Annotated in this window: 62 protein-coding genes and 3 pseudogenes (1 of these 65 running past the window's edge); 27 read left to right on the top strand and 38 right to left on the bottom strand. The window is 35.6% G+C overall.

Annotated elements, in window-relative coordinates; all coding sequences use genetic code 11:
* Positions 1-702, bottom strand: partial view of a DUF2971 domain-containing protein gene (locus ACZYRN_RS12720; RefSeq protein WP_488911962.1) — the 5' portion only. The gene continues 237 nt to the left of window position 1, outside the view; the window shows 702 of its 939 coding nt (coding positions 1-702); the start codon lies at positions 700-702; the stop codon falls past the left edge of the window.
* A 218-nt stretch (positions 703-920) separates the two neighbouring features.
* Here ACZYRN_RS12720 and ACZYRN_RS12725 point away from each other — a divergent pair, with 218 nt between their 5' ends.
* Together ACZYRN_RS12725 and ACZYRN_RS12730 are read left to right on the top strand one after the other, a co-directional pair.
* Positions 921-1,121 carry an alpha/beta-type small acid-soluble spore protein gene (locus ACZYRN_RS12725; RefSeq protein WP_034284921.1) on the top strand — a complete coding sequence of 67 codons (201 nt, stop codon included), beginning with the start codon at positions 921-923 and terminating at the stop codon, positions 1,119-1,121.
* Positions 1,122-1,289: 168 nt separating this feature from the next.
* Positions 1,290-1,574 carry a hypothetical protein gene (locus ACZYRN_RS12730; protein WP_488911963.1) on the top strand — a complete coding sequence of 95 codons (285 nt, stop codon included), beginning with the start codon at positions 1,290-1,292 and terminating at the stop codon, positions 1,572-1,574.
* A gap of 107 nt (positions 1,575-1,681) precedes the next feature.
* On the opposite strand, the gene ACZYRN_RS12735 is transcribed toward ACZYRN_RS12730, so the two are convergent.
* Positions 1,682-1,978 (bottom strand): IDEAL domain-containing protein, encoded by a 297-nt coding sequence (locus ACZYRN_RS12735; protein WP_488911965.1) that lies wholly within the window; start codon positions 1,976-1,978, stop codon positions 1,682-1,684.
* Between the two features lie 266 nt (positions 1,979-2,244).
* Between ACZYRN_RS12735 and ACZYRN_RS12740 the strand changes: the two genes are divergently transcribed.
* Positions 2,245-2,514, top strand: coding sequence for a hypothetical protein (locus ACZYRN_RS12740; RefSeq protein ID WP_488911966.1), 270 nt, complete (start codon positions 2,245-2,247; stop codon positions 2,512-2,514).
* 193 nt (positions 2,515-2,707) lie between these two features.
* Here the strand turns inward: ACZYRN_RS12740 and ACZYRN_RS12745 are convergent, their stop codons facing one another.
* Complete coding sequence (locus ACZYRN_RS12745; RefSeq protein ID WP_488911967.1) at positions 2,708-3,622, bottom strand: DnaD domain-containing protein; 915 nt, start codon at positions 3,620-3,622, stop codon at positions 2,708-2,710.
* Positions 3,623-3,987: 365 nt separating this feature from the next.
* Between ACZYRN_RS12745 and ACZYRN_RS12750 the strand changes: the two genes are divergently transcribed.
* Together ACZYRN_RS12750 and ACZYRN_RS12755 are read left to right on the top strand one after the other, a co-directional pair.
* A complete protein-coding gene (locus ACZYRN_RS12750) occupies positions 3,988-4,296 on the top strand; it encodes a hypothetical protein (protein WP_488911968.1) in 309 nt (102 codons plus the stop codon).
* A gap of 299 nt (positions 4,297-4,595) precedes the next feature.
* On the top strand, positions 4,596-4,739 hold the full coding sequence (locus ACZYRN_RS12755) for a hypothetical protein (protein ID WP_488911969.1): 144 nt from the start codon (positions 4,596-4,598) through the stop codon (positions 4,737-4,739).
* Positions 4,740-4,768: 29 nt separating this feature from the next.
* Here the strand turns inward: ACZYRN_RS12755 and ACZYRN_RS12760 are convergent, their stop codons facing one another.
* A complete protein-coding gene (locus ACZYRN_RS12760) occupies positions 4,769-5,161 on the bottom strand; it encodes a hypothetical protein (RefSeq protein ID WP_488911970.1) in 393 nt (130 codons plus the stop codon).
* A gap of 277 nt (positions 5,162-5,438) precedes the next feature.
* Here ACZYRN_RS12760 and ACZYRN_RS12765 point away from each other — a divergent pair, with 277 nt between their 5' ends.
* The gene (locus tag ACZYRN_RS12765; protein ID WP_488911971.1) at positions 5,439-5,564 is read left to right on the top strand and encodes a YjcZ family sporulation protein; all 126 of its coding nucleotides are present in this window, start codon (positions 5,439-5,441) and stop codon (positions 5,562-5,564) included.
* A 138-nt stretch (positions 5,565-5,702) separates the two neighbouring features.
* Here the strand turns inward: ACZYRN_RS12765 and ACZYRN_RS12770 are convergent, their stop codons facing one another.
* The gene (locus ACZYRN_RS12770) at positions 5,703-5,924 is read right to left on the bottom strand and encodes a sporulation protein Cse60 (protein ID WP_488911972.1); all 222 of its coding nucleotides are present in this window, start codon (positions 5,922-5,924) and stop codon (positions 5,703-5,705) included.
* A 42-nt stretch (positions 5,925-5,966) separates the two neighbouring features.
* On the bottom strand, positions 5,967-6,560 hold the full coding sequence (locus tag ACZYRN_RS12775; protein WP_488911973.1) for a YiiX/YebB-like N1pC/P60 family cysteine hydrolase: 594 nt from the start codon (positions 6,558-6,560) through the stop codon (positions 5,967-5,969).
* A 219-nt stretch (positions 6,561-6,779) separates the two neighbouring features.
* On the opposite strand from ACZYRN_RS12775, the gene ACZYRN_RS12780 reads away from it, so the two are divergent.
* Positions 6,780-7,466, top strand: a complete 687-nt coding sequence (locus ACZYRN_RS12780) for a C40 family peptidase (protein ID WP_488911974.1) — start codon at positions 6,780-6,782, stop codon at positions 7,464-7,466.
* A gap of 231 nt (positions 7,467-7,697) precedes the next feature.
* Positions 7,698-8,132 carry a hypothetical protein gene (locus tag ACZYRN_RS12785; RefSeq protein WP_488911975.1) on the top strand — a complete coding sequence of 145 codons (435 nt, stop codon included), beginning with the start codon at positions 7,698-7,700 and terminating at the stop codon, positions 8,130-8,132.
* A 118-nt stretch (positions 8,133-8,250) separates the two neighbouring features.
* Here the strand turns inward: ACZYRN_RS12785 and ACZYRN_RS12790 are convergent, their stop codons facing one another.
* Positions 8,251-8,781, bottom strand: coding sequence for a dUTP diphosphatase (locus ACZYRN_RS12790; RefSeq protein ID WP_488911976.1), 531 nt, complete (start codon positions 8,779-8,781; stop codon positions 8,251-8,253).
* Between the two features lie 722 nt (positions 8,782-9,503).
* Here ACZYRN_RS12790 and ACZYRN_RS12795 point away from each other — a divergent pair.
* A complete protein-coding gene (locus ACZYRN_RS12795) occupies positions 9,504-10,829 on the top strand; it encodes an ATP-binding protein (protein ID WP_488911977.1) in 1,326 nt (441 codons plus the stop codon).
* An 81-nt stretch (positions 10,830-10,910) separates the two neighbouring features.
* Here ACZYRN_RS12795 and ACZYRN_RS12800 read toward each other — a convergent pair whose 3' ends face one another.
* The 3 genes from ACZYRN_RS12800 to ACZYRN_RS12810 form a co-directional block, all read right to left on the bottom strand.
* Complete coding sequence (locus ACZYRN_RS12800) at positions 10,911-11,135, bottom strand: hypothetical protein (protein ID WP_488911978.1); 225 nt, start codon at positions 11,133-11,135, stop codon at positions 10,911-10,913.
* Between the two features lie 527 nt (positions 11,136-11,662).
* Positions 11,663-11,998 carry a Rossmann-fold NAD(P)-binding domain-containing protein gene (locus ACZYRN_RS12805; RefSeq protein WP_488911979.1) on the bottom strand — a complete coding sequence of 112 codons (336 nt, stop codon included), beginning with the start codon at positions 11,996-11,998 and terminating at the stop codon, positions 11,663-11,665.
* A gap of 75 nt (positions 11,999-12,073) precedes the next feature.
* Complete coding sequence (locus tag ACZYRN_RS12810; protein WP_488911980.1) at positions 12,074-12,493, bottom strand: hypothetical protein; 420 nt, start codon at positions 12,491-12,493, stop codon at positions 12,074-12,076.
* A gap of 185 nt (positions 12,494-12,678) precedes the next feature.
* On the opposite strand from ACZYRN_RS12810, the gene ACZYRN_RS12815 reads away from it, so the two are divergent.
* Complete coding sequence (locus ACZYRN_RS12815) at positions 12,679-12,828, top strand: hypothetical protein (protein ID WP_488911981.1); 150 nt, start codon at positions 12,679-12,681, stop codon at positions 12,826-12,828.
* Between the two features lie 469 nt (positions 12,829-13,297).
* Here the strand turns inward: ACZYRN_RS12815 and ACZYRN_RS12820 are convergent, their stop codons facing one another.
* A complete protein-coding gene (locus ACZYRN_RS12820; protein ID WP_488911982.1) occupies positions 13,298-13,492 on the bottom strand; it encodes a hypothetical protein in 195 nt (64 codons plus the stop codon).
* A 228-nt stretch (positions 13,493-13,720) separates the two neighbouring features.
* On the opposite strand from ACZYRN_RS12820, the gene ACZYRN_RS12825 reads away from it, so the two are divergent.
* Entirely contained in the window at positions 13,721-13,900 is a 180-nt protein-coding gene (locus ACZYRN_RS12825; protein ID WP_488911983.1) for a small acid-soluble spore protein H, read from the top strand.
* Positions 13,901-14,134: 234 nt separating this feature from the next.
* Here the strand turns inward: ACZYRN_RS12825 and ACZYRN_RS12830 are convergent, their stop codons facing one another.
* The 3 genes from ACZYRN_RS12830 to ACZYRN_RS12840 all read right to left on the bottom strand — a co-directional run bounded on the left by ACZYRN_RS12830 (position 14,135) and on the right by ACZYRN_RS12840 (position 15,462).
* Positions 14,135-14,704, bottom strand: a complete 570-nt coding sequence (locus tag ACZYRN_RS12830; RefSeq protein ID WP_488911984.1) for a hypothetical protein — start codon at positions 14,702-14,704, stop codon at positions 14,135-14,137.
* Between the two features lie 162 nt (positions 14,705-14,866).
* Positions 14,867-15,073, bottom strand: a complete 207-nt coding sequence (locus tag ACZYRN_RS12835; RefSeq protein WP_488911985.1) for a hypothetical protein — start codon at positions 15,071-15,073, stop codon at positions 14,867-14,869.
* Between the two features lie 164 nt (positions 15,074-15,237).
* A complete protein-coding gene (locus ACZYRN_RS12840; protein WP_488911986.1) occupies positions 15,238-15,462 on the bottom strand; it encodes a hypothetical protein in 225 nt (74 codons plus the stop codon).
* A gap of 423 nt (positions 15,463-15,885) precedes the next feature.
* On the opposite strand from ACZYRN_RS12840, the gene ACZYRN_RS12845 reads away from it, so the two are divergent.
* The 3 genes and pseudogenes from ACZYRN_RS12845 (at position 15,886) to ACZYRN_RS12855 (ending at position 18,001) form a co-directional block, all read left to right on the top strand.
* Entirely contained in the window at positions 15,886-16,056 is a 171-nt protein-coding gene (locus tag ACZYRN_RS12845) for an aspartyl-phosphate phosphatase Spo0E family protein (protein WP_488911987.1), read from the top strand.
* A gap of 390 nt (positions 16,057-16,446) precedes the next feature.
* A pseudogene (locus tag ACZYRN_RS12850) lies at positions 16,447-17,304 on the top strand (manganese catalase family protein).
* A 556-nt stretch (positions 17,305-17,860) separates the two neighbouring features.
* Positions 17,861-18,001, top strand: a complete 141-nt coding sequence (locus ACZYRN_RS12855; protein ID WP_488911988.1) for a hypothetical protein — start codon at positions 17,861-17,863, stop codon at positions 17,999-18,001.
* A gap of 202 nt (positions 18,002-18,203) precedes the next feature.
* Here ACZYRN_RS12855 and ACZYRN_RS12860 read toward each other — a convergent pair whose 3' ends face one another.
* The 3 genes from ACZYRN_RS12860 to ACZYRN_RS12870 form a co-directional block, all read right to left on the bottom strand.
* A complete protein-coding gene (locus ACZYRN_RS12860; protein ID WP_488911989.1) occupies positions 18,204-18,356 on the bottom strand; it encodes a hypothetical protein in 153 nt (50 codons plus the stop codon).
* Positions 18,357-18,580: 224 nt separating this feature from the next.
* Positions 18,581-18,829 carry an ABC transporter gene (locus tag ACZYRN_RS12865; protein WP_488911990.1) on the bottom strand — a complete coding sequence of 83 codons (249 nt, stop codon included), beginning with the start codon at positions 18,827-18,829 and terminating at the stop codon, positions 18,581-18,583.
* Between the two features lie 255 nt (positions 18,830-19,084).
* Positions 19,085-19,255 (bottom strand): hypothetical protein, encoded by a 171-nt coding sequence (locus tag ACZYRN_RS12870; protein ID WP_488911991.1) that lies wholly within the window; start codon positions 19,253-19,255, stop codon positions 19,085-19,087.
* Between the two features lie 304 nt (positions 19,256-19,559).
* On the opposite strand from ACZYRN_RS12870, the gene ACZYRN_RS12875 reads away from it, so the two are divergent.
* Positions 19,560-19,715 carry a hypothetical protein gene (locus ACZYRN_RS12875; protein ID WP_488911992.1) on the top strand — a complete coding sequence of 52 codons (156 nt, stop codon included), beginning with the start codon at positions 19,560-19,562 and terminating at the stop codon, positions 19,713-19,715.
* 153 nt (positions 19,716-19,868) lie between these two features.
* Here ACZYRN_RS12875 and ACZYRN_RS12880 read toward each other — a convergent pair whose 3' ends face one another.
* Entirely contained in the window at positions 19,869-20,114 is a 246-nt protein-coding gene (locus ACZYRN_RS12880; protein ID WP_488911993.1) for a hypothetical protein, read from the bottom strand.
* A gap of 1,217 nt (positions 20,115-21,331) precedes the next feature.
* On the opposite strand from ACZYRN_RS12880, the gene ACZYRN_RS12885 reads away from it, so the two are divergent.
* Positions 21,332-22,570 (top strand): saccharopine dehydrogenase family protein, encoded by a 1,239-nt coding sequence (locus tag ACZYRN_RS12885; RefSeq protein WP_488911994.1) that lies wholly within the window; start codon positions 21,332-21,334, stop codon positions 22,568-22,570.
* A gap of 1 nt (position 22,571) precedes the next feature.
* Positions 22,572-23,699 carry a carboxynorspermidine decarboxylase gene (nspC, locus tag ACZYRN_RS12890; protein WP_488911995.1) on the top strand — a complete coding sequence of 376 codons (1,128 nt, stop codon included), beginning with the start codon at positions 22,572-22,574 and terminating at the stop codon, positions 23,697-23,699.
* A gap of 253 nt (positions 23,700-23,952) precedes the next feature.
* Here the strand turns inward: nspC and ACZYRN_RS12895 are convergent.
* Both ACZYRN_RS12895 and ACZYRN_RS12900 read right to left on the bottom strand, forming a co-directional pair.
* Positions 23,953-24,063: pseudogene (locus ACZYRN_RS12895) on the bottom strand (IS6 family transposase); the annotation flags it as partial.
* A gap of 57 nt (positions 24,064-24,120) precedes the next feature.
* The gene (locus ACZYRN_RS12900) at positions 24,121-24,501 is read right to left on the bottom strand and encodes a DUF6173 family protein (protein ID WP_488911997.1); all 381 of its coding nucleotides are present in this window, start codon (positions 24,499-24,501) and stop codon (positions 24,121-24,123) included.
* 592 nt (positions 24,502-25,093) lie between these two features.
* Here ACZYRN_RS12900 and ACZYRN_RS12905 point away from each other — a divergent pair.
* Together ACZYRN_RS12905 and ACZYRN_RS12910 are read left to right on the top strand one after the other, a co-directional pair.
* Positions 25,094-25,585 (top strand): hypothetical protein, encoded by a 492-nt coding sequence (locus ACZYRN_RS12905; RefSeq protein ID WP_488912053.1) that lies wholly within the window; start codon positions 25,094-25,096, stop codon positions 25,583-25,585.
* 456 nt (positions 25,586-26,041) lie between these two features.
* The gene (locus ACZYRN_RS12910; RefSeq protein ID WP_488911998.1) at positions 26,042-26,458 is read left to right on the top strand and encodes a DUF1284 domain-containing protein; all 417 of its coding nucleotides are present in this window, start codon (positions 26,042-26,044) and stop codon (positions 26,456-26,458) included.
* A 449-nt stretch (positions 26,459-26,907) separates the two neighbouring features.
* Here ACZYRN_RS12910 and ACZYRN_RS12915 read toward each other — a convergent pair whose 3' ends face one another.
* Positions 26,908-28,071 carry a DUF4317 domain-containing protein gene (locus tag ACZYRN_RS12915; protein ID WP_488911999.1) on the bottom strand — a complete coding sequence of 388 codons (1,164 nt, stop codon included), beginning with the start codon at positions 28,069-28,071 and terminating at the stop codon, positions 26,908-26,910.
* A 61-nt stretch (positions 28,072-28,132) separates the two neighbouring features.
* Between ACZYRN_RS12915 and ACZYRN_RS12920 the strand changes: the two are divergent.
* Positions 28,133-28,432: pseudogene (locus ACZYRN_RS12920) on the top strand (VOC family protein); the annotation flags it as partial.
* A gap of 260 nt (positions 28,433-28,692) precedes the next feature.
* Here the strand turns inward: ACZYRN_RS12920 and ACZYRN_RS12925 are convergent.
* The gene (locus tag ACZYRN_RS12925) at positions 28,693-28,950 is read right to left on the bottom strand and encodes a hypothetical protein (protein WP_488912000.1); all 258 of its coding nucleotides are present in this window, start codon (positions 28,948-28,950) and stop codon (positions 28,693-28,695) included.
* 1,606 nt (positions 28,951-30,556) lie between these two features.
* On the opposite strand from ACZYRN_RS12925, the gene ACZYRN_RS12930 reads away from it, so the two are divergent.
* The 5 genes from ACZYRN_RS12930 (at position 30,557) to ACZYRN_RS12950 (ending at position 35,686) form a co-directional block, all read left to right on the top strand.
* Positions 30,557-32,467: an ATP-binding protein gene (locus tag ACZYRN_RS12930; RefSeq protein WP_488912001.1), complete on the top strand. Its 1,911-nt coding sequence runs from the start codon at positions 30,557-30,559 to the stop codon at positions 32,465-32,467.
* Between the two features lie 739 nt (positions 32,468-33,206).
* Positions 33,207-33,854, top strand: a complete 648-nt coding sequence (locus ACZYRN_RS12935) for a cupin domain-containing protein (RefSeq protein ID WP_488912002.1) — start codon at positions 33,207-33,209, stop codon at positions 33,852-33,854.
* Positions 33,855-33,885: 31 nt separating this feature from the next.
* Positions 33,886-34,023, top strand: coding sequence for an aspartyl-phosphate phosphatase Spo0E family protein (locus ACZYRN_RS12940; protein WP_488912003.1), 138 nt, complete (start codon positions 33,886-33,888; stop codon positions 34,021-34,023).
* Positions 34,024-34,799: 776 nt separating this feature from the next.
* The gene (locus tag ACZYRN_RS12945) at positions 34,800-34,907 is read left to right on the top strand and encodes a YjcZ family sporulation protein (RefSeq protein WP_488912004.1); all 108 of its coding nucleotides are present in this window, start codon (positions 34,800-34,802) and stop codon (positions 34,905-34,907) included.
* Between the two features lie 551 nt (positions 34,908-35,458).
* Positions 35,459-35,686 carry a hypothetical protein gene (locus ACZYRN_RS12950; RefSeq protein WP_488912005.1) on the top strand — a complete coding sequence of 76 codons (228 nt, stop codon included), beginning with the start codon at positions 35,459-35,461 and terminating at the stop codon, positions 35,684-35,686.
* A gap of 490 nt (positions 35,687-36,176) precedes the next feature.
* On the opposite strand, the gene ACZYRN_RS12955 is transcribed toward ACZYRN_RS12950, so the two are convergent.
* The 7 genes from ACZYRN_RS12955 to ACZYRN_RS12985 all read right to left on the bottom strand — a co-directional run bounded on the left by ACZYRN_RS12955 (position 36,177) and on the right by ACZYRN_RS12985 (position 44,222).
* Positions 36,177-36,338, bottom strand: coding sequence for a type II secretion system protein (locus ACZYRN_RS12955; RefSeq protein ID WP_488912006.1), 162 nt, complete (start codon positions 36,336-36,338; stop codon positions 36,177-36,179).
* Positions 36,328-36,522: a competence type IV pilus major pilin ComGC gene (locus ACZYRN_RS12960; protein WP_488912007.1), complete on the bottom strand. Its 195-nt coding sequence runs from the start codon at positions 36,520-36,522 to the stop codon at positions 36,328-36,330. Before ACZYRN_RS12960 ends, ACZYRN_RS12955 begins: the two co-directional genes overlap by 11 nt.
* Before the next feature lie 183 nt (positions 36,523-36,705).
* Complete coding sequence (locus ACZYRN_RS12965; RefSeq protein ID WP_488912008.1) at positions 36,706-37,143, bottom strand: VOC family protein; 438 nt, start codon at positions 37,141-37,143, stop codon at positions 36,706-36,708.
* A gap of 583 nt (positions 37,144-37,726) precedes the next feature.
* A complete protein-coding gene (locus ACZYRN_RS12970; RefSeq protein WP_488912009.1) occupies positions 37,727-40,807 on the bottom strand; it encodes an Ig-like domain-containing protein in 3,081 nt (1,026 codons plus the stop codon).
* An 894-nt stretch (positions 40,808-41,701) separates the two neighbouring features.
* On the bottom strand, positions 41,702-42,991 hold the full coding sequence (locus ACZYRN_RS12975; protein WP_488912010.1) for a homocysteine synthase: 1,290 nt from the start codon (positions 42,989-42,991) through the stop codon (positions 41,702-41,704).
* 307 nt (positions 42,992-43,298) lie between these two features.
* Positions 43,299-43,433, bottom strand: coding sequence for a hypothetical protein (locus ACZYRN_RS12980; protein ID WP_018392504.1), 135 nt, complete (start codon positions 43,431-43,433; stop codon positions 43,299-43,301).
* 336 nt (positions 43,434-43,769) lie between these two features.
* Positions 43,770-44,222 (bottom strand): OsmC family protein, encoded by a 453-nt coding sequence (locus ACZYRN_RS12985; protein WP_488912011.1) that lies wholly within the window; start codon positions 44,220-44,222, stop codon positions 43,770-43,772.
* Positions 44,223-44,402: 180 nt separating this feature from the next.
* Between ACZYRN_RS12985 and ACZYRN_RS12990 the strand changes: the two genes are divergently transcribed.
* Positions 44,403-44,573: a DUF4352 domain-containing protein gene (locus ACZYRN_RS12990; protein ID WP_488912012.1), complete on the top strand. Its 171-nt coding sequence runs from the start codon at positions 44,403-44,405 to the stop codon at positions 44,571-44,573.
* Positions 44,574-44,916: 343 nt separating this feature from the next.
* On the opposite strand, the gene ACZYRN_RS12995 is transcribed toward ACZYRN_RS12990, so the two are convergent.
* A complete protein-coding gene (locus ACZYRN_RS12995; protein WP_488912013.1) occupies positions 44,917-45,465 on the bottom strand; it encodes a hypothetical protein in 549 nt (182 codons plus the stop codon).
* 552 nt (positions 45,466-46,017) lie between these two features.
* Entirely contained in the window at positions 46,018-46,590 is a 573-nt protein-coding gene (locus ACZYRN_RS13000; RefSeq protein WP_488912014.1) for a cupin domain-containing protein, read from the bottom strand.
* 726 nt (positions 46,591-47,316) lie between these two features.
* Between ACZYRN_RS13000 and ACZYRN_RS13005 the strand changes: the two genes are divergently transcribed.
* Complete coding sequence (locus ACZYRN_RS13005; protein ID WP_488912015.1) at positions 47,317-47,478, top strand: hypothetical protein; 162 nt, start codon at positions 47,317-47,319, stop codon at positions 47,476-47,478.
* A gap of 1,943 nt (positions 47,479-49,421) precedes the next feature.
* Here ACZYRN_RS13005 and ACZYRN_RS13010 read toward each other — a convergent pair.
* The 7 genes from ACZYRN_RS13010 to ACZYRN_RS13040 all read right to left on the bottom strand — a co-directional run bounded on the left by ACZYRN_RS13010 (position 49,422) and on the right by ACZYRN_RS13040 (position 56,288).
* Positions 49,422-49,934, bottom strand: coding sequence for a DinB family protein (locus tag ACZYRN_RS13010; protein ID WP_488912016.1), 513 nt, complete (start codon positions 49,932-49,934; stop codon positions 49,422-49,424).
* A 223-nt stretch (positions 49,935-50,157) separates the two neighbouring features.
* Complete coding sequence (locus ACZYRN_RS13015; RefSeq protein ID WP_488912017.1) at positions 50,158-50,772, bottom strand: GNAT family N-acetyltransferase; 615 nt, start codon at positions 50,770-50,772, stop codon at positions 50,158-50,160.
* A 929-nt stretch (positions 50,773-51,701) separates the two neighbouring features.
* Positions 51,702-51,983, bottom strand: a complete 282-nt coding sequence (locus tag ACZYRN_RS13020) for a hypothetical protein (RefSeq protein WP_488912018.1) — start codon at positions 51,981-51,983, stop codon at positions 51,702-51,704.
* A gap of 10 nt (positions 51,984-51,993) precedes the next feature.
* Positions 51,994-52,383: an SHOCT-like domain-containing protein gene (locus ACZYRN_RS13025; RefSeq protein WP_488912019.1), complete on the bottom strand. Its 390-nt coding sequence runs from the start codon at positions 52,381-52,383 to the stop codon at positions 51,994-51,996.
* Between the two features lie 13 nt (positions 52,384-52,396).
* On the bottom strand, positions 52,397-52,762 hold the full coding sequence (locus ACZYRN_RS13030) for a DUF2089 domain-containing protein (protein ID WP_018393054.1): 366 nt from the start codon (positions 52,760-52,762) through the stop codon (positions 52,397-52,399).
* A 1,218-nt stretch (positions 52,763-53,980) separates the two neighbouring features.
* Positions 53,981-54,898 carry an LCP family glycopolymer transferase gene (locus ACZYRN_RS13035; RefSeq protein WP_488912020.1) on the bottom strand — a complete coding sequence of 306 codons (918 nt, stop codon included), beginning with the start codon at positions 54,896-54,898 and terminating at the stop codon, positions 53,981-53,983.
* A gap of 508 nt (positions 54,899-55,406) precedes the next feature.
* Complete coding sequence (locus ACZYRN_RS13040; RefSeq protein WP_488912021.1) at positions 55,407-56,288, bottom strand: PhzF family phenazine biosynthesis protein; 882 nt, start codon at positions 56,286-56,288, stop codon at positions 55,407-55,409.
* Between the last annotated feature and the right edge of the window lie 510 nt (positions 56,289-56,798).

The following is a 56,798-nucleotide window of genomic DNA, read 5'->3' on the forward strand; positions in this document are numbered from 1 at the left end:
AACAGCGATTCTGAACTCTTCTTCTTGATGAAAACTACTATCTTTGAAGAAAGTGGAATAGCACATAATATTCGCTAAAATTCTTTTTCCCTTTTGAAAATGAAATCGTTCTTCCCCACGATGATGATCATAGAGAAACAGTTTATACAAATTAATGATTTCTCTCTTCAGCAACTGTATTTGCTGTTCTTTATCATATATAATAAAATACGGGTAAAAGGTGAATTTTCTAGTTGGATAGGCATTTTTCAAATTTTTAATGAGTATTTTAGCTATTTCTGGATAACGAAACTCGATGTTATATCCTTCATTATTTGAATAATTAGACCAAAGAAGATTAGAATCGCCGTGCTTGCTAAACGAGAGTGTAAAGATTTCAAAAGAAAACAAATCATGTTCAATCATCTGTTTAAACCATTCGTTAAACAACAACTCTTCGTAAGACGGTTCATCCGCTAAAAGGTCTTTAATAATGGATAATACCAATTCAAGGGTGTATTTTATTTCTAACTTATCATTTAGAAACCCACTTTTAGACAGCCATATTTCACCATTTTCAATAATACTTTTTAGCCCTTGTCCATTACTGTAGTGAAAAAGAGAAGTTGACTCTTCCAATAAAGGCATCTGGTCAGCTTCAAGTGAACGAAGAAACTCTTCAATGTCACCAATCGGCTGTATTTCAGAAAACTTCTTTTCCATTCTCTTCTCACCTCCCAGCTCTCCCCTATTATGTGCCAAATAGATTGAATTTATGGTCATTGTTTTTTTATGTATTGCTCTATCTGGCGCTCAATAAAATAGTCACGTTACCTAATAAGCACCTTTCCTCCAAAACCGTTAGTATTTGCTATCGGTTTTTTTGAATGATTATGCCTTCTGCGGCTCATATTAACTTCATACAAAAAGGGGGTGAAAGAATGCCGTCCAGTAATCGTGGAAATCAAAATCAACTTTTAGTGCCTGGGGCAGAACGTGTTTTAGAACAATTCAAATACGAAATTGCCAACGAATTCGGTGTTAGCCTGGGAGCTGATACAACTGCTCGAGCAAACGGTTCAACCGGTGGTGAAATCACAAAACGTTTAATTCGTCTGGCTCAACAAGAACTTAATCGTTAATCTTTTTTTAAAATCCATCCCTTATGCGGATGGATTTTTTTATTTTTACACTTTTAAAGCTCTTTTTCTTTAACATCTTCCTTAACAGCTTTCATTCCATTTTAATTCATTTTTCGTCCAATCACCTAGTGACATTTTCCATATAATATGTATCAGAGGGAGGTGGAAATGTCTATGGGTTATTCATTTGGAGGGCTGGCCGGCGGAAAGTACGGCTATGGCTCTAAATTGCTGATTGTGTTATTTATCCTTCTGATCATTGGTGGAGCGTTTTATGCAGGCCGCCGATCCGGCAGCAGCGGAGAGTACTGCGATAGTGGTTATGACTACTATAACAGCTATGAAAGATACCCAGGGTACGATCCATACAGTTTTTACGATATTTATGGTAATGACAATCCATACGGGGCTTATGGTCAGTATAACAGAGGGCGCCGCGGGTTAATAATCTAAACATGATGTTTTTTAGGGACGGGCTTAGGCACCTGTCCCTTTTTATTTCTCCTTGTTTTAAAACCTCTTTTCGCTTAAATGCAGTGGAAGCTGGTTAATCATTTCAGTCACTCTTTAGACCGCTTCCTTTTGGTCAGTTCTTCAAACCATTCCTTATCCTTCGTATCGAGTGACAGATTGATTAACGCTGATTTATCCTGTAATTGATCTAATAATGTGCCGATCGGCTTGAGCAGGCGTGCATCGTACGATTTCTGTATCGGCTTTGACCATTCAATGATGCCGTCTCTGATCCTGGCAACTTTTATAATTTCAATTTGCCCAGTATAACATCCAATATTACTCACATAACCAACATCTTTATAGTCACCGCTTGCAATGTTTACCCACTCTCCTACATACAAGGTTGTCACCCCTTATTTTTTCTCTTTTAAATCTCATTATTAAATCCTATGTCAGTCATTCTTATTTTAATCGCCTTTTCAAGCATTTTTTGGTGAATGAAAAAATGAAGTATGCCTACTCCATTTTTGTCATGCTCTTTAATCGGAATCACTCTCTTGTTTTCTTCTCTTTATATCGGTAAAACATATTATTTTTGGTATTTAATTCTCTCAATGAGGTACTCTAATGCTGTTCATCATTTAACTTTTTCAAGGAGGATCTATTTATGAGCGGACACAGTGAAAAAGACATCATTGAAGATGCGAAAAAAGCATTTGAAGCCGAATTCGCAGCAGATTTAGCTATAATCAGTCAAAAACAGTCTTCTCAAATTCAACGTCAGCGGCAGCAAAAGCAAAGGACTCAGCAAGGTTTTCGGACGTCAGAAAATATGTATAAGAAAAACAGCGGCGGATGGGAAAAAATCTTCATTCTTTCACTATCTTTAATCTACATCGCTGTTAACTTAAAAAAGCAAAGTCCTAAAAGCCATTAGACTTTTGCTTTTCTTTTCCTATCCTTCCTGTTAAAGCTCTTTTCAAAATCTCTGTTTTATGTCTATATTTTTTTCTATGGGGCATACTTTTATTGTTCGATTATTTTTCAATCTTTTGCTGAGGCTTCCTCGGCTTTTTTTATTTCAAGCAGCACGAAAGCATCTTTCACTTTGTTTACACCTCCTCCATGTATCAGCCTGATTTGTCAGCTTTTCGTTCTTCTTTCTTTAATAAAGCAAGCAACTCCTGTTTTTCCCGTTCGAAATCTACATCGATTTCATATAACTCTTCAGTCGTTTCATACTTACCAAACCATAAAGGCGGATTTTCTGCTCGAGCCGATCGTTGTTTAAATTTGGACTGGCTGCGGCTACTTTCACTTGTCATATTTAGTGCCTTTATATCATCCAATGTTTTCACATTATGATCCCGCCAGTTTTTTAAAATTCCATTTACATAACTCCAATTACGCTTGTTGCCCAATAGCGTCTTTTTCATCGCTTCCATGACAATGACTTCACCAAATTCATTAATAGCATGGGTTAACTTATCTGTTATAAAAGGAGACTCTACACCAAAATTATTTTGATAAAAAGAAGAGACATTTTTATATTGAAAATACGAACAACCAGCAAAGTTTTGTTCCTGCTGTTCTTTTCCCTGTATCGTAAACGTTTCGCCTAAGGAGTCATAATACATAGTGTATATTTTTTTGATTTCCGGTTTCTCGATTCGCTCTGCAACGAATGGGATAAACGATAACTCTTTTACTCGTTTCAGTTCGGCTTCTATACAATCCATTACTGGTTTTCCCTCATCATGAAAGTGATAGCGCCCCCAGTTCCGAATAGCTATTTCACCTGTTTTCTCACTGTATTTGATTAATTTATAATGATCTGTAAATCGCCATAATAATGAATGGATGCTTTCGATGGAATAACCGCTCTCCCAGGCCATTTGCTCTTTAGTGATCTGATAAATGCCGATCTCCGTTGTGTTTCCATTAGTTAAAAGATAGAGAAAAAAGTATCTGTCCTCCGGCGTCATTGTTCCATTTACCTTTGAATCCCCCCAAAACGCTGTATGAACCATTCTGAGTTTCGCCATGATGTTCAACACTCCTTGCTTCTGCAATTTGCTTCATCCGTTTAGTTTGCTCAAGAGTCTTTTCCTTCATCCCACAAAGATACACCAATCATTTGAATAGCCTTATTAATATCCTAAATATAAAAAGATTTATTTCCATATATTCCATTTTGTTTTATACGTAAGAACTATACGACTGATTGGTTACATTCACTTTTTTCAACATTTTCTACCATCGGTACAATTGTTGCTATTTATTATTTATAATAGATATATCAAGAATGTGATAATTTTTTGGAAAGGATACTTCTATTGTAAGCGCTTAACTAATTGAAAAATAAATGAAGCGTATTATATTACTAAACTTTGAATTGGAGGCGACTCTTATGAGTGAGCAGCTGCTACAGCAAATTTTATCCAAATTAGATAGTTTGGATTCTCGGTTGAACAATCTAGAAACAATAATAGGTACGATACAACCTCAATTGATGGAAAACAATGAATTGGTCACTATCATTTGTGACCGTTTAGAAAAAAAAGATGCTAAGCTGAAAAGTATAGCGCTTAATCTTCATCACACACATGGTGAAGTCATTTCAGTTAAAGAAACGGTCTCAGTTATGAAGATGAGGATGAATTCACTTTCTAAAAAACAACCGAATGAAAATGTAAAACAGATATTAAAAGCCTTTTAACACGAACAAAATTCAGCCAACCGAGAGAAATCTCGGTTTTTTTGTATAATTTTCTCTTAATTGGTCACACTGTTATTGCGTGAGACTTTTCTGTCAATACGCTCCTTCCACTCCTTGCAGCCAGGGGTTTCCCTTGGCTTTTTTAATTTATTGTTTTGTGGAAGTAAACATGATTACTTTCAATATTTTTATCGTTTCCTCATTATTTCCCGCTTTATAAAAAAACAGTTCTAATATTTATTATGACAACATATATTTGTAATATTATTGCATAAATTGCCTATAAAGGAGAGTTTGCTTTGAATGATTTAATTATTCACCTTTTTAAAGAACTGGGACGTTTAATTAATGATTATTACAGATGTAATGATTTGTTTGTTAAAAAGCAAATTCAGAGTGACATCCAGCTTTTAAGTGAAGCTATGGTAATTTGTTCGGCTTAAAAACTCTTCTTCAGTCGGTTCTCTGTATGTCATCCTTTTCTCTCCAATGTTTTCCTTGTTATTTCACTCTCTCCCTTTCGCATAATCAACTTGCCTAACCGAGCATCATTTGCGATGGATTTAATGGCGTTTGCACAAAATTCTAACTCCTCTTCATACCTCGCTATTTTCAACTGCATCTTCTGAAGTTCTTCTAACAATAAAAAGCTGTTTTCAACAGTCTCGGCATGACGCTGTACCAGCTTTACTTTTTGCTTTTCCATTGCCTTAATGATCGTATCCATTCCCTTTATATCTTGCTGCTGACGTTCTATTAAGAACAACATTTCAGCAACTGTTTGCCGATCAAATAATATTCCATATTGTTGAGCTTGTTCTAACTGACAAATCCATTCTTGCAATTGATTGTTTCCATCGTTCATTTAACCTGGGCCTCCATTTATACCTGCTTCACACGCCGATCTATTTCTGGCTGGCTAACAGCATTTTGCTCTTTAGTATATCCAAACCCCTATCCATTATTCATCCTTCATTGAGTTCATTTCTTTGTAATGGTTATACACGCACAGTCAAATAGTTTAAAAAATCGCCTTCTGTATTATTATCCTTATTCCAAATGATCTTTTTATTTACCTATAGACATATGTCCAAGATTCATTTCATTTTTTTCATACTATATGTATAAAGAGGTGATAATTTATGAGTTCCCAAAACTGTAGCGGATATGGGGCTGGCTTTGCGCTCGTTGTTGTCTTGTTCATCCTTTTAATCATCATTGGAGCATCTTACGTAGGTGGTAGTGGATACGGCGGCGGATACTGCTAAGGAGCCAATCCTTTTCCGTAAAAACCTTTTGAATTTATGTAGCTTTACTTCTTTCCTCACTATCAATCGTGAAAAGGGATCTCTCATCAGTCACAACTAACTGATGAGAGATCCCTTATTTGATCGGTATCTAGTTTATTATTGATTTATTTTTTTATAAATAACTAAAGCTGTGTAATGAATAGTAGACTGTGCACCGGATTCTGCCCCAGTACTCATTGATAAAGGGACCATACTGTATTTTATATCGATTAATTGACCCTCGTATAACTGATGGTAAATAAAAAGATTAATCTCTCTCGTTAATTCCTCAAATTTATCATGTTCAAAACCCTTTACGGAGTAATGCTGTTTCTTCATGTTTATCCTCTCCTTTTCCTTAATTAATTCGACCGAAGTCCCCTACGAAATAATCTCAAACATTGGATAGACATTTTGATCAGCTGCAATATGCTCCGGGTAAATAAAACCTTCCATCGTGCGTGGAAAACGAACACCTATTTGCTGAAAACAATAATCTACAAATTCAGAACAAATGTATTCATAATTATCTTCTTTACGCTTGCCAATCCCCAACTTGATCCTTGTCAAAATTCGAATAATTTCCGCTTGATCATAGTTACGGTTCAGCGAATCAATTCCTGCGCCAAGCATATTTTTTAGAAGCCTTCGGTCGAAATAAGAATCAATCAGTTTTTCATGACGTGCAATGAAAAGATCACCGTTATACTTTTTTCCTGTATTTTTATAATTCGTCATATAATGCAAAAGTGGAACGATACGGACGCCCACGCTCTCTACGCTTTCAAATACAAGAACTCGATCGTTCCATCTAAATAAAAAGGCTACATGGCTCATGAACGAATTGGACGCCTTTTTAATTAATTCACTAACTAGGTAGCTGCCACTGCAAAACAAAAGATCGCCTGTTTGAATTTTATCCATTGCTTTTTCATAATGAAGCTGATGGATCCCCTGAAATTTACGCGTGCCCATTTCCATTCACTCCTTCAAAATGAATCCAAACACTGTTCCTCCGTCTCTCTTATTAACTTATATGTATGATTGGCACAGAAGTACGTTACATGATGTTGTTTTATTTGTTGCATAACTGCAATGATTCGTCATCGAATTGTTACTCTATTAAAATATGTTTGTGATATTCAAATGCTAGACTTATAAAAAAGGTAGAAACGCCTCAGGAGGATAACGAAGATGAAAAAAGTTATAGCCGCACTGGCAGTCACAGGTATTTTACTTAGCGGGCCAATCAATAGTGAAGCTGCTTTGGGCGATCGGTCATTAAAAGCAAATATGAAGCATCAAGATGTAGTGGAATTACAAGGCTTACTTCAAAAGAAGGGCTCCTTTAATTCAAATCATCGAAGTTCCTATTTTGGCAAAAGTACGAAGAGGGCCGTAATGAATTTTCAAAAGAAAAACGGATTACAGGCGGACGGAATCGTTGGGGCTAATACATATAAAGCGTTGGGTGTAACAAAAAAACTAAGTTCACAAGTTAAAGCAGCGTCATCTAACACGTCTTCTAATCTTGTAAATGTAGCGAAAAAATACATAGGAGTTCCCTACGTATGGGGAGGCAGTACGCCTAAAGGATTCGATTGCAGCGGTTTTTTAAAATATGTATTTAATGAAGGAGCAGGAACTGACATTCCAAGAACCGTAGCTGCTATTTATAGTAAGGGAACAAAAGTTTCTTCTCCGCAAGTAGGTGATGTCGTTTTCTTCCAAACCTATAAAAAAGGAGCGTCACATGCAGGTATCTATATTGGCGGAAATAAATTTATACATAGCTCTTCTTCAAAAGGAGTAACGACTGCTTCACTAGATAATTCCTACTGGTCACAACGTTATCTTGGTGCAAAAAGGATAACAAACTAAGCAAATATAAACATTTGTGATTATCAAACTCTGGCTCTTCAAAACATAGGCAAACGTTTATTTTTCAACTCCGGTATTCTTTTAATGGCTCTGTTAAACAATATTGTTTAACAGAGCCATTTTTATTTATAGAAAACAAATTATTCATATTATTTAGAATATTATAAAAGGAATAAGCCCTGACGCGTCGAACATACTTCATACATAAAGATAGTTAGAGGGGTGGGTTATTTGAGTCATTTAATTATTTTTTGGAGACAGCTCCATAGTGATGTATTAGAGGCAGAAGGGTACAAAGAGTTATTTTACAACAAATCTCTTGAGGAGTTAGTTAAGACTGCTAAAGAACTTTGCGCAGTAAGCAGGCCCGAGCATGGATCACAAGAGTATAGAACAATCATTTCCGAAACGCCTGCGGGCTGCATAAAATTTTATACGAAAGAACGGTCTACTGGACAACCTTTCCAAGTGATTTATAAAGGAACTGCAAATAACTATCTTGATTTTCTTATCTCTTTAAACGTCATGCTATGTCTTCTTCCTACTTCTCGTGAAAAATATTCATTTATTATTAGCTTGTATTCTCACTTGAAGTATGTAAATGAAAAAGCCGCTGCTAAGTTTGCAGCGGATATAGGAAATGAGATCTATTTTTCTATGAAATAAAGCCTATTGCCCGGGTGCTCTCGTGAGTACCCGGGCTTTTCTTGTTTATTTTGCTTTATTCCTCTGATAAGTTTACAACCGTTATTCAACATGTCGTTCATCTTTGGTTCGTCATCTATTAATAATAGGTGCCTGAATCCTGTTTAGCTTCATTAACCGAATACCTGCTCATATATGCTTCTGTCATTTGCTCCCACGTAAATCCAAATGCTTGTCCAAGTTCGATAAAATTATTGATGTAGCAGATGTAATCATAACTATTGTTCAATCCGTTTGCATCTGACATGAGATAGGAGAGTCTTTCCTCCGTCGTCTTCACTTCAGCTCTTTTAACCGGCTGATAATCATAATTTTCTATATGTTCGTTATAATGATCTATCCCGATACTTAATATAAAATATAAAACGTCTATAAATTCTTTTAAGAGTGGGTAGCAGGGCGTTCCATCGTGGTCATATTGGATAACATTTGGTTTCTGATTGTTACTCCAAAATTTAAATCCACGCCATTCATTGGCCGTCTCCGCTAATTCTACTTGTAGCGCAAGTATCTTCTTTTGAAATCGATCTTCCCCATCTTCCGGCGGATGATCCATCTCGATTCTTTCATCTAATACCCTTTGTATATTAAATAAATTTTCAAGTTTCATTGTGCTTCACTCCTCATTTTGTTTAAAAATCCCTCTTCTCATTTCTTCTTCCGCCTTTGACCTCACGCGTGCGGATATGTTTTGTTGCCATTTTTATCTTTATACTTTTTCATTATTCGACGAGATTCGTCATTTTCTTTTATCATGCCTACATTTTATTGTTTCGTCAATAGCAATACCGTTTCGTTTGCATAAACAATACTACTAATAAGCGACAGCGTCATTTCCGTATCTTCCATCCTTTCCACTTTTCCACTTTTCATTCATGTTTGTAACAAAAAAAGGATTCTTTTTACTTGAATTTTCAACGTTCAGAATCTCCTTTGTTAAAAACATCTTAAATATGAGCTCATATAGTGCACTACGGCAGATTATGAATAACAGAAAAAGATTCTATTTTTTCCTCTGTTTCCTCTTTTTGTAATTATTTGTCGAAGGAAAAGTGTAGAATTCTCCCTTTTTTTGTAGGAAGATAGAAAGAAATATTAGTTATGCATTATGCGCTGCGGCGTGCATTTTCTTTTCCCACATACCGGGCTTTTTAATACATGAGTGCAATAAGGCCATCAATTGCCACGTGATAGAATGATATAGAAGAAGTTTAGATCAGTGATATGATATTCGTCCCTTTTCCGATTGCTGGGAAATAGAACCACGTTTCTGAGCGAGGGGAACAGGCGAGGTTGTTGTGAAGGTGATATTAAAGGAGATGGAGCTAATATATGAATGCGATATTTGATAACACTCAGACCTTTTTGTTAAACATTTTCTTAGTTTATATTTGTTTTACTCTGTATTTCAAGTTCATTGATAAAAAACAGAATCGACTAACAAATGAAGCTATCATTACCTTTGCCTCGGCTGTATCAATCATTTTTTGTATGAGCTTTCCTTTGACCTATTTTGAAGAACAAGCGATTGATTTCTCTTCCGTCCCTTTAATTGTCGGCGCATTATATGGAGGGCGTAAGGTTGCTGTTATATTAGTATTAACTATGGCGTCATACCGCTTTTACCTGGATATGTCCAACTTTCATATTGCTCTATTTATCTATTTTCTGTTTCTCATTTTATTATGTTTTATTATTCCTTTTTTCAAAAACGCCATTAATATTAGAAAAAAAGTATACCTTGCCGTGTTAGCTTCTTTATTTGGAGTATTATCAAAAATGGCCATGATGTTTCTATTCTTATCAGAAGAAACGGTTATCCAATACACCGAGTTCTTTACTTTCACCTTGTTCCTGCAATCCATAGGGAGCACGTTTTTTGTGATTTTTAACGAAAAAGCAAGAAGGGATGCTACTCTTGAGAATGAGATCGGCAAGCTTGAAAAGTTAAAAACAGTCAGTGAACTTGCAGCAAGTATTTCTCACGAAGTACGCAATCCATTGACTGTGACAAAGGGATTTCTTCAATTATTAAAAGATCCCGATCTTACAGATGAAAAAAAGATTGGTTATATAGATATTGCAGTAGATGCTTTAGATCAAGCAGAATCTACGATTACTGATTACCTCACCTTTGCAAAACCTTCATTAGAAAATGTAAAGATATTGAATCTATATAAAGAACTAATCTACATCGAAAACTTTATTGATCCTTATGCCGCTATGAATAATGTAGAAATTGAAGCACGACTTGAAGAAGACATCTATATTGCTGGGGAAGATCAAAAGCTTCATCAATGCCTTATAAATGTCATGAAAAATGGCATTGAATCAATGCCTCAAGGAGGAAAATTACGAATTGAGCTGCGACGTGTTGTAGACAATGCCATTATCACTGTAACAGATACAGGTATCGGAATGGATGAGGAACAACTCGAACGTTTAGGGAGTCCTTTTTTCACAACAAAAGATATTGGCACTGGGCTTGGTACAATGGTTGCCTATAGCATCATTAAAACGATGAGAGGGGAAGTTATAGTAAATAGTAAAATAGGTAAAGGAACTAGCTTCTCTATTCGTCTTCCATTAGTTGAAAACTCCCTGTCTCCCATAGAGGATAAGGATAAGCTGAGTAAAGTATCTATTCCCTCTCGCTAGATTTAAACAAAATAGATATATATTTAACACCCTGTCATGTGACGGGGATTTATTTTTTCACCTGTTTTTAATTCGTTTTCTTTACTCTTCTCCCTGATTATCTATTACCATTATTTTTGCTGCTTCAAGCATCCCGATTTGGCGAAGTCCATCGCTTGTTGAGTTATATCCACCGATTTCTCCGCTTTTATATTCGCAGATGATGACAAACTCTTTAATATCCGGTAGATCATTCAGAAATAATTCCGCTAATTCTTGTTTGTTGTATCCTCCGTTTTTAAGTCTCCTTTTTTCTTCAAACTCCAAAATATCCATCTCCTCTCTTTACTTAATTACTGTTTTTCGCCTTTCAATTATTAAATGCATTTATACGTGAATCGTGCAGTATATTTTGTACTAATTCTCCGTGACGCAAGAAGGACTCTCATAGATCGATGTGTTTTACTTTTGTATCGCTTAGTACGGTTGAGCACCCTCGGACGTTCGGTAAAGTTTTTACAATAATTTATTCTAAGCGGTACTGGATTGTTTATAGGGGTAATAAGATTTATTGTTTACACTTTAATAAAAAAACAGAAGATATTAAAAATAATTAAATTACACTTTTGTATATTTTCTCTATATCACTTAAACGGTAGAGAAACTAAAAAACAAAGTTCGTCTCCTCAGCTTCAAAAATCCTTTTCACGTTAAAATCCCCCCTAAATAATCAAATTCAAAGGGGATAAAACGGTGCAACTTTTTCAAATCAATACCACATCTTCACAAAATTAAACGTTCAATTAAGCATCCCATTTTCTTGTCTTCTTGCTGTAATTGCAGCATAAAGAAGATTATTTATCCCTGCCTTGCGACGGGATTTTCTTCTTTTTATCATTAAACCGTAAATCATTATCCTTCAATACTTGATGCAGAATAATCGCGACACGGTTGATCATATCCTCATCTTGTTCTTCAATCCCCGCTTCAAAGAAAACACCATGCAAAATTTCATGTACCAGCACCTGTTCTTTTCTATCTGCCGCTAAGTCAGCATCCACTTTAATGGTTCCTCTTGTATAGAGGATCTGTCCTAAAAGATCGAACTCTTCTTCCATGCCCTCAATTTCTTTAACTTTATATTCAATCCCGCCAATCTTCACTTTTTTTAGTAACATGTGCCTTTCCATCCCCTCCGCTTTTACACATTTTATGAAAGGATATGAAACCTTGTCACCCGTGTAACTGAGGTATGTTTGCTTATATTACTCAATAATGACTGCATTAATAGTTGGCGTTCCATCTGCTGCTTTCTCAACAGCAACAACTCCATAAATAGTCGTCTTACTTCCTTCTTCCACTTTTGTTTTCGTTAAGTTCATGATTGTATATATTCCATCATCCGTCTGAAGAGAAAATGTACCCATCATACCTGGTTCTGTCACCCTCGTAACTTTACCGGTGGCTGTCACCTTTTTATCTACCGGTGGCTGATCAACATTTAATGCGTTAAAAACAGCAGGTTCTGCTTCTTCTCTCATTAGTTCAGCTAGCTCTTCTTCTGATGGTTCTTCAATAATTCCTGATACTTCTTCCGGAAAAATCTCTTGCACGAGCTTCTCTTCACTAGACGAACATGCACTTAGCATTCCAAGAATAACTATCGCCCAACACCATCTTTTCATCCTTTTCCCCACCTTTTATTTTTACAAAATGTGTGTCCTATAAGATATATATTAGGCAAATTTTTTTACATGAAGGCTTGTCAACTTCCATTTAAAAGATCTGTTTATAAAGTGATATCATAATCATTTAAAATGTGAATATTTTTTCTTTTATCACGAACCCTACGTTTCAGGAGGTGACAAAAATGAAAAAACAAGAAAAATCTAAAGGTATGGGTCAAAAATCCAATTCAATGAATGCTATGGACCAAGGGATACACTTGGTTGTACAGACAGTTAATAATGCTACTGGTATTGACAAAGGGAATGATAGCAAGATCAATAAAAATGATTAAATTAAACGCTTTTTTAGATCTATTCTACTTATCCTTTTTCAAGGAGCGAGGACTTTTCCTCACTTTTATTGTATAAACTTTTCTAAATTGGATATACTGTTTTTGTACGATGGTTTCCCGTCATACCCAAACCCTATTTGTTTTTAAATTCTTTTACAGTCAGGTATTAACCTGGCTGTTTTTTGTTTATTATTCGACTTCCCTTTGGTCTTCATCGAGATTTTTTGCGTCGTTTTTACTGTTTTATGACCTTGCCTCCATGATCTTTTTATACGACATTTCACTTCATTTAACATTTTCAATAGAGAAATAAATTTCTGCTTCATATATTAAAAATGCCCTGTTTTAAAATTGAATTGTTTACGGTTCGGCAACGTCTGTCCAACTTGGCTTCACAGTTTTCTTGTCTGCTTGTTTTGGAGTATAAAAAAAGCACCCCCCTAGGTGGATGCTTTATACTATTCTTTCGTTATAGTACACGTGCTTTAATGCTGAATGAGCTGTCATCATTTTTAGCAATGTCTACTATTTCAATTATTCCGTCCTCTTGCAGTTTTTGAGCTGCTACGTATTTAGCATCCATATCTTCTTCCGTTTCACAAGCAATAAATAAGTGATTCCCGCCTGCTTCTTTTAACTTTGTTAATAATACATCCTTCGACATAACAACACCTCCTTTTGCCTTACATTTCGACACAAGAAGGTTATTCCCTGCAAATTAAGACGTTACTCTAAAGATCATTTTTGTTTAAAACTCGACCTCTCTGTCTAATTAATTAACCATTGCTATAAAAAAAACTCGACCATAAGGCTCAATATTTATCTTATTACGAATAATTAAAGCTTTAAAGCAGACATTATTATTGTTACAAATAGAAAGGAGGTCATGACCATGAATAAACAACGAGCACAAGAAATTGCCGCTTCCCCAGTGATGGCTAATGTTACTTTCAATGAAGTACCCATCTATATTCAACATGTGGATGGAAGCAACGAAACAGCTAGAATTTATCCTCTTGATGAACCACAGAATGAACAAAATGTTTCTTTAACTGACTTAAGAGAACAATAATTATTCAAACCTTTCTTTTTCACTAAATAATAACCCTGCAAACACCACTTAGCGTGGTGTTTGCTTGTTTCCTCTGAACAATTCGGATGCCATTTAATAAAGGTATTAACATAACTGAATGGACAAGGTTAAAATAACTTGCACTTTATTAGAAGAGAGGCCTAACTGTATAACGCACCTTCTTCTTATAAAAAAGAGACCTGTAAATGCAGATCCCTTAATTTTGCTAATTAATTATTGCCCCAATGCTGCTTCAATTGCTGCTATTTCTTCAGCAGAAAATCGTGAGGAGGCCACTTGAATGGCCATCGCTTGTTGTTCTGGTGTTAACCCATTCTCTGCTACACGATTATATATAGCAATTTCCTCTTCCGTAAACCGGCTAAACACAAATTGCATGGCCTCTTCCCTCGAAGAAAAACGTGATTGAGCAGGGACGCTTTCCTGAGTGTTTGTAACCTCATTTGATTCTATTTCTTTCACCGTCTCCATTTCTTGGACCTTTTCTGCTGCTCTCTGTGTCTCTGTTCCTTCGTTTACTTCTATTTCCTGCTCTAAATGAATCGGATCACTATTAACCTCTTCTTTTATAACCTTATTTTCTGTTTCATCGCTGCCAGCAGACTCGTCTTTTTCAACAAATTCTTTATTAGGCTCTTCTTGTGATACTGACTGGGCAATTTCAGGAGAACTTGAAGAGTTTCTAGTGTTTTCTTCTGAATTAATCTTTTCAAATACAGCTATTGAGATGATTATTAAAACTACTGCTGACAATAAAATAAAGCTCATTTTATTTAATTTCATTTATACATCCCCTTTTATTATAAATACACGTATTGTTCAATATCACTCTAGGTTACTTTATTTCTTCTTTCTTCCAAATAACTCTTATGTCATCGTATAATACCCCTGTCTTAATATCAATGATTTAAAATGAAAAAAGCACCCTGCTGGATGCTTGTATAATTACATTATAAGTTCTATAGAATAAATATCCGCAGCGGAGAATGTTCTTTCTCCAGTAGTATTCTCAAATTTGGAATCCCTTGATTTATTCTTAATCCCTTCTATTAAAACATCGATAAACGGGCCTTCCGCTTCATTCGGATCATAATTTTCAATAGAATTATATGCAAAAACCTTCCCACTTTTAAGCTTTATTACGGCTTTCAAAAAAACCATCTCCTTTCCCCTTCTTTACATAGTTCGACAAAATCAGATAATTTCCTGCATTGTAGACGAACAATGCAAATATTTCTCACGGGATCAATCCCTTATGCTATTTGCTTTATCTATTTTAGATTTGAAGCCTTTTCTGCCTTCTGTCAGAAAGTGACTTACGCATAGTTTATCTTTTTGCTTCTGTTAGGTTTGGCAACTGCTAAAATGTTCTGAAGCTTAAATATCCTCTTTTGTTTTCTGATAAAACAGTAGGCCTTAATATAATTATCGTCCATATTTGTGACAATAATTCGGCGTTTCGTGATCTTGTTATCTGCAGCCATGTACATGATCTCAATCGGCATTTTCTCTTTCCATGATATAAATAATAATCTATTCATTTTGAAACCTCCTTCTTTACTCTATTATACCAAACGAATGTTCTTCACCCAACATACAAGCAAACATATTTTCGTTCCTTTACCGAAAATTCATGGAAACATTACAAAGCTATAAAACGCCTGTCTTATTAATTCATTATATTAGCGTTATAGATAATTTTTATGATTAACGAAGGGACAATTATATACTTAGCGTACATAATAAAAAGTTAACTTCACGAAAGATGCCTCCTACTCTGTCAAAACAACGTTGCGAACACTATTTAATGGCTGGGTAGTACGCTGGCCTTTTATCCTTTCTTTAATTCCTCAAAAAATGTAATGTTTTTAGAGTTTTTGTCGAACATATAGCAATTCTTTCGAGAGTATTTTATGATGTTTCCTGTTGTGTTAGTGAAAACAAACTCACACAGGGGAGATGTAATGGTATCTACTCAATTAAGTTTAGAAGACTTATCCGTTCAAATTAATGATATGCGTAAGTTACTGATAGCCGCTGGTTTAAAAAAGGGATTTACAGATAGCGAAACTCTTAAATATAGCGAAGAACTGGACAAGTTAATTATGCAATTTCAATTACAAAGCAAACTTTAAAAATCTGTCGAGAATAAATATCATTTTTTGTATAAATTTCTCTGGATTGGTTAAACTGCTAATGCGTGAGGCTTTCTCATGAGTAAGAACCTTCCAATATTTGTAGCCGGGGACTTTCCCTGGCTTTTTTTTGTATATATTTTTTTTAATTAGAAATATTAATATCGCCCGAAACATTTTGCTGTCTTAACTTCGATTGGTGAATTAACAATTCATTTTGATTGGAAGAGAATACCTGACTGATCATCCTTTCTTTTATGATCATAAAATTCATAATCCCTTTTCCGACTATGTAATTTTTTCATTACAGGACAGATGCATGAATAAGCACAAATATTTAGCTTAATAATAATGGCTGAATAGAACCTAATCGGAAATGAGGCCCAGCAGATGTACTACTACAAAGAGGAATTAATCAATATAATTACACCTGATCAACCAGATCCTGAAGCTGCCAAAATATTGCAGGAAATATTAGGGGGACACTTTGGTGAAATGCGAACCATGATGCAATATTGTTTCTAAAGTTCAAATTTTAGAGGTAAAGACACCCAGTATCGTGACTTGCTTCGCGGAGTTTTCTTAGAAGAAATTGCTCATGTAGAACTTGTGCAAAACACAATTAATCAATTATTAAATGATTCAGGTGAATCAGCTGTTCCGGGAAATGCAGGCATTGATCATGCGCCTCTTGATGATGCAGTCAGGCATGCAAATCCACATCACTATATTATAGGTGCTCAAGCCTCGCTTCCAGTTGATGCTGCCGGAAATCCATGGAATGGCTCATGGGTTTATAGCCACGGGAATCTTATTGGTGATTTACTCGATGACTTAGTGCTTGAATCCACTGGTGTCCTTCAAAAAACGCGTATTTATGAAATGAGTTCCAACAAAACATTTCGTGAAACACTAGCCTTTCTAATTGTTAGGGATAATGCCCATCAGAACGCTTTTGCAAAAGCGCTCGAGACTTTAGGTGTCGACTGGGGTAAACTTTTCCCTGTCCCATATTACGATATAAACAAATATCCAGAATGCAGAAAATATGTTGATTTGGGCTATCACAATTCTCAGTTTAACTTCAGATTGGATCAAACAAGGATCAGTGAAATTTTCCAAGGTCAAACACCAAGTCGGAATAAAGGAACACTTACTGTAACAGACCCTCCAAAAGGATTTCCGGTTCCTATATTGCCTGAAATGCCTAATGAGCATAGTCCTGGAATACGTGATATGAACTTTTGAGAAAACAGCGCTAACGTATCTAAAGAATGTCCCCCCGGGTGGTGTCATTAGGTTTTTTTGCATGCTTTTCATGAAATGGTCACACTATAGATGTTTGGTTACTTTCCACAAGTCTATCCCTTTCATCTGCCTGACTTTTTTCGAAATAAATGGATGACATACAAAAAAAGATTGATTTTATTTTTAAGGGGTAAATAAGAATCTATCTATTTTGATACTATTTATTAATACGGAGGTTTTCTCGATATGTCGCCAACTCAACTTTTTTTATGGATAATGTTAACCCTTTTTGAGGTTAGCCTAATTTGTTTATTCGTTTTCAAATTAGAAAAATCAAATTTTTTTTCAAAATCTAAATATAAATATTCACAAAAGAATAATCAAAAATTCAAAGGGAAAAATAAATTATTTTATTAAAGCGCTTCTGGCGCTTTTTTTACTTTTGCCAGGCTTTTTTGTATATTTACCTCTTTTCGTCGGCAAAATAAGTTTGGGTTGATTATAAACTCGTAAAAGATAAGAAAGTTAACAATACAAAAGGAAGGAGTGATTATATTTGAGCCAAAAAAACCAGGATGCTGGACAAAAGATTCAAAACACGGTGGACGAATTAAAGAAAAAGGGGGTTCCACCGAGAACAGCAGCATATGCAGCATCAATGGGTTATTTAAGAGCTTTTAAAAAAGGAAAATTATAATAAAACCACCCGTCCACTCCTCATGAGCAGACGGGCTTTTCATTTAAAAATCCTCAAAGTGAGGATTTACTTCCTTGCAAAAAACACTGTAGAGGTTTCCTATTCGATCAACCCCTTGCACTATTTGTTTCATTTTTGTCTATAATAGCTACACCGGAGAGGTCAATAAGAAGAGGAGATAAATTCATTTGGCCCGCTTTATTCAGCGTCTCCCCATTAACAAATAAGCACGGTTTGTATCTATGTTTCCAATCAAAGGAAAAATAGCGAACCCTTTTGTAATTGGAACAACCGGAATAGATAATTCAAGAAGAGCGGTTCGTTCATTATCAATAGACCGCTTTAGCGATTTCATTCTTTTTTTCTACAATTTTCCCCCAAGAGATTTCATTTTCTGATTCATCTTATTCCCTTCGACTACCCGTCAACAAAACACACAATATGTACTCTGTTTACTGCACATTAATAGGGAACGAAAAAGGGTAATTATTTCAAAAAACAGCCTCTGGTAAAGAGACTGTCAACAAGTATTTACAATTATTCCATAAAATTGGAATCTACAGAGACAACAATCATCCATTAGTGTCTGCTTGTTCTCCCAAAGCAACAGTGCCATACTCTCTTAAATATGCATATTCCAAATAGAAAAACAGCAAGGAAACCAAGTACTGCAAAAATAATATTTAAAATAGTACCGATGCTTCCTAGTTCAAGTAATCCAAAAAATCTAGAGAATATCTCCAAAATTGATAGTAGTAACCATACCACACCCGCTAAAAATCCAAGGAAAATCTCAAAAATGCTACTTGTAAAATGACCATGACTCATAAAAGTGTATCCCCCTTCAAATGGAATGATTGTTTAACAATATATAGTATGCGGATGCTTGAAAGTTTGTTTAAGAAAAAACAAGCTACTCATAAAAGGGGCTAATAAGAGGTGCCCGGTACGCCCCCAAGTTTCTTGTTTTAACTTCAAATAAAATCAGGCATAACAAAAACACTGATGATAGTGATTAAATCAGTGTTTTTTAATGACATTTATGTTTAGTAATGATAAGAGTATCTTTAAACTAGCTTCATGTTACCTGCCCCATAATCTTTGAAGATCTAACGGCACGTATACCTCACTCCCATGAATTTGTTTATGGATTAATGGATTCCAAATTTGTTCTGTTTCTTGTCTCTTTTCCTTATGACGCGCTATTGAATGTATTCCAGCTAATTTTTTCACATATTCTTTTTGTAAATTCATATACAATCACTCCTTATTGATCATATTGATGAAGATTTACTCTATATGTATGATTAGATTTCCCACTTATCCTCAAAAAATGCAGAATATAAATTCTCGTTTATTGCATTAACGTGCTTTTATCTCCAATCACAAACACACGTTTGTCAGTTCTGCATAAACTGTCTATATTTCCTGTATAACAAGCAATTTCGAGTTTTCTTCGTGTCAAATACAACAATTATAATTATCTGAGCAATACATTTTACATAAATAAAGGGGCAAAATAAGGAGCATCTTGAATTACATTGGAGGGAACATCGACATGAAGAAAGAAGAAAGGCTAAATGAAGAAGCTGCATTAAATAATAATTTGCATTCTTCAACTTTACAAATGAATCCTGATATTGCCAAACTACATCAAAAACCTAAGTTAGCTAAATCAGATACCCACAAAAAAACGCACGCAAAAATGCTTTAAACTTCAAGCTCATCAATTGGGTATGGGTAATGTAGCAAGCATATTTTTCAGTACAAAAAAGGCAACATCCTCTTCTGGGTGTTGTTGCCTTTAATCGTTTATTCAGCTTAAATTTATACTTGCATATTGATTAATGCCAGCCATTTCAATCAGCTATTCTTCTTGTACAAAATTCACTACATCATACCCACACTTATTACAGACCATTAAATGAGGACAAATTTGATTTTTAGCTGTATTGGGATAGCCATCACCCATTTTTACAGTCTCTTCATCATTATAATGACCGTAAGGGTCTAAAAAATCTGATACCTTACCTGAATCGTCTAATCGAGAATTACATTTTGGACAATACAGTTCAAATGCTTTTAATGAATTACATAAAGGACACATTGCCATAAGTATCACTCCTTTTAGCTTTCAAACTTAGTATCCATTTTTTTATCGATACTATGTAACATAATAAAAAGTTAATTGATACCGCATGTTTAGCTAGTTCAAGTTCAACAAAAGATTTTAGATTGAATGTTCCATAACAGAAGCTTAATTTAAAGAGGCAAGACGTCTCCAAAATACTTATTAATCTCGATTAAGCAGCTGTTCTTTGGCCACTTTTATTTTCTCTTTAGTCCTCTTCATTTTTTCTTTTGGCTGTGTTAAACAATATTGTTGATAAAACGATTTTCGGCTCATTTCATCCGAAACCGCCGTTTCGGATGCCTGTCAGCTAAGCTGAAAGGTTGCTCTAGTGTGATCCATGGTCCTGCCACAAAAAGTATCCTCACCCAGACCACACCTTATAAAATTATAGTTTGGTATGAGAAGTCATAGAAAAAACATTTTATTAATTTAGATTTTCAAAGAGTACATGCTTAAATCCATATTTCATCTTTTAAGTTTGTTGACAAACTTGAAAAACTAATCGTTGAGAGATAAAGCAAAATGAACTTAAAATTCTACTAATGAATTATTATGCTAATCGGAACTTGTGTAACAATCTTTCATTTTACCTATTGCTATTTTTTTTATATGCTGATAGTATATAGGAGCGTTAATTGGAAAGCTAATATTCAATATATCTGGATCTTTCCAAGCAGATAATTTTGACCACTTTCTTAAGAAAGTTAAGGCCATACGGACAGCCGGGTTAAATGCCGATTGGCAACTTTAGTTGCCTTATTGATTGAGTTAAAAGCTCGAATTTTATAAGTTGGTTACTTTACAACCAGTGCACATGCACATCAACTTGTGAAACGGTCAATAAGAGTAGTAAAAGTAATTATTTGCTATATAGACTCTGATCCTCATATGATATATTTTGAATATTAAAGAGCCTTCTTTCATAATGTCCTCGAACATTTATGATAGACGTATGCTTATGACTTTTGTCATGAATATACTTATACTTTTTTAATATTGATGATTATATCTAAAGCAAGTGTTGTGCGCGATTATGCGTTTTGCACTTGCTTTTTGTTATTAACGATTTTTTTGAGGGATTATAACAATAGTCTGGTTTCCTGCAGACATCCTAACTAGCAGATGCACCGCTTGTTAAGATGTGATGGAATTCCTCTTTAGCTTTGAAATATCTATTTAGTTAGGAGACAAAAGAAATGGGAAAAGCACTTATTATTGGTTGTGGCGGAGTAGCTTCAGTTGCTATCCACAAATGTGTTCAAAACAGTGATGTATTTGAGGAAATTTGTATCGCAAGTCGTACAAAATCCAAATGTGATGTTTTAAAAGAAAAATTAGATGGTGGAAAAACAAAAATTACAACTGCACAAGTTGATGCAAATAATGTTGATGAATTGATTACTTTAATTGAAGAAGTAAAACCGGACATCGTCATGAACTTAGCTTTACCTTATCAAGATTTAACGATCATGGATGCTTGTCTTGCAACAAAAACAAACTATATGGATACAGCAAACTATGAGCCGGAAGATACGGCAAAGTTTGAATATAAATGGCAATGGGATTATCGCGAACGCTTTGAAAAGGCTGGTATTACAGCTCTTTTAGGCAGCGGATTTGACCCTGGTGTAACAGGTGTATTTTCTGCACATGCGCTTAAGCATCATTTTGATGAAATTGAGTATATCGATATTCTCGATTGTAATGCAGGGGATCATGGCTATCCGTTTGCAACAAATTTCAACCCTGAAATCAATATTCGTGAAGTTTCAGCTAATGGAAGATATTGGGAAAATGGCGAATGGATCGAAACGAAACCAATGGAAATCAAACGCGCTTATAACTTCCCTGAAGTTGGCGAGAAAGATATGTATTTGCTTTACCACGAAGAACTTGAATCTCTTGCTGTAAATATCCCAGGCATTAAACGTATCCGTTTCTTCATGACATTTGGCCAAAGTTACCTTACTCACCTAAAGTGCCTTGAAAATGTAGGAATGACTTCTATTGAGCCTATTGAATATGAAGGAAAACAAATCATCCCGCTTCAATTCTTAAAAGCAGTATTACCAGATCCTGCTTCACTTGGGCCACGCACAAAAGGCAAAACGAACATTGGCTGTATCTTCAAAGGTAAAAAGGACGGAAAAGATAAAACGTATTATGTGTACAATGTTTGTGACCATGAAGAATGCTATAGAGAAGTGGGTTCCCAAGCCGTTTCTTATACAACAGGCGTTCCTGCTATGATCGGTGCGATGATGTTAATGACTGGGAAATGGAATAGACCGGGCGTATACAATATTGAAGAATTTGATCCAGATCCATTCATGGATGCGTTGAACAAGTGGGGACTTCCATGGCAAGAAGATCTTTATCCAGATCTTGTAGATTCTGATCCTATTAAAGTTAAAGAATCTGGGCTTGTTCGTTAAGATGCGGTTTGAAGAATTACCAACACCATGTTATGTAGTCGACGAAAGTCTTTTGGAAAAAAATCTAAACATCCTGAACGGAGTCATGGAACGTACAGGATGTAAGATTATTTTGGCTCAAAAAGCATTTTCAATGTATAAGATGTATCCTCTCATTGCAGAGTATTTAAGTGGTACGACAGCAAGCGGCTTATTTGAAGCTCGTCTCGGTTACGAGGAAATGGGCAAAGAAAATCATGTCTTTGCCCCTGCCTATCGTGAGGATGAAATCGACGAAATTATCTCGATTTGTGATCATATCATCTTTAATTCTTTCTCGCAGGTGGAAAAATTTAAGGAGAAAGTGCTTCAAGCTGGTAAAAAAGTTGGCTTGCGCATCAATCCTGAATGCTCCACCCAAGATGGGCATGCCATTTACGATCCATGCTCACCAGGTTCTCGGTTTGGTGCAACCAAAGAGCAGTTTCGTCCTGAATTGCTTGAAGGTGTTTCCGGGCTGCATTTCCACACACTTTGTCAGCAGAACTCTGACGATTTAGCAATGACTCTTCAGGCAGTGGAAGAAAAGTTTGGACAATGGCTTCCGCAGATGGAATGGATCAACTTTGGAGGCGGCCACCATATCACGAGGGAAGATTATAACATTTCATTACTTGAAGATTGTATTAAGAGAATGCAGGAGAAATACGGTTTAGAAGTCTATATTGAACCAGGCGAAGCCGTTGCTCTCAATGCAGGATATTTGGTTACGACTGTCCTTGATACGATTCAAAATGGAATAGAGATTGCTATTCTTGACACTTCTGCATCTTGTCATATGCCTGATGTGTTGGAAATGCCTTATCGTCCCCCTCTTTTTAATTCAGGGGAAGTAGGAGAAAAGCCATTTCTGTATCGACTTGGCGGCCAAACTTGTATGGCAGGCGATGTGATAGGAGATTACTCGTTTGATCAACCATTAAAGAGCGGGGATCGATTAGTTTTTGGTGATATGGCCATTTACTCAATGGTGAAAAATACTACATTTAACGGTATGGCACTTCCCGCCATTGCTGTTCAAGATAAAGATGGCGATTGTCAAATCGTGCGTGAATTCGGCTATCAAGATTTTAAGATGAGACTAGCATAAAAAAGCAGGAATTCCCCTATATGATTTATCTGTAACAGGAAACCAAAGAACCAGATTCTGAAATAGGAGTCTGGTTCTTTGTATGCTTACAATAAACTTCAAGAAAAAGGCTGCTATTCCTTTCGTGATTATTTGAAATGAAAAATGAGATGGCCTGATTTCAAGGATTTATTTAATATTCAAGAGTTTAGAAATAACGCTTAATTTTCTTTTGATAAAAAGATAGAACCTATATTACCCGCTAACTTGCGGATTATGATGCTATATCTAATAACTTATATATGAATTCAACTTCATTATGGGCAGGCTTCACTCCTTGATGAACTTGCCCTTTTTTTATCATATGCAGCGCTCCAACGCCACTACCTTCGAAATTAATTTTAAGCAACTAAAAAAGCCACTCATTAGAGTGACTTTTTTATTATTGGATGAAACCTAATGGAATTTTAGGCACTGTAGGGTTCGGTCGAGGCATTGCCATCAACAAAAAATTAAGCTGTGATACATGTTGAATCAATTCTACTTCCAATCCACTCTCAGTAACTCCGGCAAAAATGATTAAACTGGGATCACAGTAACCTAATGCAGTTACTTGAAAAGTAACCGACTGCCCAGATGGAATAAGCTTAACCCCCACCCCCTGACTGCCATCTAATTTATTGTCAAAATCTTCGGCTCTTTTTTTCAAATGCTTATAAAGTTCACTTGCCGAGTTTTGTCCCGGTGTATCCGTTAGGATAGGCAATTCATTGCAAATGTCGTTAGCGTCTGTTGATTCGAGTAAATCTGGCTTGGATTCCACTTTATCATCTCCTTCCTTCCATCGGATAAATCTGTCCTGAATTCCACTTTATTATCTCCTTTTTCGTCAAATTATTATACTCAATGCCAAAAGCTCCTTTTCTCCTTATGCTACCGTACATAGTAATGCCGTTATTTCAGCAACTAAGCAGCTATCGTTGCAGCTTAGTAAGCCTCCTGTAAATGTATTCGGAACAATGAAAAAAGCATCTCGTAGGATGCTTAAATCTCATTCATACTTATAACTTTAAACTTGTCTTCGGTTATAAATGTTTTCTTACTTAATGCTTCATTAACCAACTCATCTTTATCATCGTTTAGACCCGGGTTAATCTCCACAACTTCGTGTTGCTCAGGACTGCTCGGCATTCCGTTGGGACCTAGTCGATAATATGTTGATTACCGTTATTCACCCCTCCAGGCAATGCCACATAAATTAAATTTATACTGTTGATCTTCTGAATTACGATAGGTTATATCATCATGGATAGAGCATTGACAATTTTACTATTCAGTAGGCAACAACCAGACAGAGATTTTGCGCCAACTTTGGAGCGTGTAAGATTTCATTAAGGAAGGTGATGGTAATGGTAATGGTAAATTTTAAATCTTTTCGTGGTATCGCTACACAGATGAATGATTTTATGATCGGGCAAAATGGTGAAGGAGAAGGTTGTTATAAACTAATGACTGTTCAAGATGAGCTTGGCGGAATAGTCAATTTCGTGGTCTCACCTACTACTTACTTTGTAGATCATGAAATTGTAACACTCGGTGATAGGATTACTGGATATTATGATGAGGATGCACCTGTACCTCTTATCTATCCCCCACAGTATCAGGCACTTGTCATTGTAAAGGATAATAACTATCAAAATGTAAAAGTAGACTTTTTTAACAACCAATTGGTAAGTAGTGATGGCCAACTAAGATTAAATCTTTCTCCCTATACTTCTATATTATTAACTAATGGGCAACCTTTTTCAAAAAATCCTGCAAATCGAAACCTAATTGTTATCTATGGTCCTTCTACAAGAAGTATCCCTGCTCAAACCACACCTTATGAAATAATCGTTTGGTGTTAACAATTACTATAGAAAATACATTTTATACACTACCATTATAAAGTTTTATATATTATTACTTATCTCAATTTATTGCACGAAATGCGTAATCCATTTCGTGCATTTGTCATTTTTAACATAAAACCTCATTTACTTATGATACGATTTTCCGTTATACCTCTAAGTGAGGTTTTTACTCTTCAAAGAAATCCAAGTCGATTTTCTTCACCACGTATATATCTTCATTGGATATGCCTACGTTGTATTTAAACATTAGATCCGTCAATTCGATTAATATGACACATTTGTCGATAGACTCTACATATTTCCTTGTCACTTTAGTATAAGTTGTTGTTGTAAATAGAAAGTTCCCAATTGATCAGGTGTGATATATTATAATAATTAAGATTCGTTAACTCGCTAATTATTTTGGTTAACATTTTATTTAATCGAACCTGTCGAAATGGGGGGAAAATTATGTATAAACTGCGAGGTCATCATCTTTTTTGCCTTTTAGGCTATAGGGGAATGGGCTATTCCCGAGAATACGTGGAAAATATGACAAGTCTGCACCAAACCTTGAGAGACAACCCCAAGATAAGAATTCAACTTGTAAAGGGTCCCGATCAGTTGTGTGAAAAGTACCCAAACTCAGGTGAATACCACTGCCAAGACGACCATATTTATGATAGAGATGCCGCTATTTTAGAGAAATTAGGGCTTAAAATCGGACAAATTCTGAATTGGGAGAGCATTGAGTCGCTCATCGGAAAGCATATCGTCCCCTCCGACATTCAAATTGTGTGTCAATCTTGTTCCTGGCGGTCATATGGAGTTTGTGAAGAAGGTATTCAAGAGATTCTTGAAGGGAAGGGCTTAAGGGAAGTTAAATAAGCCTTTCCCCTTTTATTAAATAGTTCCGTTTTGAGGTGAAATGTTTAAAACTAAAGCATATTCCCACAAGCCGATCTCTCTTCTCTGCCCGGCATGAAGTTCCGTAGCAAAATGGATCAATGTTTCTACATGGTCGTCTAATTTATGAGAATGAAAAAGCAATATAATTTCTTGCTATGAGTTTTTTATAAATTTTTTTAATTATCCAGAAAATAAAAAAGCGTCAAATCCTTATTAATCAAGGTTCCACGCTTTTTCGGGTGATGGTATTACATCATGCTGTCGATCAAATCCCCTATAAAAATGGTACTGACCTGATTTGCTTTATTATAATGTTGTCTGGAACCAATCTAAAACAAAAAAAGTTGGTCCCTATCAGTTATAGAGAACCAACTAAAACTTATTAATATATCTTGTAAGGGATTCAAGGAACCTATCCCTTAAAATCCCTAAAGTGTCTTTGTTTCTAGTCGAAATCCTTCGACGACTACATCTTCATCAATCTCTACTAATAAGCACCGTTTTCCATTGTAAGTAATATATTTTATATTTTTCAGGTCTTTCGGGCTGATAGATACATCTGCCACCTTCGTATTGATTTTAATGTTTTTTGGAACTAAACTGCTTGCTTTGAACTCATATTTTTCGTCCGCTACGACATCTTTGAAGGCATGTTCCACTTTGTCGGTATCGACATCCTCGACGCCGCTTACCGTTAATATGCGTTCGATGTCCCGATAATCCAACATAGGAGAGTCACTTTCTTCTTCATTTTCTTCATTCTCCTGCACCATTTTATCGATTTCCTCATAAACATTAGAAATGACTATGGAATCCACTTCATCCCCCATAACTGTTTTTAAGATCTGTTCGAAGCTGTCTTTATCTTCCATGGCAGTAATAATCTCTTCACAGTTGAGAACTTCTTCTATAAATAACCCTTCTGGTTGATTCACTTTTCCTCCACAATAGAGAATATGATTAATATCTGCTGAATTATCATTAAAGGCAGGAAACAGAAAACCTGTTAACGGAGAAGTCAAATTAATAATGGGATCAACGGCGTTATTCGATTTGAATTCCTTCTCGATGTAATCAAACAGCAAGGCTTTTTTCGGCTGAACGGTTTGATTAAGACTGCAAAGGATAAACTCGTTGGAATAAACCTCATCATTCCCTCCTTCTTCGGATTCCGAATCCCGTTTTCTGATCGCCTTTTGATATTCTCCCCGGATAAATGTTACCACTGTATCAAATTCATAAGCAGCATGAGCAAACATTTTCTCAACAATTTTCAGCATGTTTTCGTTCCAATCTTCCGTTGATTCTGCTCGTAATCCTTCAAAGAGGATCGTTTGTGTGCTGTCTTCCACATCACGCCTGAATTTCAGCTCAAACAGTTTGGCGTCAAGATGACCTGTCAAAACCTTTTTAAAATTTGCTAAAAATAATTCTTGTGTTTCCTGTTCTAACATTTGAAACGATTGGCTGACTTGATGGTAAATCTCACCTGATTCTTTCTTTACGTAAACATTAAGGATTTCTCGAATTTTCATATGATGATTGTCTAATTTAAATTGCTTTCGGATATTAGCGATATCTTTTTTATTCATTTTCTCATCTCCCATCCCTGATTATACTTTTCAGACAAGAAAATAGTAATACTTAATGTTTTTTATTTTAATAGCTGAAGAAGATAATGGTCAAGGAATGAGATCGATTGAAATTTCGCTATCAAAGGATGCAGAGACAAGTATCATTCTACATAATAAGGAACTAGTTGCTAAAATGTCACCTGAATTAAACCTTGGTACACCTTCTTTAATGTTTTTCACAGAAAACCTCGAAAAGCTATATAAGGACTTTTCAGCTAAAAATATCACAATCGGTGAAATTGTAAATATGCCTTCTGAAAGAGTTTTTAATTTTTCAGACAGTGAGGGAAATTACTTCGCAGTCATGGAAAAAAGTTAACAATAAATAGACGAAAAAATAGCTAATAAATTTAGAAGATATTATTTTATTAGCCTTATAGAAAAAAGTCGTACCAGTGATAACTTGATACGGCTTTTCTTCATTCATCTCGTTTAAGCAGCTGCTCTTTGAATCGGTTTTAGTTCTGTTTTATCCTTTCCGTTTTTAAATACTTAATCTTCACATCGCTTGGGGCTGACGACTTAATTACAGTCGTCTTCATCGTTCCTTTTTTCTAGAGGATGGTTTTCGGGGTATAGCTAATTATCTTTTTTTCCATCGTCCATTCCATTGTCCAGGTCCTTACCATCATTTGGGTCTAATTCTACCTGGTCATCCTGGTTAGTGCCCGTTTCATTATTCTGATCCATTCCCTCATCTATATCGCTATGGTTATTTTGCTGTCTATTGTTATCTTCGTTATTTTGTTCTTCTCCACTTTCACATCCAGCTAGTCCAACTGTCAACATAGCCGCTATTCCACTAATAAGTAATTGCCTTTTCCAATTAAAGTTCATTTCTAAGTCTCCTTTGACTGAGCTTAATTATTACGCGTAGCGTGCCCTTTACTTCAATTTTTAATGCCTTTGACTGGATCTTAAGTAATAAGCATGTCAAAAAGATCGAAGCCGGCAGTCTTCAAAATTACGAAGACTTCTCAGAGCATCTATTTAATAAAAAATGACGTCTTGAGGTTTATATGTGTGACGTTTTAGCACTCCTTTTTTAGATGACTTATCCGCAATTTTAAGCAAAAAAAAACCTCAAAGCCAGTTGGGAGGGTCCTGAAAAACTTGCATTTTTAAATTCTTACTTGTTTCTCAAACAAATATAGGCAGCTGCCTATTTCCTTTTAGATTGACCGCAAAAATGGCGGTGGCCCCTTGTATTTCCATACCAAACAGACCCGCGGATGACGCTGTGTCATACCGGTGCCCGTGTTTGAGCTCGCTATTCTTCGCTTCAATTTTATATAGTAATTAGAAATGAAAAACAGCTTGTGATTTATCGATCAATGAAGCTGCTTTAAACATATATCACCAAAAAACACTTTTGCTATCCCTTTCCAAGCGCAAATTATCGCTTAAATCAGATGCAAAATACCGCCTAAAGTGACACATTTATTTGTAGGAGGTTACAAAACTGTACAGCCTCCGATTCCTGTCACTAGTTCAAAGCGACAAAAGTTTGTTAACTCGGTGCGAAGTTACAATGATAAACTGATAAAATTTCTATTAGTAAAGAGAAAGAGTGAATAGTAAAGGAAGAAAATATATATGACACATTGCCAGTGCATTTATTAGGTTTTAATAGTACGATCTGCACCCATACATACTCCCTATATAGGATTATCACAAATGTCTTTAAATTTATAATCATCTTCTGCCATTACACCGATCCGTCTGTGAAGGTACATTTGCAATTTTCTAACATCGACAGTATGTAAAGAAACAAAGATTTGTTAATGGTTGTATTTAGCAGCATTATATTAGTATTCCGGTCTTGTGTGTTTTGTTCTTCTGAATGTTGATTCATACTTTAACAACCTCCTTTTCGACATAATAAAAACCCCTCTAACACTAAAGTCCTAGTGGGCTATTTTGGGAAAATAATATCATTAAAAACTAACAGTGACATTCAAATTTGGATCAGTGCCTTTTTTTAGAGTAATTGTATCATTAGGTCCAAGATTTAGAGATTAATTGCAATTGTATTGAAGTTTTTGCACCAGAACCGGAGGAAGCTATCGACCGGCTCTATGCCAGAATATAAAGTCAAACGATCAACTTCTATAAAAGGAGAGAATAACCGATGCTTTTTCAAAAGAAGCGAATAAGAATTACTATATGTATGGTCATTCTTTACTCATTAACATATTACGCATGGCTTCTTTATTTTTGGAATGATAAAGAATTAAGATATTTCGGAGGGAGCTTTTTTGCGTTGATTGCCCCTTTAATGTCGTTTCTCTTTATGTACATGAACATTCAAAGAATTAAAAGAGATCAAAAGAAGTATTGGCTCCTATTAATGACGAGCTGTTTGAGTTTTCTTCTCGGGCAATTAATATGGACTTACGATCTCAGGACAGAAATGATCTACACCTTTCCAGGGTGGGCCGATTTGTTTTGGATTATGAATGTATTGTTGTATTTAGCCGCGTTGCTTTATAAAGTATACACAGACAAACATAAATACCGCATATGGCAGTTATGGTTTGAAGCGTGCATCGTTATCACTGTTTTGTTTACGGTCAGCTGGGTGTACTTGTTTAAAGCAATTTTATTTGATACCCAGTTCTCTTTGTTCTATATAACACTTTCTTTCAGCTTCTCCACTATTTATTTATGTACCTTGATGGTGATCATTTTTGTTTATTTATCTTATCAAAAACTTTTTCCTTTCAAAGTATTTACACTACAATTAAGCGCCATGATGCTATACATCATTGTTGATTCTATTTGGCTATATTTATCTATATTTAATAGACTAGAACCATTTACACTAATAGAACCGTTATGGAGTATAGCTTTATTAATCATCGGATTATCCAGCTTTTTTGAAAAAAGAGCAGCGAATAACTACAGAGAGAACACCATTAAAAAAAAGGGCATTTTGAAAATGAGTCGACTGATTATCCCTTATATAAGTGTCTTTGTTTTGATTGTCATCGCTTTCTTTCAAAAAAATGAATTACTGACTATATTTATTGGTGTGATTGTCATATTAATCTTTATTATGATCAGACATGCAATTATTCTTTATGAAAATGATACGATATTAAAAAACATTAAAAATATAAATGAAACACTGGAAGATAAAGTGAAAGAAAGAACAGCTCAATTATCTTTAAAGAATGAAGAACTGTCTTATTTAAATGGTCATTTGGAAGAAATCGTAGGAAACCGAACGCGCCAATTAGAAAAAACAAAAAAGATGCTAACAGAAAGTGAACAACGGTATCGCTCTCTTTTTGAAAACCATCCGGATACGATTGTTTTATTTGATTTAAAAGGAGAAAGTTTGCAGGTAAACGGTGCTAAAACAAATCGTACATATGAGTGGGAAGAACGGTCACTGACTCAATTGAAAAAATCGTACCCAACTCACTATTTTGAAAAAGCGCTTCAAGGGGAGCCTCAAAATTTCGAAACGACGATTGAAGTAGAGGATCACATCTTTATTGACTATATGGTCACATTTGTTCCCGTAATGGCCAATGAAAAAGTGATGGGCGTTTTTGGGATTTACGAGGAGATCACGGAAAGAAAAAAAACAGAAGAACTCGTGCGAAAATCGGAGAAATTAGAAATTGTCAGCCACCTTGCTGCCAGCATGTCGCACGAAGTAAGGAATCCACTTACGACAACGAGAGGATTTATACAGCTGTTATACGAAGATGCAGCGATGGAAAAGGGAAAACCATACTTAGAGATCGCTCTACAAGAGATCGATCGAGCGACAGAAATCATCAATGATTATTTAATGTTTGCTAAACCAGCACCTGTAACGATCGAGAAAGTAGACGTGTTGAAGGACATCCAATCTACGATTCAAATTATGACTCCATCGGCGAATATGAATGCGGTTCAAATCAGCTTATCTTTTAGCCAACCAGGAACCTACTTTATTCTCGGAGAAAGAAAAAAACTGCAGCAATGTTTCATTAATATACTGAAGAATGGGATAGAAGCCATGCCAACTGGGGGAGAACTGCAGGTGTCCCTCCTCTCCAATGACACCGATATCCAAATTAAGATACAGGATACAGGCATAGGAATGACACCCTCACAGTTAAATCGACTGGGAGAACCTTATTTTTCAACAAAAGGAGCAAAAAACGGAACGGGACTTGGGATGATGGTAGCCTTTAGCACGATAAAGGGGATGAACGGAGAGATAAGGGTGACAAGTAAAGTAGATAAAGGAACATGCTTCTTTATCCAGTTCCCTCTCTATCAGAAATCATTAAGTATGGAAGATGTCAATCTAAAGATTAAAAAACAAAGTGAATTTGCTATTCAACATATTTGACATAGGATCTGTAAACTAACCTAAATAATAGGCTCCGAGTGTAATCGATCTACGTAAAAACATAGTAAAGTGCAAAACTCTTGTTGGTCTCCGAACACACTGACAAGGGTTTTGTTTTTTTTTACCCTCCCATTTTATTTAACAACTAAGTGCAAGCAGAGATTTGGGAGATCTGTAGACTGTTTCCATCAGGAAAGATTTTGGCATTCACCCCAATACCACCATTTATTCTTTTAGAAATATACCATTCCATTCAATTATCCCGAATTCCACATATCCCCAAATTCACTTCTCCCAGAATGCGGACCTTTAATTGAGCAAAGTTTTCTTTTTTTAAGGAGCAGTCCGAAGCAATTTTCCATATTATTGCTTAGGCGGGATAAGTAATTGCAGAGCTAGCTGTCCATAAAAAATAGCTATTAAAGAACATTTAAGTAATTCATGTTAGTGATTGTATTAGTTCTTCTCTGGCTTCAAATATTTTTCCAGGGCTTCTTCGATCATGATGTACATGTTCTTCTCCTGCATGAGTGGTTACAGTTTTAGCTCTTTGTGAAGGTCCGTTCTGATATCAAATGATACATGTTTTCCTTCCACTTTTCTCTCTTCCTAATGCACAGTTTGGTCGAACTGCTTACTAATTAATTTTTAATAACTACTCAAACCAAGCTAATTGTAAGTGCATAACATGCCTATAAAGTTTGTTTTGTAACTCTTATGAAAGAGGTGAAAAGAAGTTATGGTTTCATATATGGATTACACATCTCCATCAACTGAATACACTTTTGACGTAAGTAAAAGTCCCTTGTTCAGAAAAGATGAAAAAAACTATATTAACGTACTAGGTGTGAAACAGTTAAATACATTGGAAAATGTGTCGTTACTGGACATTTTCCTAAGTACTAATAACATTGTAGAACCTCACTATCACCAAAATGCGGCTGAGCTGGTCTATTGTATTTCTGGTGCTGCCACTGTATCGATGTTGAACCCCTTTACAAAACAGCTTCTCAGTTACTCTATTACACCTGGACAGGTGGCAAACATTCCACAAGGTTGGTGGCATTACGAAGTAGCTACAGTTGATAACACTCATCTTTTGGCAATTTTCAATGCACCAACTCCAGAAGTGATTTTAGGCTCTGATATCTTAAAATTCACTCCTGCAAATATCATGTCTCATACTTATTGCATCGATGAAAATCAATGGAAACAAGCAATTGAACCGGTTAAACCATCAACATATATAGGTCCATACAAGAGCTGCAATAGAGTAAAGCAAAATACGCCTAATCAATATTTACATCCACAGTATCAACAGCCACAATATATTCAGCAATACTCACGAATTCCTTACGTTCCCCAGTGTTATCAATATTGGCGCTAATAGACAAACTAACTCGTACAGGGGAAATGGAATGATATCTAATCAATTAAATCGGGAAGACTTATCCGCTCAAATTAATGATACACATAAGCTACTGGTAGCCACTGGTTTAAAAAAAGGATTTACAGATATCGAAACCCTTAAATATAGTGAACAACTGGACAAGTAAATTTTCCAATTTGAATTGCAGTGTAGACTTTAAAAATTTAACCAAGTGAAATTTAAGCTTTTTTGTATATATTTTTCTGGATTGGTTAAACTGTTAGTGTGTTAAGTTTTCTCATGAGTAAGAACCTTCCAGTATTTATAGCCGGGGACGTTCCTCGGCTTTTTTGTATAAACTTTTCTGATATGGGCACACTGTTATTGCTTTGTTTTAACCCTTGATATTTCAGCCCTTTTACAGTCAGGTATCAACCTGGCCATTTTTTTGTTTAAAACTCAATCTCTACTTTGATCTTCATTGGGATTTCTTCTACCATATGTACTGTTCTTTGTCCCCGGCAGCTCAATTCCCACTATTTTTTAATGCGGTACTCCTTGCGTACTATACTCCATATCTTTTAGAACAAATTTAAAATCACATCTATGTTGTTTGTCCGTTTCCAAGATACTACGGGATGCATCTACTATAGTAAACAAGGAGGGGTTTTGGATGTATCGTCCTGTTAGACCTATCATCTGTCCCCCAAAGTGTGTATTTCATGATTCCTACACTACACGCGAGGTTCCTATCATTCACCCAATCGTAAACATTAATCGTCAGCACATTGTCAATGTTCCCCGTCATATTTATCAGCCGACTACAAGAAACGTCGTTGTAGACCCTGGCTATCCAACAAATTGTTGTCCTCGCTACAGATAACACTTTTTGATTTTGCTAGGGCCATTCGTACAAGATTCGGCTGTATTTTTTCATACTATATATAAAAGGAGGTGATAATTATGAGTTCCGAAAAATGTGGTGGATACGGATCTGGCTTTGCGCTAGTTGTTGTCTTGTTCATTTTGTTAATCATCATTGGCGCATCTTACATGGGTGGCGGATACTGATAGGAAGCAACCCATTATTAGTAAGCTACTTTTAGAATCTAGCTTTACCTCCCCCTTGCTGTAACCACCAACTCCATATTGTGCGACTGTATAAAGTAAATACAGCCGCTTTTTTTCATGCAATATTCGTGAATGTTTCACACATCCTGCAGCATCCTTTCTCTTAATGCTAAGAACCATTCCTTATCTACATTCATGATCGCTAAATCGATAAATTTGTCATAATATTCTTTCAAAAGAGAGGGGTATTCAACGGTACAATTAAACTCAATGAGTACGTAGCTGGGGCGGGATTGATGTTTTCAGGAACACCTTTTACAAACCTGGTTACTCTCCTCACGTGCACCGTTTCTAACTCTTTTGAAAAGCTATCCATATACTCATGTATCAGTAGCAACCAGACGCTGCTAAAACCCAATCACCTGCTTTCAAAGCTCCCATTCCTTTCAATTCAAATTTTGGTCGAAATCCGGCATACACTTTACTTATTGAACCTTTACAAGAACGTAAATTTATTGGGGACATAAGATGTATTTAAAGGAGGGATCCATATGCCGCCATGGCAACATAAAATTAGGTACTTAATTGGACAGCCTGTAGGAATCTCATTATCTAATGGTCAAGGAACTTCAGGAATTTTATGCAATGTATCTGGAGGAAAAGTTTTTGTTATGGAATATTTGTATCAATCTCAATTTGCATTAAAACAATACGATTATAGTATGATCCAAGATATAAATGAGTTTCCTCATTGTCAGAACCAACAACCACTCTATTAATAACAGCGTTCTTCGATTACTTAAAGGGATAAAGCATTTGAAAAAAGGTATACATCTTATTCATATGTAAAGATACTAGCTTCTCTATTCTTCTCCCTATAATTGAAAACTCTCCGTCTCCTACAGAAGAAATGCAAGGTAAGTTATCCATCCCTTCTCTATAGAAAGAGTACCAGCGGACAGTATATCCCCCTGCTTATCAATCAAAGATGGATAGGGATTGGACTTATGAGTCGTTGTCCATCAATTTAACAAATCTCATCCAGCCTGTCTCTTTTTGAGACAGGTTTTTTCTTTTATTAAGTAAGATTTAAACGTTGACTGCCGCGATGATGATCCGGCGTTTCGTGATCTTACTATCGCCAGACATGTCCATCAGTTCAATTGGCATCTTTTCTTCCAATAACCTAAGTAATAATCCGTTCATTTCAGCAGCTACATTCTATTATTAAGAAACGATTGTCCTTATATCGAAATAAAAACAAGCGGATCAAGAACTTTCGTCACGTCCCCGTTGGTTAAAAAATTTATGCTCATTCACTTCATTTGTTACATTCAAAATAGGAATGAGCACTGCCCCAAAGCAAGCCATAAACACCGTTAATACAAGCATCGTTTCCAACAGCGTAAAGCCGTCTTCTTTATGTTTCACTTACCAAAACTTTGCCTTCCGCATCAATGGTAATATCTCCGCCACCAGGGTATTTCATTTCATTCTCCCTCAAGTATCCATCTGTTACCATCGTTTCAATGGAATCATGAAATTTCTCATTCTCAATCCGGTATACCTGCACCTGTCCTTGTACCATATGTAAATAAGCGGAACAGCCAAACACGGGTTTATGACATAGCTTAAATAAGTACGTTTAATAAACAGGCTCTGTTAATTTTTAACCAAAAAAAAAGACCGAAAAAAAATTGGTCTTTTTTGTATGTCTTCTTGAACTAACGCACCCCGATAGTTTAAGAAGAAATCTTTAAAGTTAGAGATCTAAATCATTTAAAGTCCCATTCAATATTTATGTGGTTTTCTCCGCCAACTCTAAAATAATTCCCTCTGGACCACGAACGTAGCATAACTTATAACTTTCTTCATATTGCTGTATCTCACTAAAGATTTCCGTGCCCTTCTTTTTCAATTTTGCAACAATAGCTTCAATATCTTCAACAGCAAAGCAAATATGTCGGATACCCAGCGTATTTGCAAAAGGTTGCTGAATATCTTTTTCATCTGACGGCGTATAAAATTTGACTAGCTCTATCCATGTCTGACCATCTGGCATCCCCAATCCTACACATGCCGTTTTAACATCATTAAGCCCAACTATTCTGTCCAACTGTTCTCCATCCAATTCCCATTCCGCTTGCACTTCAAGTCCTAAATCAAGAAAAAACGCTTTAGCCTCTGAAAGATCATTTACGTTTATACTCACATGATCTATTCTATTGATCTTCATATCTCATTCCTCCTATGTTCCTGTTATTTTCAATACCTGTATTCGTGTAAGGTTTGTTTGAAATTCTAATTCACTTAAAACAGAAAATATCCTTCTTCAACCAATCTGCCCCGTTAGCTCAATAAGAAAACAATAACGTTTTACACCTAATTGTTATAGTCCCTGCTTTATAAAACAAAGTGATCATCTGGCGTCAGCTTGCGTCCACTATAGACGTTTTTCCATTTTCATCTCCTCTAATATTGCCTTCTTCATAAAATAGGCTACAAATGCTTCTGAAGGCTTGTTTACCCTAGTCTATCTGTTTCAGTCCCCTTATAAAATTTTTACTAGTAATTCGCCGTTACGTCAATCGAATCCGCTCTCCTTTAGGCTTCTACGATACCTGTGTTTGTACGCGTTTATATGAATAAAAATGCAACATCCTTATTTGATTTTTATTCTCTCTTTTTCAATTAACTCTGTAAAACAAAAACAGGAAGAGCGTAAGCCCCTCCTGTCTTTATTTTAATAACTGTAATAGTTGTTGAGCTGTTTGCTTAGCTTGTATTAATGTTAAACTCTCTACATAATAAGTTGTGGTTTATGGATGGATTTTTAGTTTTGCTAATGCAGCCTTGTCTTGAACGCTTACAGTAGTAGGAATACTTATATTCCCTTGTTTGTCTGTAGCGGTCACTTCTATAATTGTTCCTGCCTTTTGTAAAGCGATTGTTACTTTGTATGTCCCATCTTTCTTCACGCTTGCTTTATACGTCTTCTTGCTTCCCGCCGCTCTGACAATCACGTTTGATCCTGCTTCTGCTGTGCCAGTTACTATCTTGTCTCGATCACTTATCGGATTCACCGTTGGGGCTGCTGGCGGTGTTCCATCCTTTACTGTTGTTTCTCCTGCTTTACTAGTGTTTCCTGCTGCATCTGTAGCAGTTACTGTTAATACGGTGCCTTCTTTTCGTTTATTAATCGTAGCCGTATACTTCCCTTCGCTAGTTGCAGCTGCTGTGCCTAAAACCGTATTGCCTACTTTCACTGTAACCGTTGAATTTGCTTCTGCTGTTCCAGTTACTCTTTCATCTTGGTCATTTACCACATTCACTTTTGGTACTGCCGGTGCGGTCTTGTCTAGTACAGTTACAATTGTTGGGCTGCTCACATTTCCGTTTTTATCTATAGCCGTCACTTCTACGATAGTCCCTGCTTTTTGTGCGGCAATTGTTACTTTGTATGTCCCATCTTTCTTCACGGTTGCTTTATAAGTCTTCTTATTTCCCGCCGCTTTGACAATCACGGTTGATCCCGCTTCCGCTGTTCCCGTCACTGTTTTGTCCAGATCGCTTACCAGATTCACTATCGGTGCGGTTGGTGCTGTTTTATCTTGAACGATTACATTTGCTGCTTTACTTATGTTTCCTGATGTGTCTGTTGCAATTACTGTTAGCTTGGTTCCCACTTTTTGTTTTGTAATCGTAACGGCATATTTACCTTCGGTAGTTGCAGTTTCTGCACCTAAGATGGTACTGCCTGTTTTAACAGTGATCTCTGTACCGGCTTCTGCCAAACCTGTAACACTAATAGACTGGTCGGTAACTTCATTCACTTTTGGAGTAGATGGAGCAGTAGTGTCCTTTCTCTTTACTGTTACAGTTACTGTTTCACTACTATTTCCTGCTGCATCAGTGGCGATCACAGTAAGATTCGTTCCCGCTTTTTGCTTTAGAAGAGGTACACTGTACTTTCCGTCCATTCCTGTGTTCGCTGTACCTAATACTATAGTTCCTACTTTCACACTAATAATCGCACCAATTTCTGCTGTTCCTGTAACACTTGTAAAAGTTTCCGTGACTTCATTCACCGTCGGTGGTGATGGAGCTGTCACATCTTTTACCGTCACTTCTGTCGTTGCACTTACATTCCCTGCTGCATCGGTTGCTGTGACGGCTAACTTCGTTCCCGCTTTTTGTTTCACAATCATTACTGTATACTTGCCCTCGCTTGTTGCTACGGCTGTTCCTAATACCATGCTTCCTGCTTTCACTGCTACGACAGAACCGGCTTCCGCTGTTCCCGTCACACTTGTTGATGTTTCCGTGACTTCATTCACCGTCGGTGATGATGGAGCCGTTTTATCTTTTACCGTCACTTCTGTTACTTTACTTACGTTTCCTGCTGCATCAGTCGCTGTGACGGCTAACTTCGTTCCCGCTTTTTGCTTGGCAATCACCACTGTGTACTTGCCGTCGTTTGTTGCTGTGGCTGTTCCTAACACCATGCTTCCTGCTTTCACTGTTACGACAGAACCGGCTTCCGCTGTTCCTGTAACACTTGTAGATTGGTCAGTAACTTCATTCACCGTTGGAGCAGATGGGGCCGTTTTATCCTTTACTGTTACAGTTACTGTTTCACTACTATTTCCTGCTGCATCTGTGGCTATCACAATAATATTCGTTCCGGCTGCTTGCTTCGGAATAGGTACACTGTACTTTCCATCAGTTCCTGTTTTCGTTGTACCTAATACTGTTGTTTCTGCTTTCACACTAATGGTTGTACCCACTTCCGCTGTTCCTGTCACTTCTGTAGTGGTTTCCGTTATTTCATTTACACTTGGAACACCTGGTGCAGTCACGTCTTTTACCGTTACCTCTACTGCTTCACTTATATTTCCTGCTTCGTCGGTTGCTGTTACAAGAAGTTTTGTTCCGGCTTTTTGCTGAGAGATCATTGCTGCATAGTTCCCTTCGGACGTTGCTGTTGCTGTTCCTAACACAGTTATTCCAGCTTTCACTGTTACGACAGAACCGGCTTCCGCTGTTCCTGTAACACTTGTAGATTGGTCGGTAACTTCATTTATTATTGGTGACACTGGTGCGGTTGTATCTTTTTCTGCAACCACGAAGTCCCCCCCACTTAAATCCCCTGTGCTATAATAGCTATGGTCAATAATCAATGTGTTGTTATTGTAGGCATCTTTAAGAGTGATAGAAACGCACTCGAATTTTCCTAGCCCTTGATTTCCACTGGTCAAATAAGATGGAATATTTAGTTGATATTGATTGTTTCCAATGCTTGTAGGAGACAAACTCATATACATATTATTAGGTAACTTGTATTCCAAACTTATACTTTGAATATCACTAAGCTTATCTTGTGCGTTTACCGTTACTATTACGGAACCCCCAGGTAATACAGCAGGATTGTCGACATGTATGGAGTTAAACACAGGACCTTCAATATCTGAAGAATAAGTTGAAAAATTCCCATCGTCTAATTGATACATACCGCCGTCTTCAATGTCACCATAATATTTCCATGATCCATCAAGTTTCTCAACCAATAAAGAGACAACGCTCCAATCACCTTCTGAAGCAAAGTAAGACATAGTATCCCCTTTAAATTCCGCATCGCTTAAATGAACTTCATTATTTCTATATAAGGCTACTTGATTATATCCATCTGGATTTTTATAGTTTACTAGGACACGCTTCACCCAACTATTATCGTTAAGGCTAACAGTTATAGTTTGAGAATTGGGGATTAAAAGATTTTTTTTCTCAACCTTGATAAATTTAATTCCTTCAATACTATTTGCTTTAGCTGGAACACTACTAAAACTTATAGATAAAATATAAAAAAGTATCAAAAATATTAAACCGCTCTTCTTCTTCATAATTTTCCCTCCAAATTAATCACCTCTAAAACCCCAGATGATTCCCATTTTATTTTCTTAGATTTATTTCTTATAAAAATTCATTCCAGCTAGCGTAAATTAACTATCGTATTTTTTTAAACACTCCTACTTCACGAATTAATACGAAAAGAAATTGATTTTATTTAACCACATTAATTCTCTCCAATTTTAATATTTTATTATTCCTTATCCCTCATTTTATAGTTAAATTTACCAACAAGCCTATTGTACTATTAATTTACTCTCTGTGTGAACATTTTCTTATATATAAGCTTAGATAAATGGACAGTCCTTGTTTAAAAGATTAAGAAGGCCAGATTGGGCAGTCTTTTTTATTTAATTGATTTGTTTAAGCAGACTGACTTTTCTCTTTTAGAGTAGGATTTGAAAATATGATTTTTATAAGAGAAATTATGAAGAAAAACATTATGAAAAACAAAAAAGATTTAAGAAGAAAAGAAACCCCGGCTAACGTGACTCGGGTTTCTTTACATAGAAGGTATAGTCTGCTGTTCTTTATAATACCTGCTTTTGTATGCGTTTATATGCGCAAAAGCGTCGCATTCTTTTGCATTGATATTTTGGCTTTGTTTTGCTACATTCGGAATCGCAATAAACAACAAAACCGTAATAACAAGTAAAACAATCATCATCTCAATAATCAGAGGTGATGACCTCTAAGTGTTTCTTCTACATCTCTCTTTTTCATATTTTCATGATTTAAAAACTTTTCTTCAATAAAAAAAGCAAAAGTATATTTAACAAAATGGCTCCCAAATTCTGTTATTTCTTTCAATTAAAAACGCTACTCTATCATTACAAACTGATAGAATAGCGTTTTTAATTAGTTTATGATCAGTTGGGGGTAATTAATTATTGCTGGCTGGCCTGGAGAGCCTGATCTAGATCATAAAGAATATCATCGATTGTTTCAATACCGATAGAAAGACGAATCATATCTGGAGTAACACCGGCTTTCGACTGACTTTCTTCATCCAGCTGTTGGTGAGTCGTGCTGGCAGGGTGAATGACTAATGATTTTGCATCACCAACATTTGCTAAATGACTAAAAATCTTCACATTGTTAATAAATTTCTTCCCTTCTTCTACACCACCTTTAATGCCAAATGTGAAGATAGATCCTGCTCCTTTCGGTAAATACTTTTGAGCAAGTTCGTGATAAGGATTTGAGTCAAGACCCGGGTAATTAACCCAGGAGACGTACGGATGTTTTTCTAAAAACTTTGCCACCTTAAGGGTATTTTCTACATGGCGCTCCATCCGCAAAGGAAGAGTTTCTAATCCTTGAAGAAATAGGAAGGTATTAAATGGCGAAGCACAAGCTCCAATGTCCCTAAGCAAAGTAACCCGTGCTTTTGTAATATAAGCCAGCGATCCCAGTGCTTTTGTATAAATTAGCCCATGATAACTTGGGTCTGGTTCTGACAAACCTAAAAATTTCCCGTTATCCCAATCGAATCTTCCAGAATCTACAATAACACCTCCAATTGAGGTTCCGTGGCCACCAATAAATTTTGTAGCTGAGTGAACCACAATATCTGCGCCATGTTCAATAGGTCTGCATAAATAAGGAGAAGCAAATGTATTGTCGACGATAAGTGGAACATTATTTGCATGGGCAACATCGGCAATTGATTGAATATCCGCAATATCAATTCGGGGATTTCCAATTGTTTCTATAAATACGGCTTTTGTATTATCGTTCGTTTTTTCCTGGAATTGAGCTGGATCATCTACATCAACGAAGTGAACTTTAATCCCAAGCTTTGGCAAAGTATGGGCAAATAAAGCATATGTACCCCCATACAGACTACTAGAAGCGATAATTTCATCTCCTGATTCCGCAATATTCAAAATAGAATATGTAATAGCTGACTGTCCGGATGAAGTAGCTAACGCACCTACTCCACCTTCTAGTTGAGAAACACGCTGTTCAAAAACATCATGAGTAGGATTCATAATACGTGTATAAATATTGCCGGGTTCTTTTAAAGAAAACAAGTCTGCAGCATGATCTGTATCGTTGAAAACATATGAACTTGTTTGGTAAATAGGAACTGCTCTAGAATTTGTAGCTGGGTCGGGTACTTGTCCTCCATGAAGTGCAATTGTTTCAAATCCTAATAAATGTTTTTCCTTCATCATCAAATCCTCATTTCTATAATTTGTGTATTCTGGATATTCAAGCATTATACAATGAAGTTATTCTATTTTCTACAATTCCTTTATTTTTCTGTTAGCATAGTAAGAATTTTTATGAATAATACAAAAAAGGATTGGATTAGATCTGAGTCAATAATCTGTATATAAAAATCGAAATAAAGCTAACTTTGCTGATGGATAGTCTATGTATTGCGCATGGCTGACTTCTTTTTTCTTTCTGCATCTCGGCTAATTCTTTTGGTGTAAAGGCTTCTTCTCCTGAACCGATAGGTGTAAATTCTTTGATTCACTTATAAATCGTTACGTCTGATATGCCATATTCGCTGCTTAATTCCTTGAGCAAGTTCCCAGAGTGGTATAGATCCACAATCGTTTTCTTAAAATCATCACGATATTTTTTCCCTGCTGGTTTACGTTTCAATCCGGATACATCCTCTCAAAAATAATTGTAAGGACTTAATTAAACTGTGTCCACGAAACTATCCTAACTCTGCAGACGGATTTTTCATTTCTGCAAAATTAAATTTACTTGTTATTTACAGTAGCTCATTTGCTTGTGACAGCATTGCCTGAGCGGCTTGACTAATAAACTTGCCTCTGATGGGATGATAAAGTCTTTTACATCTGATTTTCTATACAAAATATGAAATCCACCTGCGAATAACCAAAAAAGCCTTATTCCCTTAATAAGAAGAATAAGGCTCTTTATTTTCACTTTTTACAACGGGTTCCCTTTTTGTGATACTGACAGCTAAAGTTATCTAACTAGGTTCTCAACCACTACTTTAGCGGAAGCAAGATTAACTGTATTTGCAATTGTATCTCCTACAGGACAATGTGCTTCAATATATTCTTTATATGCTTCAATTTTTTCTTCAGGTGCTGTTGTTTCAATATGGAATGTATATCTTATTGATTGAAAACCAGGTCGCACATCAGATTTGCCAAGAAAACCATCAATGTCAATATCTCCTTCTAATTCAACCCAAAAATTTTGCAGATCAATCCCAAATTTCTTCGCATAAGTTCTCGCTACAATTGACTGGCAAGCACCTAGAGCAGAAAGAAGAAGCTCAACCGGATTCATCCCTTTATCTGTGCCGCCTAAATTGGTGGGCTCATCGATAATTACCTTATGTCCTCTGGCTTCAGCTTCCACTAACACATTTTCTTTTAAAACTGTTTTGGCTTTAAATGTTGATAATGCCATGATAGATCGCTCCCTTTTTTCATTTTTATTGATAACAGAAAATTATAATTCCGATTAATTTTATATGTTTTTAAGTATATATCATATCATTTCTTATAGTCAACTATTTTTGATTGTTATTTATCTTTTCAATATGGGGACCTTATAAGAAATGACAATATAGATACTTGAAAGGTTAATGTGAAAAGTCAGTTTACTATTGTAAAAGTTAGCGTACTTAACGAAGGAAACGAAGCAATCACAGTGGATTCATCCTTCCTTAAATTGCTGTCAGATGGAAAGACATATGAATCAGACAGTTCAGCAGCCATTTATTCAAATGAAAACGCTGATTTTTCTATGAAAGCGTAAATCCAAACGTGACACTTGAAGGATATGTTGTATTCGATGTACCGGCAGACCTTCCAAATCCACAAATGCAAGTACAAACTGGTGTATTCGGTACAGAAACAGGCGTTATCAACCTTCAATAAAGAGCATACATTTCAAAAAGAGATTTATGGTGAGTCCGCTCCCTTGTACGCTTTTATATTACCTGTTTTTGTACGCGTTTATATGTAAATAAGCAAAACAGCCAAATATGGGTTTATGACATAACTTATATAAGTACGTTTAATAAACAGGCTCTGTTAATTTTTAATCAAAGAAAAAAGACCGAAAAAATTGGTCTTTTTTGTATTTAAATCTAAAAATATCATTCATCTGTTTCTTCATCATGTTCTTCACATTCATCTGTCTCATCACATTCTTTAACCTTAATATCTTCGTCTGGAACAGCGGACTCAATTGAAATAAGGAAAGAAGAACCACATAACCCCAATATAAGTATCCCGAAGAAATCATCTCCAGTACCAAGTGTTTCAATTAAGAGTACTTCAAACGTTACTGCTTGTTTATCCCCGTCAACAGGGTCAAAAATTCCAACACCACAACTTTGTTGGAAAAAGTTGTCACCACTAGTACCACAAAGCGGTGGGTTTATAGCAAGTGGTTTTAAAGTAAAACTTTGGTCGCCATCTGATTGATCACTGTCCCGAAATTTAAGAGTAAAAATACTGTTCTTGTTATTACAATCAGGACAAACCCTACCCTTGAAAAATAATGTTCCTTGTTCTGGTATTCCATTAATAAGAGCAGTAACATCTTCTCTAATATCAAACTTAGACTTACAATCACATTCTGCTGGTATATTAAAATTGCATTTTGGTTTACCGCAAGAACATTGATGATGTTTTTCCTTCATATCATCACCTCCTACTGTTTTATAATATTTTATGAAAAAAATATAAAAGTGTTTGTTCAACTAACCTGCCCCGTTAGCTTAATAAGAAGATCAACACCAGTCTTTATGTACATATGATCGTCCCTGCTTTATAAAACAAAGTGATCATCTAACGGCAGCTTGTGTCCTCCGTAAGCGTTTTTCCATTTTTCATCTCTACTAACTACTACATTCTGCATAAAATAAGCTACACGTGCTTCTGAAGGCTTGCTCGTCATAATCTATCTGTTTCAGTTTAATTGTTTTTCAGTCCCATCATGAAATTCGCCGTTACTTGAATCCGCTTCACTCTAGGCTTCTACGATACCTGCTTTTGTATGCGTTTATATGTAAATAAGCAGAACAGGTAAACATGGGTGTGTGACATAATTTCAATAAGTACGTTTAATAAAAAGGCTCTGTTAAATTTTATTGTTGATTTTTAACCAAATAAAAAAGACCGAAAATGGTCTTTTTTGTATGTACTTCTGTCCTAACGCACCCGTTAGGACAGGAAGAAATTAATTAATCACCCTAGTCTTCTTCCGCAGCTAATGCATCTGCTTTGGTAACATGAACAGTACCAAATGGATGGTTAGGAGGAGCATATATCGAGTAAAGTTTTAGCGGAATATTACCTGTATTGGTTAGATTATGCCATGTTCCAGCAGGTAACATTATTGCAGAATCATCATAGACATTTCTTTCAAAGTTTAAATTATCTTTACTCTTGCCCATTTGAACAATCCCCTGACCTTGCTCAATACGTAAGAATTGATCAACGTTAGGATGCATTTCCAAACCGATATCTTCGCCAACTTTGAGACTCATTAAAGTAACCTGTAAATGTGTTCCTGTCCATAATGCAGTACGATACGTATTGTTTTGCTTCGTGGCTTCATTGATATTAACGACAAATGGTTTTGAGCCATAATCTGTTAACAAAATACTTTCATTACCTTTGGAGGAGCGAAAAGAATCAAATCGGTTTGCCTGCTCTATCCCATTAGGAAAAGTCTGGTAAACAGACTGTCTTCCCCCGTTATACATTGGTACATTAACATAATAAGGATATTGATATCGATATATATAAGGAACGTAATACATTTACTCAATCCCTTCACAGTTTATAAAATTATCCTATGCACCTGTTAAGGGAATGTACTCAGATTCAGGGTGACTTATTTAAAGCAAGCGTTTTAGCCTAAAATACTTATTTTAGTAAATGGTCTGGTTATTGAACAAAGATCAAACATTATTCTTCAACTAACCTGCCCCGTTAACTCAATAAGAAAATCAACACCAGTCTTTATGTACATATGATTGTCCCTGCTTTATAAAACAAAGAGATCATCTAGCGCTTCTCATGTCCACTATAAGCTTTTTCCCATTTTCCCATCTACTCCCATCTACTCACACTACCTTCTTCATAAAATAGGCTACACGTGCTTCTGAAGGCTTACTCATCCTAGTCTACCCGTTTCATTATCTTTATCGTAAAAATCAATCTATTTAATCTTTGGTTAAAATACGTTTGATTGTTTTTCAGCCACATTATGAAATTTCACTAGAAATTCGCCGTTACGTGAATCGAATCCGCTCCCCTCTTGGTTGGCTTCTATAATACCTGCGTTTGTATGCGTTTATATGTATAAAAACTTCGCATCCTTTTTTGATTTCCTTTTAATTCTCTACTAATTAACTCCGTAAAACAAAAAATAGCAAGATTGGATGCGAAATTTTATCACAGCTTTTTTTTCAAACTTTTGTTTATTAATTAAAATACTGGGTACGCTACGTCTGATAATTAAATAAATCAAAGGAGAATTTAAAATGATGTCTAATTTTAAAAAATATTTATTTCTTAGCGGAATTTCCACCACGTTGATACTCGGACTAGCTGGCTGTGGAAATGGTGGCGGGCAAGATAACGGAAATAATAACGAACTGCAAGAGAATCAACAAAATGATCCTACACAACAGGACGACCACTAAATTCACATTCAAAAAAGCCTCGGTCGCATTCAATAGATCCGGGACTTTTTTTACGCATATTTCTTAATTTGGGGATTTAAGCTGTGTTCGGCATTGATAAAATCCCGAACTTCCTTTAAATTGTTCATGCGTTAATGCCTCAATCTGATAAGTTGGGATTCTCATTTCCGTAATCTCCTCGTTGCTCATATTTTTTAACTAACGTGTGTAACCACTAAAATTTTGATTAGGTGATTTATACATTGTTAAAGATAAATTATTGCACTAACCTGCCCTGTTAGCTCAATAAGAAAATCAACATCAGTCTTTATGTACATATGATCGTCCCTGCCTTATAAAACAAAGAGATCATCTGGCGACCTCTTGCGTTCATTATAGACGTTTTTCTACTTTTCATCTCCCTAACCTAACACTGTCCTCTTTCATAAAATAAGCTATAGGTGCTTCTGAAGGCTTTCTCATCCTAGTTTACCCGTTTCATTATCTTTATCGTAAAAATCAATCTATTTAAACTTTGATTAAAATACGTTTAATTGTTTTTCAGTCCCATCATGAAATTTTACTTGAACTTCGCCTTTGCTTGAATCCGCTCCCCTCTAGGCTTCTATAATACCTGCTTTTGTACGCGTTTATATGTAAATAAGCAGAACAGGTAAACATGAGTGTGTGACATGGTTTCAATAAGTACGTTTAATAAAAAGGCTCTGTTAATTTTTAACCAAAGAAAAAAGACCGAAAAAAATCGCTCTTTTTTATAGGTCTTCTTAAACTAACGCCCCCGTTAGTTGAACAACTCCATGGCTTATTTAAACTGTTCATAATTTCCTTTGGATTAGAGATACCGTTCTCAATAAAAATAGTTGCCCAATCCATAAACAATTTCATATAAGCTTCTTCATTCATATTTGAATTTAGGTGGGCTACTAGGCATACATCCAATCTAAGCTTTGACCCTGAGCATAAACTGGTTAAAAGTCTAATTTCAATAAGGAGTGAACCTCGAATGAATCCCTGGGGTCTTCAACATTGTTTGTATAGTTTCACGTATTTGTGGCTTAGAAACGGAGACAATTTCTGGTTTTTTTTGACGACTGTCGGGGAATCAAGAGTTTATGGCTATAGGTTTTTCGGCGGAAGATGGAATCATTATTCGGTTGCTTTAGGAGATATTGTTTCCTTCCATTGTTCTCCGACTCCAACTCTATATTAAAACACTGAGCCTGACCTTCGTAATCGTATCGTTCAGTCTTACTTTAGAAGCGTCTGGGCTTTCGCATAATCAGAGATCGTTTTTTTGAATCTAATACTGTGATCACCAGATATCCGCCACCTGCGTGTTCCCTTCCATCATGTATAGAACGTTAATCATTTCGGTTAGCGTTCTTTTTACATGTACATTGTGTGATCTGCCAAAGGGAGCATCTAGTGGCTGCATATGTATTCTGAAAGCATTTATCCGTTTTCGCCTAATCTATTCTACCGTCTTTGTAAAATAGGTTATACGTGCTTCCAAAACTTGCTCATCATCCTCTACCTATTACATCATGTTTATCATAAAAATCAATCCATTTAAACTCTGGTTACAATACGTTTAATTGTTTTTCAGTCCCATTATGAAATTTCATTAGAAATTCGCCATTAAGTGAATAGAATCCGCTCCCTGCTAAGCTTCTATAATACCTGCTTTTGTATGCAACCATATGTAAATAAGCAGAACAGGTAAATATGGGTGTGTGACATAGTTTCAATAAGTACGTTTACTAAACAGGCTCTGTTAAATTCTATTGTTGATTTTTAACCAAATAAAAAAGACCGAAAAAAAGCGGTCTATTTTGCATGTCTTCTTGAACTAACGCTACCCGTTACTTTAAGTATATTATTTCACATAGTTAAAATTTCTTTTTCCCCTTTACTTAAACAGGAATCTGTTGATAATCATAAGTTTAGTTCCTCGCATCTAAAAGTAATTTTATCTCTTTTATTTGTTCTGTGTGTCGCTGTTCATGCAAATATATCTGTTCAATCCATTGGTCAAGTGGTAATTCACCTAAGGCAGGATGCTTAAATGATTTTTCCGCCAATATCGATTTATCCTCTATTGTACTAAGGAAAGTCAGAAATTTTTTTCTCGAATCGTTTAACAAATCAATGATTGACTGAACTTCAAATGGTTCTACATCTGGTTCAACGATTTCGGGAGCTTTAAACTTTTTCGTTCGATCCAACATAAGATGAACGTTTTTACGTTCTTTTTGAGTATTATCAACCTTTTTTAATCCCCATGCAATAGCCTTTATTGTTGCCTGTTCCACTAAAACTAAGTGATGACAAACTTGTGCTATACTCCACATATTCATACCAAGCCTACCATTAAATTGAGTATAACTTAATGAAGTAATCTCCTTTACTAAGTTATTTCTCGTTTCATACAGATTGTCATTTACTAAATTACTCATGAAATTCTCCCTTCATCAGAAAGTAAATATCTAGGTTCCTATTCTGTATATATTCTCCACGATGAAAAGTATTCTTTGAGTATTATATATCACCGTGTATATTTACCACTTCTTCAATATTATTTGATTGACATCCTGTTATTAAAAGAACAAAAACAAGAATAAGAGAAGAAGACATTATTATTTTTTTCATTCCCCCCCTATTTTGCTGTTTTTCTTTACATTATCTTTTTACATACTTCAAAGACAAAAAATTATTGATTCGAATTTTCTTGGCTATCTTTTCCGGGATAGGCTTTCTTTTGTATTCTTCAAAACCCAGTTTCTTATACAATCGCATTGCCGGTGTATTCGTATCTGCAACTTCTTCAATGACGTAATCATTGTACGGTGTATTTTCGATGATATGTTGGATGATTTGAGATGCTACACCCTGTCCACGGAATTTCGGAGCTGTTCCAACAAATTCAACTGATCCAGTATTTGGAGGGAAGTTTTCATAAGGAGCTTCAAATTCCTTTTTTAAAAAGATTCCTGCCATGCTTCCCTTGAAGAAACCTAAGTGCTTTCTCAACTCTTTTTTATTTAATCTTACCGATCTTTTTTTTCCATCTGTACATGCCGTAACTCCAGCAATTTCGCCATTTGCTATAGCTACATAAAATTGATCTAAAATAAACATATGAGCAAAAGCCTTTGCAATAACGTTTTTATCTTTGGAAAAAAAGATAAGCCATTGTGTAAAGCCTTCTGCAAAAATTTCAGCCATCATTTTTCTTACATCTAAATCTGTTTTATTGGCTTTGACTATTGTAAACTTATAATCCTTTGATTGCATATATGATACTCCTTATTTTTAATGAATGAATATTTTTCATTGTAAAATCAAAATGCTACATTGCAAATTAGTTTTTCTCAAAACAGTGAAAATGACTACTGCTTTAGTAAAAAATACCGCCATAATGACAATCTCATTGTTGTGTTAACCTGCCCCGTTAGTTCAATAAGAAAATCAATACCAGTCTTTATATACATATGATCGTTCTTGCTTTATAAACCAAAGCGATCATCTGACGGCAGTGTATGTCCTCTATAGGCGTTTTCCCATTTCCCCATTTTCCCATCTTACTCACACTACCTTCTTCATAAAATAGGTTACACGTGCTTCTGAAGACTTGCTCATCATCGTCTACCCGTTTTATTATGTTTATCATAAAAATCAATCCATTTAAATTCTGGTTAAAATACGTTTAATTGTTTTTCAGCCCCATTATGAAATTTTACTAGAAATTAGCTTAGAGTGAATCGAATCCGCTCCACTCTAAGCTTTTACTATACCTGCTTTTGTACGCTACCATATGTAAATAAGCAGAACAGGTAAACATGGGTTTATGGCATAGCTTAAATAAGTACGTTTAATAAACGGGCTCTGTTAAATTTTATTGTTGATTTTTAACCAAATAAAAAAGACCGAAAAAAATTGGTCTTTTTTTCTTTATTCTTATTCAACTAACGCACCCGTTTGTTTAAGTACAATTTATCACAATGTGAGTCGGTATAATTCATTTATAAGTGAATTATACTTTCAGTTCTGATTATAAAGTCTATTTCGTTAAGTTGAAGTGACACTTCATTAATTTAGTGAAGAATAGTTCTTTTAAAATTAAATAACTTTATTGTCTTTTTACAATTTTCTCGGTATTGTAAGCGAGAAATTAGGCTTTTTCTTCAAATTGCCAGTCAATGGTCGGTGTATTCTATAATAAATTATAGTCTAACCTTAACCTCAGTACCGTCCTTAGCTTTGACATCTACTAGCACGATCCCCTTATAGTTTTTCAGTTCCTTGACGATAGGCTTTAGCGTTTTTTTGTCTATTAGTGGAAAGGTAAAGTCCAGTTTTTTTCTTTCGAAGTGCTCTTTTGTCCATTTGTTTGCATTTTGCTGAAAAAATTTTGAAGACAAAATTGAAATAGCAATGTTTAAAATGGCATATGGAATTGGGATGGTAAACCGAACGTCTTTTGCTTTCACTTTTACATGCATCATAAGCAAATCACTAATCAATGATGACTGAAACGGTATCCCCGTTTGCCGATTTAATATCAACAATTTGGCCATCTAATTCGTTTTCGATTGCTTCAATAATAAGGCTTATGTCTATATCTTTAACGTATTTTTCCGATTGAGGAATACTCGCTGCGATGCTGTGTCCAGCCATTAATACTACCTTGACAAGTTTTATAGGCAAATTGACCGTGACGTTATCATTTTCGGCTGATACAACACGAATTTTTAATGTTTTATCTAAATATTTAGTCGTTTTTTCAAAAAGCTTATTACCTGTTTCTTCTTTCTCTTTTAATACTTGAATCAGTTCTGATCCCTTATCTGCATCAATCTTCCCTTCTTGAACCATTGTTAGCACTCTTGTAATTTCCTCTTTCATGATAAATTCCTCCCTATTCCTCTTTTAAGAGCTTAATGGCTTCTTCTGGTGTGATTTCGCCATTTTCCAACATGGTGACAACTTTTTTCTCGTCTACTTCATTTTTCTTCTTCTGCACATATCCAAGGGATGAAATGATGTCTGTTAGCTTTCCTCGAACCGTTGGATACGAAATCCCCAGTTCCTTTTCAACTTCTTTGATATTCCCTCTGCATGTTAAAAATACTTCCACAAAATGAAGCTGATCCTTTGATAAGGATGCCAGCTTAGATAATTCAAACTCATTTTCAATCGTAGTGTGACAATGAGAGCACTGCAACTTTGTAATTTTCAATGTTTTACTGCAGACAGGACAATTCGTGATTACTTTATAAGCCATAATGAAATTCCTTCCTTTTAGTTGATTCGATTATATAACAAGGAATTAAAAATATAAATAATAAAATTTAAATTTTTTAATTAAATAAATTAATAATATTAATTTATTATTTAATATTATTAATTATCCGTTCTCATTATTCATTCAAGTATTATATTTACCATAATGGTTGCAATTGTAGACATTCCTCTTGGTGAAAATACCTAGTTACATAATGAGCACGATTACTTAGACTTTGAGATGCTGATTAATAATCCATGGATATTTGATATTAATATTCCAACTGATGATGATTCAGTAGTCGTTAGCATTGATGTATTAATGATTTAGAACTTGAAAATTATTAAGCTTACGGGTTGATTAATCTCCGACTATGCAGTGATTTGAGGACTTAGTCTATATTTTAGTTATTCCAGAATAGGGCGCTATTGTTGAATAAAACTTAGATTTTCAAACGACTTTATTGTTATATTTTTAAGTACAGTGAAGTATCTTATAGCGAAAATTAAACAACTATATTTTTACCCCCGTCCTAAATTTAGAACGGGGGTATGCTTGTTTTAGGTTTTAAAATTAAATAACTTTATTGTCTTTTTACACTAAGAAGAACTTTATATTGTTATACATTGCAAATTTTTCTTATTCAACTATCCTGCCCCGTTAGCTCAATAAGAAAATCAACACCAGTCTTTATGTACATATGATCGTCCCTACTTTATAAACCAAAGTGGTCATCTGGAGGTAGCTTGTGTTCATTATAGACGTTTTTCTACTTTTCATCTCCCTAACACTGTCCTCTTTCATAAAATAAGCTATAGATGCTTCTGAAGACTCGCTCATCATCGTCTACCCGGTTCATTATCTTTATCGTAAAAATCAATCTATTTAATCTTGGTTAAAATACGTTTGATTGTTTTTCAGCCCCATTATGAAATTTCACTAGAAATTCGCCGTTACTGGAATCGAACCGCTCCTCTCTAGGCTTCTATGATACCTGCTTTTGTATGCGTTTATATGTCTAACGATTTCACATCCTTGATTAGTTTTCTCATTAGTTCTGTAAAACAAAAAAGAAAGAGCCTAAGCCCTTCCTTTCTCATCATTGATTATTACTCAGAACTCTAAACTCCATCTTTACAGGCTGTTTTAACTCTTTACCTGAAGCTTTGCAGCCTCTTTTTTAATCGAAAAAAGAAGTAGCTCTTTTAGATTGATTCTTTATTTGAGATTCAAATGTTCTTTAAACTCATTCGATACATGTGATACTTCTTCATCATCCACTACATAATAGTAAATACCGCCAATTCTTGTACCCGTACCCTCAATTGTGACGGTTTCAATGTGATCACGCGCTGATGCATAATTTTTTTGAATAGCGAGCATGTCTCCGATCGACAAATTCGTTTGTACATTGTCCCCAACCGCCTGCATCACATCTGTAAATTTTAAAATGATTGCCGGGTCGTTTCCTTTATCTAAAATGCCTTTCATCACATGGCGCTGCCGGGCCTGTCTGCCGAAGTCGCCGCTTGGATCTTCCTTGCGCATCCGTATATAGTTCAATGCTTCAGATCCGCTTAATGTAATGCGTCCTTCAGCAAAATGATCACCCTTATAGGAAAAAGCGGAATCATTTTGCACCTCCACACCGCCAACAGCATCTACAATCTCTTTCATGCCTTCCATGTTCATTTCCACATAATAATCCACCGGCATATCAAGAAAGTTTTCAACTGTTTCCACTGCCATTTTCACACCGCCGAATGCATAGGCATGATTAATTTTATCTTTCGTCCCTTTTCCTGTAATCTCTACACGTGTATCCCGTGGAATGCTTAGCATTTTCGCTGTATTATCTTCCCCGTTTACGGACACAAATAGCATCGTATCGGAACGGCCTACGTCGCCTTCCCGCTCATCCACGCCAAGCAAAAGAACTGTAAATGTTTCTTTCTTCTGCAATGACACATCCTTCGCCCGCTTGTTTGAATGCAGCACTTCTCCGCTCAATGTATTTTGGAGGGACTGATAGACGGAAAATGCCATTCCTGCCCCAATCAGCAGCACGAGCAAAAAGAAACCTAATAAAAACCGGCTTTTACTTCGCTTTTTTTTTCGCTTGTCTCCTCTTCCCACAGACACGACTCCTTTATGAAATGTGAATTGGGAATAGCATGCCCTTACAAATAATTTTCAGAACAGCCTTTTTCAAATATACTGCTTTCGTTTTATTCTAAAAAATAAAAAGCAAGCCGTTCTTTAATAAATCGTACTGTGCGCAGACAAATTGTGTTAGAAACACGTTCTTCTCGGGTTGCCGCTTTTTTCTTAGATACCGGACACGTAACCTTAGCGGCTTACCCATTGTATTCATGCTGGTTGATCTTTTTTCTTATAAAAAATTAATTCTATTTATGTACTATGAATCCGCTCCCGTCTAGAATTTTTTGATACTTGCGTTTGTATGCAATTATATGTAAATAAGCGAAACAGCCAAATATGGGTTTATGACATAACTTAAATATGTACGTTTAATAAACAGGCTCTGTTAATTTTTAATCAAAGAAAAAAGACCGAAAAAATTGGTCTTTTTTTCTTTATTCTTATTCAACTAAAGCATCCGTTAGTTGAAAAGGTTAGGTTATTAAAGAAACCATTCACCTTGAGCAATTTTCACTACTTTACCTCCTACATAAACGTTTATTTTCCCGTTATCATCACCTGCTTTTAAAAACAATAAAGAAGGTCTTTCGATTTCGTATCCTTGTTCTACGCGAATGTTTATTTCACTATTTTCAAAATACCGGTATTTAACTAAGTAAGAAGCTAAACATCCATTAGCACTACCAGTAGCTGCATCTTCAGGGACACCATAATAATCTGCAAAGTCTCGAACATTTAAATCATTTTTCGAATTATACGTTTCTGGAGAAAAAACCATAATTGCTTTTGCATCAGTATGTTCAATTAACTCAAAATATTTTTCTCTATTTATCTTTACTTTCTTAACTGCTTCTAATGATTTTAGTGGGACAACAATCACTGGAAGCCCCGTTGAAACTTCTTGAATAGGAAATCTATCATCTATGTTTTCTTTATGTATATTTAAAACATCAGAAATTTTATTTGTATCTAAAATTCGACCAAAAGTTGGTTCATTTTGTTTCATCCATAGAAGTTCTTCTTGATTATTGAATGATACTGGTATCTGACCACCTTTAAAGTTTAAAATAAGGTTATCCAAGGGTTCCTCTAATACTTCGTTTTGAATGATATATGCAGTTCCTAAAGTCGGATGACCAGCAAAAGGAACCTCTTCATTAGGTGTAAAAATTCGAACATCATAACCACCATCATTTTTTGAATCAGACAAAATAAAAGTAGTTTCGGAATAATTAATTTCTTTGGCTATTTGTTGCATTTCATTATCTGAAATATTTCCAGCGTTTTTAAAAACCGCGAGTGGATTTCCTGTATATTTTCCTTTTGAAAACACATCAACAATAGAATAATTAATCTTCTCCATAAGTCTCCCCCTCGTTTTCTTTTTAGTTATTTTAACGAATGTACCAATTATTGCATTTAAATTTTTAAAAATAAAGACAATATTTGTTCAACTATCCTGCTCCGTTAGTTCAATAAGAAAAGCAACACCAGTCTTTATGTACATATGATCGTCCCTGCTTTATAAAACAAAGTGATCATCTAACGGCAGCTTGTGTCCATTATAGATGTTTTTCTACTTTTCATCTCCCCTAACACTGTCCTCTTTCATAAAATAAGCTATAGGTGCTTCTGAAGGCTTTCTCATCCTAGTCTACCCGTTTCATTATCTTTATCGTAAAAATCAATCTATTTAATCTTTGGTTAAAATACGTTTGATTGTTTTTCAGCCCCATCATGAAATTTTACTAGAAATTCGCCGTTACTTGAATCGAATCCGCTCTCCTCTTTGTTGGCTTCTATAATACCTGCTTTTGTATGCGTTTATATGTAAATAAGCGAATCAGCCATTTGCATTGATGTTCTGGCTTTG

This window comes from Domibacillus sp. F004 (assembly GCF_057814295.1).

Bases quoted from the DNA above. Each gene is read 5' to 3' on its own strand.
- ACZYRN_RS12725 (WP_034284921.1), top strand. From the start codon at position 921: ATGCCGTCCAGTAATCGTGGAAATCAAAATCAACTTTTAGTGCCTGGG.
- ACZYRN_RS12730 (WP_488911963.1), top strand. From the start codon at position 1,290: ATGTCTATGGGTTATTCATTTGGAGGGCTGGCCGGCGGAAAGTACGGC.
- ACZYRN_RS12740 (WP_488911966.1), top strand. From the start codon at position 2,245: ATGAGCGGACACAGTGAAAAAGACATCATTGAAGATGCGAAAAAAGCA.
- ACZYRN_RS12745 (WP_488911967.1), bottom strand. From the start codon at position 3,622: ATGGCGAAACTCAGAATGGTTCATACAGCGTTTTGGGGGGATTCAAAG.
- ACZYRN_RS12750 (WP_488911968.1), top strand. From the start codon at position 3,988: ATGAGTGAGCAGCTGCTACAGCAAATTTTATCCAAATTAGATAGTTTG.
- ACZYRN_RS12760 (WP_488911970.1), bottom strand. From the start codon at position 5,161: ATGAACGATGGAAACAATCAATTGCAAGAATGGATTTGTCAGTTAGAA.
- ACZYRN_RS12765 (WP_488911971.1), top strand. From the start codon at position 5,439: ATGAGTTCCCAAAACTGTAGCGGATATGGGGCTGGCTTTGCGCTCGTT.
- ACZYRN_RS12770 (WP_488911972.1), bottom strand. From the start codon at position 5,924: ATGAAGAAACAGCATTACTCCGTAAAGGGTTTTGAACATGATAAATTT.
- ACZYRN_RS12775 (WP_488911973.1), bottom strand. From the start codon at position 6,560: ATGGGCACGCGTAAATTTCAGGGGATCCATCAGCTTCATTATGAAAAA.
- ACZYRN_RS12780 (WP_488911974.1), top strand. From the start codon at position 6,780: ATGAAAAAAGTTATAGCCGCACTGGCAGTCACAGGTATTTTACTTAGC.
- ACZYRN_RS12790 (WP_488911976.1), bottom strand. From the start codon at position 8,781: ATGAAACTTGAAAATTTATTTAATATACAAAGGGTATTAGATGAAAGA.
- ACZYRN_RS12795 (WP_488911977.1), top strand. From the start codon at position 9,504: ATGAATGCGATATTTGATAACACTCAGACCTTTTTGTTAAACATTTTC.
- ACZYRN_RS12805 (WP_488911979.1), bottom strand. From the start codon at position 11,998: ATGGAAAGGCACATGTTACTAAAAAAAGTGAAGATTGGCGGGATTGAA.
- ACZYRN_RS12810 (WP_488911980.1), bottom strand. From the start codon at position 12,493: ATGAAAAGATGGTGTTGGGCGATAGTTATTCTTGGAATGCTAAGTGCA.
- ACZYRN_RS12815 (WP_488911981.1), top strand. From the start codon at position 12,679: ATGAAAAAACAAGAAAAATCTAAAGGTATGGGTCAAAAATCCAATTCA.
- ACZYRN_RS12820 (WP_488911982.1), bottom strand. From the start codon at position 13,492: ATGTCGAAGGATGTATTATTAACAAAGTTAAAAGAAGCAGGCGGGAAT.
- ACZYRN_RS12825 (WP_488911983.1), top strand. From the start codon at position 13,721: ATGAATAAACAACGAGCACAAGAAATTGCCGCTTCCCCAGTGATGGCT.
- ACZYRN_RS12830 (WP_488911984.1), bottom strand. From the start codon at position 14,704: ATGAAATTAAATAAAATGAGCTTTATTTTATTGTCAGCAGTAGTTTTA.
- ACZYRN_RS12840 (WP_488911986.1), bottom strand. From the start codon at position 15,462: ATGAATAGATTATTATTTATATCATGGAAAGAGAAAATGCCGATTGAG.
- ACZYRN_RS12845 (WP_488911987.1), top strand. From the start codon at position 15,886: ATGGTATCTACTCAATTAAGTTTAGAAGACTTATCCGTTCAAATTAAT.
- ACZYRN_RS12860 (WP_488911989.1), bottom strand. From the start codon at position 18,356: ATGAAATCGCTAAAGCGGTCTATTGATAATGAACGAACCGCTCTTCTT.
- ACZYRN_RS12865 (WP_488911990.1), bottom strand. From the start codon at position 18,829: ATGAGTCATGGTCATTTTACAAGTAGCATTTTTGAGATTTTCCTTGGA.
- ACZYRN_RS12870 (WP_488911991.1), bottom strand. From the start codon at position 19,255: ATGAATTTACAAAAAGAATATGTGAAAAAATTAGCTGGAATACATTCA.
- ACZYRN_RS12875 (WP_488911992.1), top strand. From the start codon at position 19,560: ATGAAGAAAGAAGAAAGGCTAAATGAAGAAGCTGCATTAAATAATAAT.
- ACZYRN_RS12880 (WP_488911993.1), bottom strand. From the start codon at position 20,114: ATGGCAATGTGTCCTTTATGTAATTCATTAAAAGCATTTGAACTGTAT.
- ACZYRN_RS12885 (WP_488911994.1), top strand. From the start codon at position 21,332: ATGGGAAAAGCACTTATTATTGGTTGTGGCGGAGTAGCTTCAGTTGCT.
- nspC (WP_488911995.1), top strand. From the start codon at position 22,572: ATGCGGTTTGAAGAATTACCAACACCATGTTATGTAGTCGACGAAAGT.
- ACZYRN_RS12905 (WP_488912053.1), top strand. From the start codon at position 25,094: ATGGTAAATTTTAAATCTTTTCGTGGTATCGCTACACAGATGAATGAT.
- ACZYRN_RS12910 (WP_488911998.1), top strand. From the start codon at position 26,042: ATGTATAAACTGCGAGGTCATCATCTTTTTTGCCTTTTAGGCTATAGG.
- ACZYRN_RS12915 (WP_488911999.1), bottom strand. From the start codon at position 28,071: ATGAATAAAAAAGATATCGCTAATATCCGAAAGCAATTTAAATTAGAC.
- ACZYRN_RS12925 (WP_488912000.1), bottom strand. From the start codon at position 28,950: ATGAACTTTAATTGGAAAAGGCAATTACTTATTAGTGGAATAGCGGCT.
- ACZYRN_RS12935 (WP_488912002.1), top strand. From the start codon at position 33,207: ATGGTTTCATATATGGATTACACATCTCCATCAACTGAATACACTTTT.
- ACZYRN_RS12940 (WP_488912003.1), top strand. From the start codon at position 33,886: ATGATATCTAATCAATTAAATCGGGAAGACTTATCCGCTCAAATTAAT.
- ACZYRN_RS12945 (WP_488912004.1), top strand. From the start codon at position 34,800: ATGAGTTCCGAAAAATGTGGTGGATACGGATCTGGCTTTGCGCTAGTT.
- ACZYRN_RS12950 (WP_488912005.1), top strand. From the start codon at position 35,459: ATGCCGCCATGGCAACATAAAATTAGGTACTTAATTGGACAGCCTGTA.
- ACZYRN_RS12965 (WP_488912008.1), bottom strand. From the start codon at position 37,143: ATGAAGATCAATAGAATAGATCATGTGAGTATAAACGTAAATGATCTT.
- ACZYRN_RS12970 (WP_488912009.1), bottom strand. From the start codon at position 40,807: ATGAAGAAGAAGAGCGGTTTAATATTTTTGATACTTTTTTATATTTTA.
- ACZYRN_RS12975 (WP_488912010.1), bottom strand. From the start codon at position 42,991: ATGAAGGAAAAACATTTATTAGGATTTGAAACAATTGCACTTCATGGA.
- ACZYRN_RS12985 (WP_488912011.1), bottom strand. From the start codon at position 44,222: ATGGCATTATCAACATTTAAAGCCAAAACAGTTTTAAAAGAAAATGTG.
- ACZYRN_RS12995 (WP_488912013.1), bottom strand. From the start codon at position 45,465: ATGAAGGAAAAACATCATCAATGTTCTTGCGGTAAACCAAAATGCAAT.
- ACZYRN_RS13000 (WP_488912014.1), bottom strand. From the start codon at position 46,590: ATGTATTACGTTCCTTATATATATCGATATCAATATCCTTATTATGTT.
- ACZYRN_RS13005 (WP_488912015.1), top strand. From the start codon at position 47,317: ATGATGTCTAATTTTAAAAAATATTTATTTCTTAGCGGAATTTCCACC.
- ACZYRN_RS13010 (WP_488912016.1), bottom strand. From the start codon at position 49,934: ATGAGTAATTTAGTAAATGACAATCTGTATGAAACGAGAAATAACTTA.
- ACZYRN_RS13015 (WP_488912017.1), bottom strand. From the start codon at position 50,772: ATGCAATCAAAGGATTATAAGTTTACAATAGTCAAAGCCAATAAAACA.
- ACZYRN_RS13020 (WP_488912018.1), bottom strand. From the start codon at position 51,983: ATGATGCATGTAAAAGTGAAAGCAAAAGACGTTCGGTTTACCATCCCA.
- ACZYRN_RS13025 (WP_488912019.1), bottom strand. From the start codon at position 52,383: ATGAAAGAGGAAATTACAAGAGTGCTAACAATGGTTCAAGAAGGGAAG.
- ACZYRN_RS13030 (WP_018393054.1), bottom strand. From the start codon at position 52,762: ATGGCTTATAAAGTAATCACGAATTGTCCTGTCTGCAGTAAAACATTG.
- ACZYRN_RS13040 (WP_488912021.1), bottom strand. From the start codon at position 56,288: ATGGAGAAGATTAATTATTCTATTGTTGATGTGTTTTCAAAAGGAAAA.